Genomic DNA, 53,959 nt, shown 5'->3' on the forward strand with positions numbered 1-53,959 from the left:
CTCGGGCTGGGCCTGCTGAGTGAACCCGCAGGTGGGTGACCCAGCCATCGCCGGCGATCGAGGCCCGAAGCCCGTCCTGGCCGCCTTGTCGGAACCGCAGCGGCCCCCAGCCGGTCGGGATGCTGGTGCGGACTTTGGATGCGAGCGAGGCGAACTGCTGGGGGTCGCTGCGGTTGTAGAGCGGAAGCAAGGCACCTTGCTCGGTCTGGGTCAAGAACGCCGGGTGCCAGGAGACGTGAATTGATCGAGGTCTCCCGTTGAGGAGGCGACCCAGGAGTCCATCGGGCTCGCGGTCGATCCAGACCGGTTGCCCTTCGCCATCGATGGCCAAGTCACTTGCGAGTTCGTCGACGCCCGGAGTGGCGTGCACGAGGTGCCCGTCGTCGTCGAAGAGGCAGAGTCGATGCTTGACCGGATCGAGGATCCAGATCCCCTCGTCAGTCACCGCGAGCGCACTCGGTATCAAACGCGGCTGGCCCGGAATGGTCCGGGCCCCGACCTCGCCCGCTGCATCGCCGAAAGGAACCCGGAACATCAGCGGCCACCTGGCGCCGAACGCGGTCCAGGTGACGTCGACGGAGGCGACGCGAACATGAGGAGCGCTGGTCGGCGTCGCGTTGTGCGCTGCCCCGTCAGGATGGTTCGCCGCCCTGGAGCAACCGGCCAGCAACAGGGCGAGGACCGCCGGGATCACGAGTAGCTGGCGCATCCGGTGACCCACTCCAGACGTGCGGAGGCATCCTGCGCGGTGTTCGAGCGGGCATCAGCGTCGGTAGGAACTCTCATTGCTCGCCACCACCTAGTTCGCCGAGACCTGCTTCCTTGTTCATCCTTGCGCATGCAGCCGGGTTTGTGGGCGCGAGCCGCAGATGCATCTGATCGCGGCAGAACCGCACGGATCGGGAATGCGCGAGCGCTACGGAGTGAGGTCGACTAGCGTCCGTCGCATGGCAAGTTGGGATCCCGCAGCGGAACTCGAGCATCCGGTCGACTTCAGGCTGGCGATGAACGGTCCCGTCACGATGTTCTGGCGATGGTCAGTGTTGAGCGAGACGATCGACTGGCTGCGGTTGAACGCCTACCGAGTGGTGGAGCTGCACGCCGACTCCTGGTCATCGGCAGGTGACATGTTCAACGACGCCGCACGCGCCATGGACTTCCCCGACTACTTCGGTCGGAACCTCGACGCTTTGAACGACTGCATGAGCGACGTCGCTTCGGGCGACTACGGCTGGGACGTAGAAGCCGATACCGGTCTGGTGATCGTGCTCAAGAGGTTCGATGCGTTTGCGTCTGTAGATCGCTCTACTGCTCAGAAGTTGCTCGACATCTTCGCGAATCAAGCGCGAAGCGCATTGCTGATCGGCCATCGGATCATCTGCCTTGCCCAGTCGAACGATCCGAGACTGAGCTTCGATCCCGTGGGGGCTACCCCCGTGACTTGGAATGACCAGGAGCGGCTCGACTCCTCGCGCGGCATGTGAAGTGCGAGCGGACCGCGGCATGACCGATGACGTCAACTGCTCCCGGAAGAACAACGACTCCATTACGTTCACGGTATGGGCGCTTGGGGACCTGCGATCTTCTCGGACGACACGGCCTGCGATATTCGCGGGGACTATCGTGAGCTTCTTGAGGATCAGGTTCCGGACGACGAAGCGACACGACGAACTATCGAGGGGTACGCCCACCTCGGCGAGGACGAGAAACACGTCCTCTGGCTGGCCCTGGCTGCAGCCCAATCGGGCCTCGGTCGCCTTGACGACGACGTCAAGGCGCGTGCCCTTGAGGTGATCGACGGCGGACTCGGCCTCGAACTGTGGGAGGAGGCGGGACCCCGCGAACTCGATCAGCGCAAGGCGGTTCTGGCGAAACTCCGCGCTCAACTCACGGGGGAGCAGCCAGCCCGCAAGGCGGTCCGTCGCCCGTGGCGCGACATCACCGAACTGGCGGCGGGCGACGTGCTCGCTTTCGAAGCAGCCGGGACGCTCAGATTGCTTCGCGTACTTCGGATCGATGATCACCGAGTTGGCATTGCGCCAATCGTCGGCTGGCTCGACTGGGCCGGGAGTCAGGTTCCGTCCGAGCGCCAAATTCGCAAACTTAAGGTCCGAACGCGGGCTCACGACGGCCTTCGCGGCAGGCAGGTGCGAAGCGACACCTATAGAGTCGCCCGCCACCGAAAGAAGGACCCCGGCTGGGCTGAACTCGGCTTCAAGGTCGTCGCCCACCTGGACCCTCGTCCGGAGGACACGCGCGCCCAGGCATGGAGCTACACCGCGTGGACCGGCTTCGCGAAGATCCTCGAAAGCAATCGGGGCGCGTAGACAAGCGGGCTACCGGAGCGACGATCAAGCGCCGCGCGGCATCGCGGAGACGCCCGCACATCGGCAGAACCGCACTATCCGCGGCGAATCCGGGCGACTCGGTGCAGGTCGGGTCGGCTTAGTGACGGAGCTGTATGCGCCGTGTTCGCAGGGCCTGGGCAACTGCCAAGAGGCACAGGACCGAACCAAGTGCGATCAAGAAGATCGACAACTGTGGCAGTGGGGCGAATGCACCGGAGCAGGAGGGGTGCGCCAACTGTGACCCGCGTCCAAACACCGCAGGGCCACAATCCACATAGCTGAGCCCACGAGGTTCGACGCCGCTAAGAGGGAGGGAACCGGCAAGTACGCCAGCGATCGCCAGCACGGCGCCAACGAGAGCCAGGGCAAGAGCGCCCCAGACCGACCTGAGCACACCAATCGTCATGCGTGCGAGGCTACCGGCAGCCATTCGCTGCGACGTCCGCTGGCATTGGCCATGCGAGCGGATCTCGGCAGATCCGCTCACCTTCATGAGCCGCTGGATGCCAACTCGCATGCCCACGCCCGCCGAGCAAGACCTACTGCGTCCTCCCCCATCGGACCCGAAAGTAGACCTGCCGAGTAGATCTTGAGCAACCTTGCGATTGCTCAATCTTCGTTGCATCTCGACACCGAGTGTCGAGTTGCACGGAAGATTGGCGACCCTCACACGGGCTACCTCGGCGAAGCCGGGCGTCTGGGTTAGCGCTCGGGAGAAGTCTCGTAGTAGCCGATGTGACGCCAGTTCCACTCCCGGCGACGCCAGCAGCGTCGACATCTTCGTGGGCAAGATCGTGGTGATGCTGGAGCCGACATCGCCTCAAGCGTCATCCGGAGCGGACCCGATGGAGGCGCCCGACGGCGCCCGGCTCATCGAGCGACAGCCCGGGCAGAAGCGCTTCAAGATCACGTTCGAGGACGGGCACGTCGAATACCGGACGTTCCCGACCGGCGGGTACGGCCGGCAGCGAGCCGCCACAGCCCGCCGCCGAACCATTCGAGTCGACGGCGGTGCTGCGACGATCACGACCAACTCCGAGGGGACGCGGACGCTGCGCTACGTGCACGGTAACTACACGGTCACGAGCGACGCACAGCCGGGCGTGGGCGGACCCTGGGGACCTTCGCCCTGTCGGCTCGGCGCAGGGCCCGGGTCGCGCCGATGAGGATCATCCACAGGCCGACCAGCCCGCCCATCGGGAACAGTGCGTCGAACCGGTCGGTGTACGGGATGGTCAGCGCGGCCAGCGCGAAGCCGACCGCGCCAACTGCGCACAGCGCCGCGGTGACGACGTTCCCGATCGAGCGCCTGAGACCGCCGAGCACGGCCAGCGTGCCGATGGCCAGGGCCCAGATCCCGTCGAGCGGCTCGACGAGGTACATCAGGACCGACAGCGCGTTGTTGTGCCCGTCCGCGATCGCGTCGGCATTCAGCGGCTGCAGCAGGTGGATGGTCGTGCCTACGACCATGACCGAACTGATGAGCGCGACCGCCTTGGTGATGGGCCGCAGGGGCTCCTCGGCCTCTCGGTTCAGGGCCCACAGACCGGCCGTCACGAGCACCACCGCGAAGAGCATCACGGCGTGCGCGGGATACCAGGCGGGATCCACGAGCATCTCGTGCAGCTGCTCCGTCTTGGTGCCGGTGCCGCTGTCACCCGGGTGCATCGGACCGGCGATGTTGAAGGCCACTCCGCCGAGCGCGAGCAGTCCGAACTGGATTCGAGTCGATGTGTTCATACCGCAGAGTCCGGCTCGGGACCGCCCCTCCGCGGCGGGGACAACCCTCGAACGGCAGGTTCAGGGGAAACCCTGTACCCGTGTTCCGACCCGATCCCCGGCCGGAGCGGCAGACTGCTGGCATGCCCGACCAGCAGCCGCGTCACGCCGAAGCGGTCCTGACGCTGCTCGCCCTGTGCGCGACGATCGCGCTCGTGACGCTGGGTCTGCTGCGCGGTCTGTGGCTCTCCAACCTGCACAACGGGATCTTCGCGGTGACGGCGGGGTTCACCGCGGCACTCCTGCTCTCGCGCCGCCCCGGCCAGCCGCTCGCGCGGCTGCTTCTGGTGTGGGGCCTGGTCAGCGCCGTCATCTTCGCCGGCCGGCAGGTCGGGCTGGACTCCCGATCGGCCGGCGACGCCTGGTGGGGGTGGTTCGGGGTCTGGCCGGTGGCGATGGTGATCGGGCTGACGACCTGGATGATCATCGCGCTGCCCGAGGGCAACTTCCTGTCGCCGGCCTGGCGCCGCATCTGCCATGTCGGCATCGGCCTCACCGTCGTGCTCAGCGCCGTGTCGGCGCTCTGGCCGGTGGAGTACGCCGAGAACGCCGTCCGCACTCCGTTCCCGTTCACCCTGCCGGGTGGCGCCTTGGCAGCGGACGTGTGGCCGGCGATCTCGGTGCCGGTCTACATCGGCATCCAGGTGGTGTGGCTGCCCGCACTGGTCGTCCGGTGGCTCCAGTCCGACGCCGTGGTCCGGCGCCAGCTGATGGTCCTGGTCGCGGTGGTGGCCCTCGGGCTGGTCGCCCTGGCCGTCGGCCTCGCCGGCTTCCGCACCCCCACACCGGGCCTGCTGGCGCTCGCACCGCTGCCGGCGGTCCTCGGCTGGCTGATCTACCGCTACAGCTTCGCCCACGTCGTGGAGGTCGAACGCGCCGGCGGCCGCCTCGCCGAGCTGTCCCCACGGGAGAACGACGTGCTCGACCTCATGGCCCAGGGCCTGTCGAACACCGCGATCGCCGACCGGCTGTGCCTGAGCATCAAGACGGTGGAGCCGGCCATCAGCTCGATCTTCCGGAAGCTCGGGCTCGACGACGACCCCGAGAGCAACCGCCGGGTCATGGCCGTGGCCGAGTTCTGGAAACGGCAGGGTTGAGGCACCCGATCGCTGCGGCCGGCACCTGTTCGCGCCCGTCTACCTTCTCCGGGGCCGGAGCGACGTGCCCTGATCCGGGTCGTTCAGCGACCTGAACGGATCTGCCGATGGATGCCAACGTCGCATGCCCACGCCCGCCGAGCAAGACCGACTGCGTCCTCCCCATCGGACCCGAAAGTAGACCTGCCGAGTAGATCTTGAGCAACCTTGCGATTGCTCAATCTTCGTTGCATCTCGACACCTGTCGATTTGCACTGAGAATTGACGGCTCTCCCGCGGCGAACTTTCACGACTTGGGAGGCAATACGTCACCTGCTCAATGTGAGCGGATCTGCCGATGTGCGGTCGGATGCAGCAGCACTCGTTACTACGTGACGACCGCGTACCTGGCGCGCAGATCATCGACCTTCTGTCTGCCCTGATTGCTACCGATTGACCACCAGGAGAGGTCGTCGGACCCGGCACGGAACTTGCTATCCGGAGCACACACCAACGCCAGCTCCAGGTCCGGGTCCTGAGCCAGCCACCAGCTGGCCGATGCATCCCAGAGCATCAGGCGCCCGACTGCGCCGTGTACCTCCCACACCCATTCTTCGAGGGCTCGACCGTGAGCCAGGGCATGAACGGGGACCGTCACAGGGCGGACCGGGATCACGAAGAATCTACTCGTCTGCGTGCCATCCGGATCGGTCGTGGTCCATCCGTCGGCCGCTGGGTGGTCGTCGATCCGGAGCGAGAACACGGGCACTTGGCTGATCGTCAGCCACTCATGATCGTCCAACATCAGCGACCCGAGGGCGATCCCGGTTTCCCTTATCGTCACCCTGCAATCTGGTACTGCCTCAGGCCACCCGTCGCGCAGCGCGAACGGCAGGGCGTCGGGTTCGGCTCGTGGCACATACGAAGTGTAGGGAGCGGCCCGTCGCTGTGCCCGGTTCGACCGCACGCTCATGCCGCGTTGAGTTCGCAACTGCAGGGTCGCTCAGATCTGCACGGTCGCGATCAGCGCGTCCTCGAAGACCTCTGTCGCGTGGCCTGGTCCCGTGGTGTCCTCGACCAGGATCGCGTCGCCGGCCCTGAGGACTTCCGTCTGCCCGCTCCCGGCGAGCAGGAACATCCACTGCCGTGCGGGAGCGAAGTCCATGGTGGTGAACGTCAACGAGCAGCGCTCGTCGTGGGATCGGCCATCCGACACCGAGCCGTCGACGAGCGTCCCGCGGGCGGGCTGCGTCGGGGCCGTCAGAGGGTCTGGGTGCCACGTGGCGTGACGAGGAACCGGTGACCGGTGGGGGAGCGCCAGAGGTAATAACCGGGGTCCAGCATGGTGTAGCTCCAGCCGGCGTGGGTCTTGAGGCGGTGGTGCTGGCGACAACAGGGCGTGAGGTTGTCGGTGGAGGTCTGACCCGGCGGGCCAGCGTCGTCGTAGGGGGCGACGTGGTCGATGTCTGCCTGATGCCCCGGGTGGCTGCACCAGGGGAAGCGGCAGGTGCCGTCGCGCTCGGTGACATGGCGGCGGAGCCGGTCGGGAATCTCCCACTGGTCGACCCGGATGGTGTCGGTGGTGTCGATCACCGTGCGGACGCTGATGCGGACACCGGGACGCTGCAACCAGGCACGGAGGGCATCGAGGGTGATGAAGGCACCGTTGCCACCTGTGCCTTCGACGCGTGCGAGGCCGCCGCGGTCCGCGGCCAGGTCACGAGCATCGACGTGGACCTTGAGCTCGACACCGCCACCGGCGCGCGGTGAACGCTCGCCTGTGGCGAGGTCGAGGCAGAGGTCGTGGCGTGCCATCTCGCCGAGGGCCAGCGCACGTCGCGCGTCGAGGGGGAGCCCCGCTCCCGCGCCGCCGTCCGCGCCGAGGACAGTGGCACGGCGGGCGATGGCCCGCTCCAGGTCGGAGGCGTCGGCGTAGTCGAGCTCGCCCCACAGGTCGGCGGTGCCGTTGGTGGAGATCTGGCCGAGCCCGACCCTCACCTTCCGGCCGTCGGGACGGATCGGCCCGCCCTCAGGCTCGTAGCCCTCGACGAACCGGATGCGCGCCTCCTCGAGGAGCCTCTGCAGGGCGGCGTAGCCGATGCGGTGGGCGAACGCTGCGACGTGGTCGTCGACGTAGGCCGCGCCCTCGGGCGAGAGACCGTAGGTGAGGTGGGCGACCTGGCGGGCGCGCCAGACCTGCAGGCTGCCCGAGACGACGCGAGCCCAGACCTTCGGGAGCCGGTGACGGGTCTCGAGCGCGTCGCCGATGAGGGCCCGGCCGGCGTGGGTCGTCATGCCGAGGACCGCCGCGAGCTCGGCGACGCAGAACTCCGCGACCTCGGGTGTGCCCTCGCCGGCGAGCGGCATGGCCTTCTCGTCCCAGTCGGACCGCGCGGGTGCGACCGAGTCGACCGAGTGCTCGTCGGCCCACGTCGCGGCGGCCATGAAGAGATCGGCCTCCGCGCGGTCCGCGATGCGCCGCTGCTCACGCGCGAACGCGAGCAGGTCGGGCGCGAGGTCGGGGGACGTGGTCATGCCTCCATTGTGGTCGAACAGGTGTTCGAAGTCGACCCCAATTGTCCGACTGTGGAAAGGAGTTTCCGCAGGTCAGCAGCAGCGTGCCGGGTCGAGACGCGCCAGCGGCGTCGATCTCAGAGGAGCGCCGCTGCGTCCTCGTCGAGCCACCAGATCGTGGCCTCGGCACCGCGTGGAGCGACAGCGGGAACCTCGACGGGATCGACGGACCCTCCGGTCGGCGCGAGCGCTGCGCGGACCGCCTCGGCCTTGCCGGTGCCGGACGCCACGAGCCAGACGAGCGACGACCGGGACAGGCGCGCCGGGGTCATCGACAGGCGCAGCGCCGGCGGCTTGGGGGAGTCGACGACGGCGACTGCGTCGAGCGTCGACAGGACGTCGTCCTCGCGGCCGGGGAAGAGGGAGCAGGTGTGCCCGTCCGGGCCCATGCCGAGCATGACGACGTCGAAGTCGCCGGCAGGGAAGTCCTGTGCGTAGGTCGCAGCCGCGTCCTGCACCGGCTGGCCGGAGTCGGTCGCAGGCGGGACGTGCACCAGGTCGGGCGACGCGCCCAGCGGTGTCAGGAGGTCGCGCTGCGCGGCCAGGCAGTTGCGGTCGGGGCTCCACGAGTCGACGTACCGCTCGTCGCCCCACCAGAACTCCACGCGCGACCAGTCGACGTCGCCCGGAGCCGCAGCGACCACGCGGTGCAGCTCCTCGATGATCGAGCCGCCCGCGAGGACGACCCGCGGCGTACGACCCTCGGCCTGGATGGCGGCGAGCCGCTCCGTCAGGGCCGCGGCCACCGTCTCGGTCAGGCGCGCGGCGTCGGGGGAGACCTCGACGGAGATCGTCATCACTCGCCCCGGTGTCGGTGGTAGTAGTCGATCAGGGCCTGCGTCGAGGCGTCCTGCTTCTCCAGCGCCTCCGTGTCGTCGCCGAGCGCGGGGATGATCTGCTGCGCGAGCTGCTTGCCGAGCTCCACGCCCCACTGGTCGAAGCTGTCGATGCCCCACACCGCGCCCTGCGTGAACGTGATGTGCTCGTAGAGGGCGACCAGTTGGCCCAGCACGGACGGCGTGAGGTCCGGCGCCATGATCGACGTCGTCGGACGGTTGCCCGGGAAGACGCGCGCGGCGACGATCCGCTCCGGCGTGCCCTCGGCCCGCACCTCGCCCGCGGTCTTGCCGAAGGCGAGTGCCTGGGTCTGCGCGAAGAAGTTCGCCAGGAAGAGCTCGTGCACGTCCTGCTCGCCGTCGACGAGCGGGTACGCCGGGTTGGCGAACGCGATGAAGTCGGCCGGCACGAGGTCCGTGCCCTGGTGGATCAGCTGGTAGAAGGCGTGCTGTCCGTTGGTGCCGGGCTCGCCCCAGAAGACCTCGCCCGTGTCGGAGGTGACCGGCGAACCGTCCCAGCGGACCGACTTGCCGTTGGACTCCATCGTCAGCTGCTGCAGGTACGCCGGGAAGCGGTGCAGCAGCTGCGAGTAGGGCAGCACGGCGTGGGTGCCGGCGCCGAGGAAGTTCCGGTACCAGATGTTCAGCAGGCCCATGAGGGCCGGGACGTTGCGCTCGATCGGCGTGGAGCGGAAGTGCTCGTCCATGGCGTGCATGCCGCCCAGGAAGTCGGCGAAGTGGTCGTGGCCGATGGCGATCGCCAGGGACGTGCCGATGGTCGAGTCCACGGAGTAGCGCCCGCCGACCCAGTCCCAGAAGCCGAAGGCGTTGGCCGGGTCGATGCCGAACTCCTCGACCTTGTCCTTCGCCGTCGAGACCGCGACGAAGTGCCGCGACACGGCGTTCTTGTCGTCGATCCGCATGAGCCCGCGGGCACGCAGGTTCGACAGCAGCCACTCACGGCACAGGCGCGCGTTGGTCAGCGTCTCGAGGGTGGTGAAGGTCTTGCTCGACACGATGAAGAGGGTCGACGCCGGGTCGAGGTCGGCCAGCTTGCGCGCAGCGTCGGTCGGGTCGATGTTGCTGATGAACCGGACCTCGAGGTCGTGGTGGCGGTAGGGCGCGAGCGCCTCGTACGCCATGAGCGGGCCCAGGTCCGAGCCGCCGATGCCGATGTTGACGACCGTGCGGATCCGGCGGCCGGTGACGCCCTTCCACTCGCCGGAGCGCACCTCGGTGGCGAAGCGGTACATGTGCTCGAGGGCGGCGTGGACGTCCTCGACGATGTTCTTGCCGTCGACCATCACCGTGGCGTCGGCGGGTGCGCGCAGGGCGGTGTGCAGCACCGCGCGGTTCTCGGTGACGTTGATCCGCTCGCCGTTGAACATCGCGTCGCGGCGCTCGGCGAGCCCGACCTGGTCGGCCAGGTCCAGCAGCGTCTGGGCGATCTCGGGCGTGACCAGGCTCTTCGACAGGTCGACGTGGAGGTCGGCGGCGTCGAACGTCATCCGCTCGACGCGACCGGCGTCGGCTGCGAACCAGCCGCGGAGGTCGGGCTGGAACGACGTCGCGTGCTGGCTGAGCTCCTGCCACGCGGTCGTCTTGGTGGCGTCGACCGGCGGCTGCTTGCTCACGGGGCGACCGCCGCCAGCTGCGTCGTGACGGTGTCGACGAGCTCGGCCCACGACACGTCGAACTTCTCGACGCCCTCGCGCTCGAGCACCTCCAGGACGTCGTCGAAGTCGACGCCGAGGGCCGCCAGGGCTGCGAACACCTCGGCCGCCTCGGCGCCACGACCCGTGACCGTGTCGCCGGTGACCTCGCCGTGGTCGGCGAAGGCCTGCATGGTCTTCTCCGGCATGGTGTTGACGCAGCCGTCGACCACGAGCTCGCTGACGTAGAGCGTGTCCGGGTACGCCGGGTCCTTCACGCCGGTGGAGGCCCACAGGGGACGCTGCACGTTGGCGCCGGCCAGCGCCGCGAACCGCTCGCTGCCGAAGACCTCCTGGTACGCGGCGTACGCGGCCCAGGCGTTGGCCAGGGCGGCCTTGCCCTTGAGGGCAGCGGCCTCCTCGGTGCCGATGGCGTCGAGGCGCTTGTCGACCTCGGAGTCGACGCGCGAGACGAAGAACGACGCGACCGAGTGGATCGAGGAGATGTCGACGCCGTCGGCGACGGCCCGCTCGAGTCCGGTCAGGTAGGCGTCCATGACCTCGCGGTAGCGCTCGTTGCTGAAGATCAGGGTCACGTTGACGCTGATGCCGGCCGCGATCGCCGCGGTGATCGCCGGGAGGCCGGGCTTGGTAGCGGGGATCTTGATCATCACGTTCGGCCGGCTCACGGCCTGCCAGAGCTCGCGTGCCTGGGTGATGGTGCCGTCGGTGTCCATCGCCAGGCCCGGCTCGACCTCGATCGAGACGCGGCCGTCGAACGGGTCCTCGTCGTAGACGGGACGCAGGACGTCGCAGGCGTTGCGCACGTCCTCCGTCGTCAGCGCGAGGATCGCGTCGGCGGCGGTGCCGCCCTGGGCGGCGACCTCGCGCAGCTGCGCGTCGTAGCGCTCGCCCTTGGCCAGGGCGGTCGCGAAGATCGTCGGGTTGGTGGTCACGCCGACGACCGACGAGGTGGCGACGAGTTCGGCGAGGTTGCCGGTCTCGAGACGCTCCCGGGAGAGGTCGTCGAGCCAGATGGAGACACCGGCTGCGGAGAGTGCTTCGAGTCGTGCGGACATGAGTCTTGCTCCTCGTGTAGCGGGTCTGGGTCAGGCCGTGGCGGCGATGCTGTCCTCGGCGGCGCGGACGACCGCGTCCGCCGTGATGCCGTACTCCGCGAACATGCGCTCGGCCGACGCCGACGCACCGAAGGTCTCGATCGACACGATCCGGCCGGCGTCGCCGACCAGCTCGCGCCAGCCCTGGGCGATGCCCGCCTCAACCGAGACGCGTGCCTTGACCGTCGGCGGGATCACGCTGTCGCGGTACCCCTGTGTCTGCGCGTTGAACCATTCGATGCAGGGGAGGGAGACGACGCGCGCGTTGATGCCCTTCTCCTTGAGCTGCTCGCGCGCAGCCACGGCGAGCTGCACCTCGGAGCCGGTGGCCATCAGCACCACGTCCGGCTCGCCGCCCTCGGCGTCGATCAGCACGTAGCCGCCCTTGGCGACGTCCTCGGTCGTGTTGAAGCCCTGCTCGCCGCGCGGGAACGTCGGAAGGTTCTGGCGGCTCAGCAGCAGGCCGGCCGGACGGTCGGTGTGGCCCAGGATCGTCAGCCAGGCAGCTGCCGTCTCGTTGGCGTCGGCCGGGCGGACCACGTCGAGGTGGGGGATCGCGCGCAGCGCGGCGGCGTGCTCGATCGGCTGGTGCGTCGGCCCGTCCTCGCCGAGACCGACGGAGTCGTGGGTCCAGACGTAGATGGCCGGCGCCTTCATCAGCGCCGCCAGACGGACCGCCGGACGCATGTAGTCGGCGAACTGGAGGAACGTGCCCGCGAAGACGCGGGTGCCGCCGTGGAGCGTGATGCCGTTCTGGATGGCACCCATGGCGTGCTCGCGGATGCCGAAGTGCAGCACGCGGCCGGCGTACGGGTCGGCCTTCCAGTCGTGCGTGGCGTGCGCCGCCGGCAGGAACGACGGCGCGCCCTCGATCGTGGTGTTGTTGGAGCCGGCGAGGTCGGCAGAGCCACCCCACAGCTCCGGCATCAGCGGCGCGATGGCGTTGATGACCTTGCCGGACGCGGCGCGGGTGGCGACGCCCTTGGCGTCGGCCGGGAACGTCGGCAGCGCCTCGGCCAGGCCCTCGGGCAGGGCGCGGGTCTTCGTGCGCTCGAGGATCTCCAGCTCGGCCGGGTGGGCGGCGGCCCACGCGTCGTACTCCGCGGTCCAGGCCTGCTCGGCGGCCTTGCCGCGGGCGACGAGGTCGCGGGAGTGTGCGAGCACCTCGGCCGGGACCTCGAACTTCTGCTCCGGGTCGAAGCCGAGGACCTTCTTCGTGGCCGCCACCTCGGCGTCGCCGAGCGCCGAGCCGTGGGAGGCCTCGGTGTTCTGCGCGTTGGGGGCGGGCCACGCGATGATGGTGTTGAGGACGATCAGCGTCGGCTTGTCGGTGACCGTGCGACCCTCCTGGATCGCGGCGTACAGGGCCTCGATGTCCTCGTGGTAGCCGGCACCGTCGGCGTGGTCGCCGCCCTTGGTCCAGTCGACGTGGTGGACGTCCCAGCCGTACGCGGCGTAGCGCGCCGCCACGTCCTCGGAGAACGACACGTCGGTGTCGCCCTCGATCGAGATCCGGTTGGCGTCGTAGATGACGGTGAGGTTGCCCAGCTGCTGGTGCCCGGCGATGGACGACGCCTCGGCCGAGACACCCTCCTGCAGGTCACCGTCGGAGGCGATGACGTAGATGTCGTGGTCGAACGGCGAGGCCCCGTCCGCAGCGTCGGGGTGGAACAGACCCTTCTCGCGGCGCGCAGCCATCGCCATGCCGACGGCGGTCGCGATGCCCTGACCGAGCGGACCGGTGGTGGTCTCGACGCCGGCGGTGTGGCCGTACTCCGGGTGGCCCGGCGTCTTGGAGCCCCACGTGCGGAACGCCTTGAGGTCCTCGAGCTCGAGGCCGAAGCCGCCCAGGTACAGCTGGACGTACTGCGTGAGCGAGGAGTGGCCGCACGAGAGCACGAAGCGGTCGCGACCGATCCAGGACGGGTCGGCCGGGTTGTGCCGCATGACCTTCTGGTAGAGCAGGTAGGCGACCGGCGCGAGGCTCATCGCGGTGCCCGGGTGGCCGTTGCCGACCTTCTGCACGGCGTCCATCGCGAGCACGCGTGCGGTGTCCACCGCCCGCCGGTCGAGATCGGTCCAGTCCAGCGGGGTGGCAGCGGGGCTCACGAGGGTCCTCTCCTGAGGGTGATGATCGGCACGTTGCCCGGTCTCGGCAACGAGTCCGAGCCTAGTCGGTCGTGCCGTTAGACTCGACCCGCATCCCACCCCGTTCCCCAGAGGTTCCAGTGACGTACGTCGACCAGCCCGCATCGGGCGTCGATCAGCCGGTTGCGGCTGTGACGGCGGACGACCGACCCTCCACGTGGAAGGACGTCGTCGGTGCTTACGTCGGCCTGACGAAGCCGCGGGTCATCGAGCTGCTGCTCCTGACGACGGTGCCGGTGATGTTCTTCGCCGCCCGCGGGGTGCCGGATCTCGACAAGGTGATCTGGACCGTCCTCGGTGGCACGCTCAGCGCCGGCTCCGCGTCGGCGTACAACTGTGTCTACGACCGCGACATCGACGAGCAGATGCGCCGCACGCGGCGTCGCGCGCTGCCGCGCCACATCGTCGGTGCCCGCGGCGCCCTGGTCTTCGCGACCGTGCTCGCGGTGCTGTCGACGGTGATCCTGTGGTTCGGGGTCAACCCGCTGTCGGCGGAGCTGTCGATCGGCGCCAACGCGTTCTACGTCTTCATCTACACGATGCTGCTCAAGCGCCGCACCACGCAGAACATCGTGTGGGGCGGCATCGCGGGCTGCTTCCCGGCCCTCATCGGCTGGACCGCGGTCACCGGCGAGCTCGCCTGGACGCCGGTGATCCTCTTCCTCGTGGTCTTCTTCTGGACGCCGCCGCACACCTGGGCGCTGGCACTGCGCTACCGCGAGGACTACGCCAACGTCGACGTCCCGATGCTGCCGGTCGTGAAGCCCGCCGCCGAGGTGGGCCGCCAGATCGTCCTGTACTCGTGGGTGATGGTCGCGACGTCGCTGGCCCTGTGGCCGATCGGCGACCTCGGCTGGTTCTACCCCGCGGCTGCCCTGGTGCTCGGCGTGGTCTTCCTCGTCGAGGCGCACCGGATGGCGCACCGCGCCAAGGGCACCGAGGAGCTGTCGGTGATCAAGCCGATGCGGCTCTTCCACCACTCCAACCTGTACCTCTCGCTGCTCTTCGTCGCCGTCGCGATCGACCCGCTGATCTCGCGCTGAGCGTCAGCCCTTCCCGACCGCGTAGACCAGCTGGGGGTCGGCGAACCCCTTGACCTGCATCTCACCCCGCGGCTCGAGGTCGGCGGCGCGGCACTCCTGCGCGGCCGAGGCGTCGAGGAGCACCTCCCCGGCGAGCGCGTGCGAGCAGAGGCGGGCGGCGAGGTTCACGGGCATGCCGATCGCGGTGTACTCCATGCGCGTCTCCGCCGAGATGGCGCCGACGGTCACGCGCCCGCTGGCCACGCCGACGCCGAGACCGAGCGGGTGGTGCCGGGTCTCCCAACGGGCCACGACCGGTTCGACGGCCGCGAGCAGCTCGCGCGCCAGGCGCAGCCCGGTCGCGGCGTGGTCGGGATCGGCGATCGGTGCCCCGACGAGGATCAGGATGCCGTCACCCGCGTAGTTGGTGATCGTGCCGCCGTACTTCGCGACGACCCCACCGGCCGCTTCGTAGTAGTCGGCGAGGAGGTCGACGACGGCCTGGGACGGGACCCCCTCCGAGTACGACGTGAAGCCGCGCAGGTCGGCGCAGACGACCGTGAGCTCGGCCTGGTGGGGCTTCATCGCCTCCACCATGCCGCGCGACGCGACGAGCTGGCTCACCTGCGGTGAGAGGAAGCGGCTGAGGAAGACGCTCCGTTCGGCCTGCATCGTCGCGAGCTCCAGCTGTCCCCAGAGGCACAGGCAGATCCAGGTGGCGATGCAGAGGCCGGCTGCGATGGGAGGGGCCACGGTCGCGGCGATCACGAACGCCGAGGCGACCATGAACGCGAGCGCACGGCGTTCCTCGGCGTGGTCGAGCCCGCCCATGGCGAGTCCGCCCCACCCGAGGCTGAAGGGGACGATGGCCACCAGCCAGAAGCCGGCGAAGACCCAGAAGCCGGGCGTCGACAGGGCACCGGGCTCGAGGAGGGAGAGCTCGTAGTCGTTGAGGTGCTGGGCGGGGAAGGCGACGGTGAGGACGCCGAGGACCGGGCCGAGCGCGATGGCCACGATCGCACTGGTGCGGACAACGGTGGCCCTGGGACCGCGCAGCTGGGAGGTGGCCAGCAGGGAGAGCATGTACAGGCCGGCGAGGGAGACGGCGGCAGCCTCGAGGAGTCCCTGCAGCCGGGCGAGTGTCTGCGGATGTGCTGTGTCCACGCGGTCGGTGTACACCGGCATGGTCGCGACGGCGAGGCCGACGGTCGCGGAGAAGATCCCGGCCAAGGCGTTCGACCGGGTCCAGCCGAGTCCGAAGGTGAGGATCAGCGCCATGCCGCCCGTGACCGCGGCGAGGGCGACGGCGGCGTACTGGTACTGGTCGAGCGTCATGGCTGGCCCCTGACTGCGGCCGGGCGGCCGTCACCCTCAGTGTCGTCCCGAACCGGACATTCGGGAAGGCGTGGTCACCGACCCCTCGGCCTCCGCTACCGGGGCCCGGACGCGCCTGTGGTCAGGCGCGTGCGCGCGTGGTGAGGACGACCCGCGCCAGGCCGGCGGCGACGAGTGCAGCCCCGAGCATGTGCAGTCCGACCAGGAGACCGGGCAGGTCGGTGTAGTACTGCACGTAGCCGAGCACGCCCTGGCCCAGCTCGATCGCGAGCAGGACTGAGGCGAAGAACGCGAGCGTCCGCTCGTTGCGGCGGGCGGCGACGACGGTCAGCGTCAGCGTCAGCAGCACGAGCGCCCAGACCGCGACGCCGTGCACGTGCGAGGCGACAGCAGGGTCGAGACCGTTGCGCGGGGCCTTCTCGTCGCCGGCGTGCGGGCCGGACCCGGTCACGACGGTGCCCAGCCAGAGGACGACGGCGCCGACCGCGAGCACCGACCAGGCGAGGGCCCGGGACGACGCCGTGGCGGCCGGGCGGACCGGGCCCGTGACCTCGTCGACCAGCCACACGCAGAGGCCGACCATGCCCATCGAGAGCAGCAGGTGGATCGCGACGATCCACGGGTTGAGGTCGGTCAACACGGTGATGCCGCCGACGACTCCCTGCAGCGGGATACCGAGCAGGACGGCCAGCGCCAGGCGTCGTACGACGCCGGGGCGCTGCCACGCGGCGATGACGCATGCGACGGCGATCGCCACGAGCACGTAGGTGAGCATCCGGTTGCCGAACTCGATGGCCCCGTGGAGGCCGAGGTCGTCGTGGTAGACGAGGTTGTCGTCGGTGCACTTGGGCCAGGTGGGGCAGCCGAGGCCGGAGGCGGTCAGGCGCACGGCGCCGCCGGTCATGACGATGACGATGTTGGCGACCAGGTTGGCGATGGCGAGGCCGGCGAGGTGCGCACGGCACCAGGCGGTCAGGGACGACATGTCACTCCCACTTGAAGAATCGGCCGGCGAGCAGGGAGCCTGCGATCGCCCAGACCATGAGCACGAACATCCCCAGCGCGTCGCACTGCCCGTCGGCGAGGCCGGCGCGCATGACGTCCCCCAGCGCGCCGGACGGCAGCAGGCGCAGGACGCCGGCGCCACCGCCGTACGAGGTGTGGGGGAGCACCACGCCGCCGCCCATCATCAGCAGCAGGTAGATCAGGTTGGCCGCCGCGAGGGTGGCCTCGGCGCGCAGCGTGCCGGCCATGAAGAGGCCGAGCGAGGCGAAGGCGAGAGTGCCGAGGAAGGCGCCGGAGAGCGCCACGACCGCACCGACCACGCCCCCGTGCGGGTGCCAGCCGAGCGCGAAGCCGACCGCCGAGATCACGATCGCCTGCAGGACCATCACGCCGAAGAGCGCGATCACCTTGCCGAGCAGCAGCCCGAACCGGGGGAGCGGCGAGGCGCCGAGGCGCTTGATCAGCCCGTAGCGACGCTCGAAGCCGGTGGCGATCGCCAGCGAGGTGAACGACGTCGACATCACGCCGAGCGCGAGCACGCCCGGCGTCAGCACGTCGACGACCCGGTGGTCGAAGGTGAGCCCGAGACGCTCGGCGCCGACGACACCGCCGACGAGCGCGAGGACCGGGATCACCAGCGCGATGAGCAGCTGCTCGCCGTTGCGGAGGAGCAGCTTCGTCTCCATCGCGGCCTGCGCGCGGACCTGCTGCGCCAGCGGCGCGGCACCGGGCATGGGGGTGAAGACGCCGCTCATGCCTCGAGCTCCCGTCCGGTCAGGTGGAGGAAGACGTCCTCGAGGGTGCGGGAGCCGAAGCTGATCGACTGGAGGCCGACCTGGTGCTCCTCGCTCCAGGAGGACACGGCCGCACGGAGCGCCGCCTCGGCGTCGGCCGGGAGCTCACGGTCCACCACGAGGCGCACGGTCGCGGACGACCCGCGCGTCAGCTCCTCCGGCGACCCGGTCGCGATGAGCTGGCCGCGGTCGATGATGTGCACCATGTCGGCGAGGCGCTCGGCCTCCTCCAGGTAGTGCGTCGTGAGGACGATGGTCACGCCGTCGGCGCGCAGCTCCTGCAGCAGCTCCCACGTCGTACGCCGGGCGGCGGGGTCCATGCCCGCGGTCGGCTCGTCGACGAAGACCAGCTCGGGGCGGCCGACGACCGCCATCGCGAGGCCGAGGCGCTGCTGCTGGCCTCCCGACAGGCGACGGAACGGGGTCCTGCCGCACTCGCCGAGGCCCAGTCGCTCCACGAGCATGTCGACGGAGAGCGGGTTGGCGTGGAGCTTCGCCACGTGGCGCAGCATCTCCTCCGCGCGTACGCCGGACCATGCGCCGCCGCTCTGCAGCATCACGCCGATGCGGGGGAGCAGCTCGCGCCGCTGGCTGACCGGGTCGAGCCCGAGCACGCGGACGTGGCCGGACTGCGGGCGCCGGAAGCCCTCGCAGGTCTCGAGGGTGGTGGTCTTGCCGGCCCCGTTCGGGCCGAGGACAGCGGTGATGGAGCCACGCTCGACCGTGAGCGAGAGTCCGTCGACGGCGACCTTGTCGCCGTACCGCATCACCAGGCCGTCGATCTCGACGGCAGGAGCGGAGGATTCGGGCACGCGCCACAGTGTAGGGAGCGGCGGCACGGGTTCCGGAGAGAGATCGCTCACCCGGCGGCGTGACTTAGGGGACCCTTCGTTGAGCGCGGCAGGCATTAACGTCACAATGTTGTTGTGCAATTCGAGCGGATCTCGACGGTCGTCCCTGACGGGGACGCCTCGACGCGTGCGCGCGTGATCCGCCTGATCGCCGAGCAGGGTCCCCGCACGGCCGCCGACCTGGCCGCCGAGCTCGACCTCACGCCGGCCGGCGTGCGTCGCCACCTCGACCACCTGGTCGAGGCCGGCACCCTCGAGGCCACCGAGCAGCGCGCGCTCCCGGGCACCCGCGGTCGAGGCCGTCCGGCGCGCGCGTTCCGCCTCACGCAGGCCGGGCGCGACCAGCTCGACAACCAGTACGACGACCTCGCCACGCAGGCGCTCCGCTTCCTCCGCGAGACCGGGGGAGACGAGGCGGTCATCGCCTTCGCCCGCCAGCGGGTCGAGTTCATCGAGCGTGACTACGCCGTGGTCACGACGGAGCAGCCGGAGCTGTCGCCGGCCGAGGCCCTCGCCGAGGTCCTCACGCGCGGTGGCTACGCGGCCGGCGTCCGCCAGGCGCCGATCGGTGACCAGCTCTGCCAGCAGCACTGCCCCGTCTCGCACGTGGCCCACGAGTTCCCGCAGCTGTGCGAGGCCGAGACCGAGGCGTTCAGCCGGGTCCTCGGGTCGCACGTGCAGCGGCTCGCCACGATCGCCCACGGCGACGGCGTCTGCACCACCTGCATCCCCCAGACCATCACCCACAAGCGGGCCAGCAACAAGGACGGAGAGTCGCGATGACGACCACCCCCAACGCCATCGAGGAGCTCAACCCCGAGCTCAAGGGCATCGGCAAGTACGAGTTCGGCTGGGCCGACAAGGACGTCGCCGGCGCCAACGCGAAGCGTGGCCTGAACGAGGACGTCGTTCGCGACATCTCGGGCAAGAAGTCCGAGCCGCAGTGGATGCTCGACCTGCGCCTCAAGGGCCTGAAGCTCTTCGACCGCAAGCCGATGCCGACGTGGGGCTCCGACCTCAACGAGATCGACTTCGACAACATCAAGTACTTCGTGCGCTCCTCGGAGAAGCAGGCCGCCTCCTGGGAGGACCTGCCCGAGGACATCAAGAACACCTACGACAAGCTCGGCATCCCGGAGGCGGAGAAGCAGCGCCTCGTCGCCGGCGTCGCCGCGCAGTACGAGTCCGAGGTCGTCTACCACTCGATCCGCGAGGACCTCGAGGCGCAGGGCGTGCTCTTCCTCGACACCGACACCGCGCTGAAGGAGCACCCGGAGCTCTTCCAGGAGTACTTCGGCACCGTCATCCCGGTCGGCGACAACAAGTTCGCCGCGCTCAACACCGCCGTGTGGTCGGGTGGCTCGTTCATCTACGTCCCGAAGGGTGTCCACGTCGACATCCCGCTCCAGGCCTACTTCCGCATCAACACGGAGAACATGGGCCAGTTCGAGCGCACGCTGATCATCGTCGACGAGGACGCCTACGTGCACTACGTCGAGGGCTGTACCGCCCCGGTGTACTCCTCGGACTCGCTGCACTCCGCGGTCGTCGAGATCATCGTCAAGAAGGGCGGCCGCTGCCGCTACACGACCATCCAGAACTGGTCGAACAACGTCTACAACCTCGTCACCAAGCGCGCGGTCTGCGAGGCCGGCGCGACGATGGAGTGGGTCGACGGCAACATCGGCTCCAAGGTCACCATGAAGTACCCGGCGGTCTACCTCATGGGTGAGCACGCCAAGGGCGAGACGCTGTCGATCGCGTTCGCCGGCGAGGGCCAGCACCAGGACGCCGGCGCGAAGATGGTCCACGCCGCGCCGAACACCTCCTCCTCGATCCTGTCGAAGTCGGTGGCGCGTGGCGGTGGCCGCACGTCGTACCGCGGCCTGATCCAGGTCAACGAGGGTGCGCACGGCTCCAAGAGCAACGTCCTCTGCGACGCGCTCCTGGTCGACCAGATCTCCCGCTCGGACACCTACCCCTACGTCGACATCCGTGAGGACGACGTCTCCATGGGTCACGAGGCCTCGGTCTCCAAGGTCTCCGACGACCAGCTCTTCTACCTGATGCAGCGCGGCATGGAGCAGGACGAGGCCATGGCCATGATCGTCCGCGGCTTCGTCGAGCCGATCGCGAAGGAACTCCCGATGGAGTACGCCCTCGAGCTGAACCGCCTGATCGAGCTGCAGATGGAGGGCGCGGTCGGCTGACCTGGTCAGCCCTCACCGCACCCACTGACGACCCGCGTACGAAAGCAACAAACCGTGACTGTGACTGAGAACGTGAGCGCCGCCCTGGAGCTCGACAAGGTGGAGTCCCACCTGCACCCCGAGGGGTCCTTCGACCTCGCCGACCACGCCGTGCCGACCGGCCGTGAGGAGATCTGGCGGTTCACCCCGCTCAAGCGCCTCCGTGGCCTGCACGCCGACGCCCCGCTGGGCGGCGCGTCGTACGCCGCCGACATCACCGCGCCGGAGGGTGTCGCGACCGCGGTCGTCGACTCCGCCGAGGCCGGCCGTGGCGCGTCCGGCCTGGTGCCGTGGGACCGCATCGCGGCCCGCACGTGGGACGCCGCGTCGAAGACGCTGACGGTCCGCATCCCCAAGGAGTACGTCGCGGACCAGCCGGTCTACGTCGACCTGAAGGGCACCGCGTCCTCGGCCGAGGACGAGGCGACCGCGTCGCACGTCGTGCTCACTGCCGAGCCGTTCTCCAAGGCCACCGTCGTCTTCCGCTTCACCGGCTCGATGACGCTCACCGACAACGTCGAGATCGTCGTCGGTGACGGCGCGCAGCTCACCGTCGTCTCGATCGACGACTGGGCCGACGACGCCGTCCACATTGGCCACCGTCACGTCCGCGTGGGCCGCGACGCCAGCTTCAAGCACGTCGACGTGACCTTCGGTGGCTCGGTGGTCCGCCACGACACCACCGCCGACTACGCCGGCCCCGGCGGCTCGGTCGACATGCTCGGCCTCTACTTCGCCGACGCGGGCCAGCACATCGAGCACCGCCTGTTCGTGGACCACACCGCGCCCAACACCAAGAGCAACGTCGTCTACAAGGGCGCGCTGCAGGGTGAGGGTGCCCGCACCGTCTGGATCGGCAACGTCCTGATCCGCAAGGTCGCCGAGGGCATCGAGACCTACGAGGAGAACCGCAACCTGGTCCTCACCGACGGGTGCCAGGCCGACTCCGTGCCGAACCTGGAGATCGAGACCGGCGAGATCGAGGGCGCGGGCCACGCCTCCGCCACCGGCCGCTTCGACGACAACCAGCTCTTCTACCTGCGCTCCCGCGGCGTCAGCGAGAAGGAGGCGCGCCGCCTGGTCGTGCACGGCTTCTTCAATGACCTGATCCGCCACATCGACGTGCCGGAGCTCGAGGAGAGCCTGGTCGCGACCGTCGAGGCGGAGCTGGCGAAGAACGTCCTCGAGGCTGCGTCCGACGGCGGGGAGGCCTGATGGCCTTCGAGCGTGCGGCCGCCCTGGCCGACATCCCGGAGGACGAGGCGTTCGGCGTGACCGTCGACCGCTACGACATCGCGCTGGCCAAGCACGGTGACGAGGTCTTCGCGCTGCAGGACCTGTGCAGCCACGCCAACATCCCGCTGAGCGAGGGTGAGGTGGCCGTCGACGCCGACGGCACCTGCACCGTCGAGTGCTACCTGCACGGGTCGACGTTCGACCTGCGCAGCGGCAAGCCCACCTGCTTCCCGGCGACCGAAGCCGTCGCCACCTTCCCCGTAGAGATCCGTGATGGCGACGTCTACGTCGACGTCACCACCACCCTGAATGGAGTCACCCCCGCATGAGCACCCTCGAGATCAAGGACCTGCACGTCTCCGTCGACACCGAGGACGGTGCGAAGGAGATCCTCAAGGGCGTCACGCTGACCATCAAGGACGGCGAGACCCACGCGATCATGGGCCCCAACGGCTCCGGCAAGTCCACGCTGGCCTACTCCATCGCCGGCCACCCGAAGTACACGATCACCTCGGGCTCCGTCACGATCGACGGTGAGGACGTCCTCGAGATGTCCGTCGACGAGCGCGCGAAGGCCGGCCTCTTCCTGGCCATGCAGTACCCGGTCGAGGTGCCCGGCGTCTCGGTCGCCAACTTCCTCCGCACGGCGAAGACCGCCCTCGACGGCGAGGCCCCGAAGCTCCGTACCTGGGTCAAGGACGTCAACGGCGCGCTCGAGAAGATGAACCTCGACCCGGCGTTCTCGCAGCGCTCGGTCAACGAGGGCTTCTCCGGTGGTGAGAAGAAGCGCCACGAGATCGCGCAGATGGACCTGCTCGACCCGAAGGTCGCGCTGCTCGACGAGATCGACTCCGGTCTCGACATCGACGCGCTCAAGGTCGTCTCCGAGGGCATCAACCGCTTCAAGGAGCGCGACGGCAAGGGTGTCCTGCTGATCACGCACTACACGCGCATCCTGCGCTACGTGAAGCCGGACTTCGTCCACGTCTTCGTCAACGGCCGCATCGCCGAGGAGGGCGGTCCCGAGCTGGCCGACCAGCTCGAGGCCGAGGGCTACGACAAGTACGTCAAGGCTGGCGTCTGACCATGTCCGCCCTTCCCGGCCTGCTGAGCGACCTCGAGGTCATCCGCAGCGACTTCCCCATCCTGGAGCGCACGCTCGCAGGCGGGCTGCCGCTGGTCTACCTCGACTCGGCCAACACCTCGCAGAAGCCGCAGATCGTGATCGACGCGATGGTCGACCACCTCGAGCGGCACAACGCCAACATCGCGCGTGCCATGCACCAGCTCGGTGCCGAGGCGACCGAGGCGTTCGAGGCGGGCCGGGACAAGGTGGCGGCGTTCCTCGGGGCGCCCTCGCGTGACGAGGTCATCTTCACCAAGAACGCCTCCGAGGCACTCAACCTGGTCGCCAACGTGCTGGCCTGGAAGTCGCCCTTCCAGATCGGCGAGGGCGACCAGGTCGTCATCACCGAGATGGAGCACCACTCCAACATCGTGCCGTGGCAGCTGCTCACGCAGCGCACGGGCGCCGACCTGAAGTGGTTCGGCCTGACCGACGACGGCGAGCTCGACCTGTCGGACATCGACCAGCTGATCACGGAGAACACGAAGGTCGTCGCCTTCACCTGGGTCTCCAACATGCTGGGCACGATCAACCCGGTCGCCGAGCTGACCCGCCGGGCCCACGAGGTCGGCGCGCTCGTCGTCGTCGACGCCTCGCAGGCCGCGCCCGTGCTGCCGATCGACCTCGCCGGCATGGCGCCCGAGGAGCGGCCCGACTTCGTGATCTTCACCGGCCACAAGGTCGTCGGCCCGACCGGCATCGGCGTGCTCTGGGGCCGCGGCGACGTGCTCGAGCAGCTGCCCCCGTTCCTCGGGGGTGGCGAGATGATCGCGACCGTCACGATGGAGAAGTCCACGTACGCCGGCATCCCGCACCGCTTCGAGGCGGGCACCCCGCCGATCGTCGAGGCCGTGGGCCTCGGCGCCGCGGTGGAGTACCTCGGGCACGTCGGGCTGGACCGGATCCACGCCCACGAGCAGGCCATCACGGCGTACGCGCTGGACGGGCTGCAGACGATCCCGGGCCTGACCGTCATGGGTCCGCGCGACGCCGCGAAGCGCGGTGGCGCGATCTCCTTCGAGCTCGAGGGCGTGCACCCGCACGACATCGCGCAGGTGCTCGACTCGCGCGGCGTCGCCGTGCGCGCCGGCCACCACTGCGCGAAGCCGGCGCACAAGCGCTTCGGCGTGCAGGCCTCGACCCGGATGTCGTCGTACCTCTACACGACGCCCGCGGAGATCGACGAGCTGATCAAGGGCCTGGAATACACCCGCAGCTACTTCAAGTTGGGCTGACCCTATGGATCTCGACGCGCTGTACCAGGACATCATCCTGGACCACTACAAGAACCCCCACGGCAAGGGACTCCGCGAGGAGTTCGAGGCCGAGGTGCACCACGTCAACCCGACCTGCGGTGACGAGATCACGCTGCGCGTGCACGTCAACGACGGGGTCGTGGAGGACATCTCCTACGACTCGCAGGGCTGCTCGATCTCGCAGGCCTCCGCGTCGGTGCTCTACGAGCTGCTCCACGGCAAGCCCGTGGACGAGGCGATGGAGATCCACGCCAAGTTCCAGGAGCTCATGCAGGGCAAGGGCCAGGTGGAGCCCGACGAGGACGTCCTCGAGGACGGCATCGCCTTCGCCGGCGTGGCGAAGTTCCCGGCCCGCGTGAAGTGCGCACTGCTGTCGTGGATGGCATGGAAGGACGCGACCGCCCAGTCACTCGCTGGCGGCCAGACGGAGGAGAAGGCATGACCGAGCAGCTGATCGAGCAGATCACCGAGGCGATGAAGGACGTCGTCGACCCCGAGCTCGGGATCAACGTCGTCGACCTCGGCCTGGTCTACGGCGTGCACGTCGAGGAGGACGCCGTCGTCCTCGACATGACCCTGACGTCCGCGGCCTGTCCGCTCACCGACGTCATCACCGACCAGACCAACTCGGCGCTCGAGGGCCTGGTCAACGACGTCACGATCAACTGGGTCTGGATGCCGCCGTGGGGCCCGGACAAGATCACCGACGACGGCCGCGAGCAGCTGCGCGCCCTCGGCTTCAACGTCTGATCCGAGGAGTGAGCCGGAGTCACGCCGAGCGCAGCGAGGTGTGGCGGAGGCGAGCCCCGCAGGACGTCAGACGACGTGGGAACGTCTGATCCGACGTCACATGGGCGGTGGGGCCTGGAAGTCCCACGCCCGGAAGAGCACCCCGTTCGCCACGCCCAGGGCGTTGCCCTGCGCGGTCGTGATCCACTCGACGAGGTCACGCGGCGCGGGGTGCCAGGGGAGTGCCGCCAGGTAGGCCCTGTGGGCCTCGAGCGAGGCCACCCCTGCCTCGACCGGCGCCCCCGTGACGTCGACGCCGTGCGTGGGCCGGTCGTCGGCCGTGACCAGGAGCCAGCGCGGCGAGTGCGGTTCCAGGCCCTGCTCGGCGAGCTCGGGGAAGACCCAGCGGTTTCCCGCGTCGCGGACGGCGTCGAGCGTCGCCATGCCCGCGGCGCGGTGGTCGGCCTGGTTGAGCATGCCCATGAACTCCACCTGCCACGTGCCGGTGAGCACGGCGTCGGGCCGGAACTCGCGGATGGCGCGAGCGATGTCGCGACGCAGGTCGAGGCCGTAGACCAGCATCCCGTCGGGATGCTCCAGGAAGTCGACGCGCTCGACTCCCACCGCGCGGCAGCCGGTGCGCTGCTCCTCCATCCGCGCGGTCGCGCAGGCGGCAGGCTGCATCGTGTCGATGCCGGCTTCGCCGCGGGTCAGCAGCAGGTAGCGCACCTCGATGCCTGCGGCCGTCCAGGCGGCGACGGCTGCCGACGCGCCGTACTCCATGTCGTCGGGGTGCGCCACGACGCAGAGCACGCGCTCGATGCCGTCGGTGGGCCACAGGGGGAGCTTCTCGTCCATGCGTCGAGCGTCCTCCCGGCCGCCCGCACCGTCAACGGTGCAGGAGGCCGTCGTCGTCCCAGCCACCGGTCGGGATCGGCCGCACGCTCCACTCCGGGTCGCCCGGAGGCGTCGGCGCCGGGTGGGGCACGACCATGAGCGTGGCGGCCGGCACGGCAACGGGTGCGGACTCGTGTCCGAGCAGGCTGAAGCCGGTCACTGCCGCCAGCAGGACGAGACCGAGCGCGAAGGGCTTCATGATCCTTCGACGGTAACCCCGTCACGCCGGTTCCACCACGCGAGATCCGGGCACTCGTGGCTGCTGCCCGCTAACGTGCGACGCATGTGGCAGCCCGAGGCGCACTGGGAGCGCCTGCCGAGCGGGATGGGAGCGTCGACGCTGGGCGTCTGGCGCGACGGCGACCTGATCGTGAAGCGCCTCGCCGCCCCCACCGGTGAGGACCCGGTGGCACCGCACTCCGTGGGGTGGTGGCGGCGTCAGGCGGACGTCGCGGCCTCGGGCATCGTCGAGTCGACCCCCGGACTGCGCGGGCCGGCCGTCGTACGCGTGGAGCAGGACGGTGACGGCCTCACCTTCTGGTACGCCGCTGTGGTCCCGCAGGTGCTGCCCGGGCCGTTCGTCGCGCAGGCGCTGGGCCGCTTCGCCGGCGCCGACCTCGGCTCGGCGCCGTGGCTCTGTCGCGACCAGCTCGGGCAGCGGATGACGGCGACCGAGCGCCGGGGCGGCTGGACGACGCTGGCCCGGACGACGGTCGCGGACCTCGCCGACCGCCTCTGGCAGCGGCGCGGTCACTTCCTCGCCGCCCTGGCCGAGCTGCCGCAGGTAGCGCAGCACGGCGACCCCGTGCCCGCCAACCTGCTCGGTCGCGACGACGACGCGGTGCTCGCCATCGACTGGTCCAACCTCGGCACCGGGCCCGTGGGCTCCGACCTCGGCTACTGGTCGCTCTCGGCGCGCGAGGAGTTCGACGTCCTGCTCGAGGCCTATGTCGCGGGCCTGCCGGACGGTGTCGCCACGATCGAGCAGGCGCGGCTCGGCGCACAGGTCACCGCGGTCTACACGGCGCTCTCGCGTGCCGACTGGGCGCTGGCGCGGGCAGCCGAGGGGAGCGGCGCGCTGGCCGCGAAGTACCGCCACCCGAGCGTGGCGCCGTACCTCGCGGCCCTGCAGCGGCAGTTCCCGCAGCTCGAAGCCCTGATCTGAGGTCAGCCCCAGATCGCGCGGCAGGAGTTGAGGTCGCCGGAGTAGCCGGTCTTGAACCAGGTCATGCGCTGCTCGGACGAGCCGTGCGTCCACGAGTCGGGGTTGACCGAGCCCTGGGTCTTCTTCTGGATGGAGTCGTCGCCGACCGCCCGGGCCGCGTCGATCGCGTCGGTGATGTCCTGCTCCGTGATCGACTCGAAGATCTTCTGGCCGCTGCCGTCGTCGGTGCCGAGTGCGCCCTTGGCCCAGGCGCCGGCGTAGCAGTCGGCCTCCAGCTCCAGCTTGACGGAGTCGCTGTTCGCGCCCTGCTGGGTGCGGACGTTCTTCATCTCCCCGGTGATGTCCTGGATGTGGTGGCCGTACTCGTGGGCCAGGACGTACGGCTCGACGAAGGGCTGGTCCGCGCCGCCGATCTGCTCGAGCATCGAGGAGTAGAAGCTCGGGTCCTCGTAGATGTGGCCGTCGGTGGGGCAGTAGAAGGGGCCCATCTGCGCGCTCGCGGCACCGCAGCCGGTCTGGGTCTGGCCGCTGAACGTGCGCAGGTCGGACGGCTGGAACTGGTTGCCGAGCTGGCCCTTCCAGAAGACCTCGAGCGAGAGCATGATCGCCTTCCGCTCGCAGACGCGGGACTTGTTGGCGTCCGCGCCGGTCCTGCAGCTGGCGTAGTCGCCGGTCTCGGTGGTGGAGGAGCCGGCGCCGGGGTTGGGGTCGCTGCCCCCGCCCGGACCGGGGAGCACGCCGCACATGCTGAGGATCACGTAGAGGATGACGATGACGATCGTCCCCTTGATGCCGAAGCCGCCGGGGATGGGCAGCCCGCCCAGGCCACCGCCGCCCAGCCCCCCTCCGAAGCCGCCCCCGCCGCCGCTCGAACCAGACGCCTGGCCGCCGCTGATGTCTGCCTTGGGGTTGAACCGCATCACGGGTTCCTTCCGATGGGGGAGTACCGAGCTTCCGCCCGTACACTAGGCGCCCGAGATGATCACTTGCCAGAACCTCGAGGTCCGTGCCGGCTCGCGCCTCCTCATGGAGAACGTTTCGTTCCGCGTCGCAGCCGGCGACAAGGTGGGCCTCGTCGGGCGCAACGGTGCCGGCAAGACGACGCTGACCAAGATCCTCGCGGGCGACAACCAGCCTGCCGCGGGCACCGTGACGGTGAGCGGCGAGCTCGGCTACCTGCCGCAGGACCCGCGGTCGGGGGACCCGGAGCAGATCGCCCGGGACCGGATCCTGTCCGCGCGCGCTCTGGACGACGTCGTACGCCGACTGCGTGCGGCCGAGGTCGAGATGGCCTCCGAGGACCCCGAGGTCGCGGCCCGCGGGATGAAGCGCTGGTCCCGCGCCGACGACGAGATGCACGCCGCCGGTGGCTACGCCGCCGAGTCCGAGGCGGCGCAGATCGCGGCCAGCCTGGGCATCGAGGAGCGGATCCTCGGCCAGGAGCTGAAGACCCTCTCCGGCGGCCAGCGCCGCCGCATCGAGCTCGCCCGGATCCTCTTCTCCCAGGCGGAGACCCTGATCCTCGACGAGCCGACCAACCACCTCGACGCCGACTCGATCGTGTGGCTGCGTGGCTTCCTGCAGCAGTACAAGGGTGGCGTCATCCTGATCAGCCACGACACCGAGCTGCTCGACGCGACGATCAACAAGGTCTTCCACCTCGACGCCAACCGCGCGGTCATCGACATCTACAACGTCGGCTGGCAGCCCTACCTGAAGCAGCGCCAGACCGACGAGGCCCGCCGCAAGCGCGAGCGCCTCAACGCCGAGAACAAGGTCAAGACGCTCACCGACCAGGCCAACCGGATGAAGGCCCGCGCCTCCGGCGCCTCGGCCGCGCAGTCGATGCTCAAGCGCGCCGAGCGCATCTCCTCGGGCATCGAGGGCGAGCGCCAGTCCGACAAGGTCGCCGCGATCAAGTTCCCCTCACCGCAGCCGTGTGGCAAGACGCCGCTCATGGCCGAGGACCTCTCCAAGTCCTACGGCGCGCTGGAGATCTTCACCTCGGTCGACCTCGCGATCGACAAGGGCTCGCGCGTGGTCATCCTCGGCCTCAACGGCGCGGGCAAGACCACCATGCTGCGCATGCTCGCGGGCGTCACCGAGCCCGACACCGGACGCCTGATCCCCGGCCACGGCCTCAAGATCGGCTACTTCGCGCAGGAGCACGAGACGCTCGACACGAGCAAGACGGTGCTGCAGAACATGCAGTACGCCGCCCCGCAGCTCACCGACTCCGAGGCACGCTCGGTGCTCGGCTCGTTCCTCTTCAGCGGCGATGACGCGCACAAGCCCGCCGGCGTGCTGAGCGGTGGCGAGAAGACCCGCCTCGCGCTGGCCTCGCTCGTCGTCTCGTCCGCCAACGTGCTGCTCCTGGACGAGCCGACCAACAACCTCGACCCGGCGTCGCGTGAGGAAGTCCTGGCGGCGATCCGGCGTTACGAGGGCGCGATCGTCCTCGTCACGCACGACGAAGGCGCCGTCCACGCCCTCGAGCCGGACCGGGTGCTGCTGCTCCCCGACGGCGACGAGGACCTGTGGAGCGACGACTACGCCGACCTGGTCTCGCTCGCCTGATCCCGGCGCCCTCGCCGGCCTGAACCACCTGGAGGTCTCCGCATGAGCGGTATGCAGGGCATGGCCCCGATGATGCGGAACCTCCGCACGGACCGGTCGATCCTCGAGAGGAAGCTGGCGCGCGACACCTTGCGCCGGGTGCTCGGCTTCGCCCGTCCGCACCGCCGGCTGATCACGGCGTTCCTGGTGCTGACGATCATCGACGCGGGCCTGGTCGTGGTCGCGCCGCTGCTCGTGCAGCGCATGGTCGACGACGGTGTGCTCAAGGGCGACGGGGGACTGATCACCACGCTCGCGCTCGCGATGGCGGCGGTCGCGCTGCTCGACGCGCTGCTCAGCGTCGCGGCCGGCCTGCTCTCCTCACGGATCGGCGAGGGCCTGATCTTCGACCTCCGCACCCGCGTCTTCGGTCACGTGCAGCGGCAGTCACTGGCGTTCTTCACCCGCACGCAGACGGGCGCGCTGGTGTCGCGCCTCAACAACGACGTGATGGGCGCACAGCGCGCGTTCACCTCGACCCTGTCCTCGACGGTGTCGAACCTGATCAGCGTCGTGGTCGTCGGCGTCGCGATGATCGCGCTGTCGTGGCAGGTCACCTTCCTCTGCCTGTGCCTCTTCCCGCTGCTGGTGCTCTCGTCGCGGATCGTCGGCGGCAAGCTGGCCGGGCTCGCGCGGATGCAGATGGACGGCAACGCCGACATGGGCAACGCGATGACCGAGCGGTTCAACGTCGGCGGCGCGATGCTGCTCAAGCTCTTCGGCCGCCGCGAGTCCGAGGACGCGCTCTTCGCCTCCAAGGCGGGGGTCGTGCGCGACCTCGGCATCCGGATCGCGCTCGTCACCCGGATCTTCGCCGCCACGCTCATGCTGATCCCGGCGCTCGCCACCGCGGTCGCGTACGGCGTCGGCGGCCACCTGGTGATCTCGGGTGCGCTCTCCGTCGGCACGCTGCTCGCCCTCGCGACGCTGCTGCTGCGCCTGCTCGGGCCGCTGCAGGGCCTCTCCAACGTGCGCGTCGACGTGATGACCGCGCTGGTCTCCTTCGAGCGCGTCTTCGAGGTGCTCGACCTCGAGCCGGCGATCCAGGACGCGCCCGACGCGGTCGTGCTGCCCCGGTCGGCCGCGTCGATCGAGTTCGACCACGTCTCCTTCACCTACCCCAAGGCCGCCGACGTCTCGCTGGCCTCCCTCGAGGCCGTGGCGCGCAAGGAGTCGCGGGACGTGCGCGAGGTGCTGCACGACGTCTCGTTCACGGTCCGCCCCGGTCAGATGGTCGCTCTGGTGGGACCGTCGGGTGCCGGCAAGACGACACTGACCCACCTCGTCGCCCGGTTGTACGACGCGACGAGTGGCGCTGTCCGCGTGGGCGGGCACGACGTACGCGAGGTGACGCTGGAGTCGCTCGAGGCGCAGGTCGGCTACGTCACCCAGGACGCGCACATGTTCCACGACACGATGCGGGCCAACCTGCTCTACGCGCGGCCCGAGGCCACCGAGGCCGAGGTCTGGGCGGCGCTCGAGGCGGCGCAGATCGCGACGATGGTGCGCGCGCTGCCCGACGGTCTCGAGACGGTCGTGGGCGACCGCGGCTACCGGCTCTCGGGCGGTGAGCGCCAGCGGCTGGCGATCGCCCGGCTGCTGCTGAAGGCGCCGGCGATCGTGGTCCTCGACGAGGCGACCGCGCACCTGGACTCGGAGTCCGAGGTCGCGGTGCAGCGCGCCCTCGACGCCGCGCTCGAGGGGCGCACGTCGCTGGTGATCGCGCACCGGCTCTCCACGATCCGGCACGCCGACCAGATCCTGGTGGTCGACGACGGCACGGTCGTCGAGACCGGCACCCACGACTCGCTGCTCTCCGAGGGCGGGCTGTACGCCGAGCTGCACGCGACGCAGTTCGCCCGGACGCTCGAGGCCTGACGGGGCCGCGGGTCAGACCAGGTACTGGTCGGCCCACGCGCTGATGATGCGGCCGGCGCGGGCGGCCTGGCCCTTGGCCGTCATCAGGTGGTCGGTGCCCTCGAGGTCGACGTAGCTGCGCGGGTGGTGCGCGGAGCGGAAGATCTGGCCGGCGTTGCGAATCCCGACGGTCTCGTCGGTGGGGGAGTGCATGACGAGCAGCGGCCGGGCCAGCGAGGCGATGTCGCGCTGCAGGTCGTAGGCGCGCACCACCTCGACGAAGTGGCGGCGCACGGTCAGTGCCTTGCCGCCGACGAGCCACTCGGCCTCGCCGTCCTGCATGACCCGGTCGATGATCGCGTCGTACTGCTTGTCGACGTTGGCGGGGTCGAACGGCGCTCCCACGGTCGCGACCGCGACGGCCGAGGTGCGGTGGGCGGCGGCGAGGACGGCCGAGCCGCCGAACGAGTGGCCGACCAGGAGCTGCGGGCGGGTGCCGCGTCCGGTCATGAAGTCCCACGCCTCGACGATGTCGTCGACCTTGTGCGTGAAGGAGCCGGAGCCCCAGTCGCCCTCGGAGTCGCCCAGGCCGATCGCGTCGAAGCGGAGCATGCCGATGCCCTCCGCGGCGAGCTGCTTGCAGATGCGGGCCGCTGCGGGGGAGTCCTTGCCAAGCGTGAAGCCGTGGGAGAAGACGCCCCAGCCGCGGACCGTGCCCTGCGGCTCGTCGACCAGACCTGCCAGCATCTCGCCCGTCGAGCTCGGGAAGCGCACCTTCGTTGCCACGGAGCCAACCTAGGGCGCGGCGAGCCTGCGGTCGGACGTTCGCGGCTCCGGTCCGGAAACTGGAAAGTAACCGCGCCCGTGGTCGGGTTGAATGGGCCCATGATCTCGGTGACCGCTGCCCTCGGCATGGCGGCGGTGGCGTTCGGCATGGTGCTGACGCCCGGGCCGAACATGATGTACCTCGTCTCGCGTTCGCTGACGCAGGGACGGCGAGCAGGGCTGGTGTCGCTGTGCGGCGTGGTGACCGGCTTCCTCGTGTACGTGCTGGCTACGGCGCTCGGTCTCGCACTCCTCTTCGTCGCCGTGCCCTCACTCTTCCTCGTCGTGAAGGTGCTCGGCGCGCTCTACCTGCTGTGGCTCGCGTGGGGGATGGTGCGCGGCTCGCGCAACGCCTTCCGTGCCGACGCCTCGCTACCGGCGCACTCCACGCGTCGGCTCTACGCCATGGGCCTCACCACCTGCCTGCTCAACCCCAAGCTGGCCCTCATGTACGGCGCGCTGCTGCCGCAGTTCGTCTCCCCGTCAGCCGGGTCGACGGCCGGGCAGATCGTCGAGCTCGGCCTCATCCAGATCACCGTCGCCGGCTCCGTCAACGGGCTCTGGGTGCTCGTCGCCGACCAGGTGTCGCGACTCCTCGAACGGAGCCGCCGCACCGAGACCGGCGTGCGCTGGGGGACCGCCGGCCTGCTCGCGTTCTTCGCCGTCCACCTCGGGCTCGCGCAGGCGAGCGCGTGACGGGGCAGCCGCCTGCCGTCCGCGGCGTCGCGCTGCGCCGCGGCGTACCTGTGGACGCGGGGGCGCTCGCCGCCCTGCACCTCGACGTCTGGGAGGACGCGTACGCCGACCTGATGCCGGACCGTGTCTTCGAGGAACGCCGTGCCCAACTGCCGCAGCGGGTCGCGAGCTGGCGGTCGCTGCTCGAGTCTGCTGACTGCTCGGCCGTCGTGGCCGAGACGCGTGACGGGCTCGTCGGCTTCGCGACCGTGGGTCCGGCGCAGGAGCCGGATCCTGCTGTGCCAGCAGAGGAGCTGTGGACGCTCTACCTCCGCACCAACTGGTGGGGACGGGGGCTGGGCCACGCGCTGCTCGCCGAGGTGCTGGGGGAGCGTCCTGCACACCTGTGGGTCCTGGTCGGCAACCACCGCGCGACCACGTTCTACGAACGGCACGGCTTCGTCGCCGACGGTGCCCGGCGGAGTGATGACCTGGGCGCCGAGGTGCGGATGGTGCGTGGATAGGTGCGCTGTCGACGGCTAAGTGGTCCTTGATCGCGGCGACCGGATCTGCCGAATTGAGGACGGAACGGCCCCGCTACCGATCGACTGCCACCGAGTTTGTGTGAGCACCTGGCAACGCTCGTAGTGCCTCATGCAAGGCCAGCGCGCGACGTGCCCGGAGCAGTCGCATCCGGGCGGTACCTGGCCGCATCCCGAGTACGGCCGCGGCTTCGGCAGTCTGCAGTTGCTCCCACTCCGTGAGGCGGATGAGTTCACGGTCGGTCTCCGCCAGGCTTGCGAGGGCCTCGTGCACGGCGCGGGCTCGGGTCCCAGTATCGCTCTCCGTACCCTCAAGGCTGGACTCAAGCAGCCGGGCTCGCTCATCCTCCGCGCGAGAGCGACGGGCAACCGTCCGATGCTGAGCTAGCAGTAGGCGACGTGCCGTTCCGAAGAGCCAGGCCCGCCGCAACTGAGGTTCCGGAAGGTCGGCTAGCCGTTGCAGCGCGATCACGAACACCTCACCCAAGAGGTCGGCCCCAGCCTGCCCCGCGCGTCGGTACAGGTACCCGTGCAACTCCCCTGCGTGGAGTTCGTACAGTTTTGCGAGGTCCGCCTTGGTCGCCCCGCTCAACGCCGGACTCCAATTCCGCCGGGGCTCGCAAGGCCGGCTGGCAAGCAAGATCCGTTGGAGAACAGGGCTTCGCGTGCTGCCTGCGGTCGCTGCGCCTCAATCGCCTGTTCAAGAGCGGGAAGCCAAGCGAACTCAGACTCGTTTGCCATTTCAGGATCGGTGTCGGTGATGGAAGGCCACGTGCGCGCCGAGAGGACCACCTTCGCCGCCTCACCTCGCGCTTCGTCATCGCCCGAACGCAGTGCCACCGCCCACTGGTCAGTCCATGAGCAGAGAGCGTGGCCGGACATCCAGAGACGGAGCGCGCCGGCCGACACCGACGGGCCCCGTGATTCAGCGAGGTCGTCCGCCTCGAAAGCAAGCGAACGCTCGCGGGCCTGATTAGACGGGAACCGGATATCCCGTGTGATCTCGTCGAGGACGACGGCGAAGTCGGGAGCCGACGGATCGAGCCGCTCGCCCGGGCCACCCAGCTCAACGTCTTCCGCATCGACTGGTCCGATGCCTGTGTGAGCGCTGTAGACCGCCGCCGTCGCGACCCCAGCCCCGCCGATCGCGAAGGCCGCCAACGTTCCGGCGACGACTACGCGTGGCGGCCGGCGGCGGCGGGGCGTCGCGGCAGCGTGCACCTCGATGCGCTGCCACAGCGCACTCTTCTCGGCAGAGGTGAACTGCGGGACATGGGGGGAAGCCTCACGAATCGTGCGGCTCACCGACTCCCAGGTCGACGGATCGTTGCTGCTCGGCGACATGTTTCCTCCTCAGCGGATGCTTTCACCCTTGGAGTGTCGGCGCGTCACATCACCAGCCAAGGATCAACGCGATCCGGTCGGACACGCCGAATTCAGTTCGGCATAGCGTGACCGCTCATGCCGCATATAGCGCGCTCTCTGCAGAGCGGCTAGGACTCCCAGCGTGGAGGCTTGATGGCGCTGACCGCACTGAACGCAGCCGCCTTGAGCAGGCCGCGTGCACGCCATTGGCCGCATTCGCGAAATCGAAGGAGTCCACTTCCAGATCCCTCGTGGGCGCGGCCACAGGTGAGCTGGCCCGGCCGCGCACGCCGCTCAGAAGGACGATGTTGGCCGTTCACCCTTGTTGCCTAGGCTGGCGCCATGCCGAAGACACAGCCAGAGCCAATCCGTGACCCGAAGGCCGATCTGCTTCTCACCCCGGAGAACTGCGTCCTCGCCCTGATCGATTTTCAGCCGGGCCAGTACGCCACCGTGACCTCCGCCAGCCGTGCGGAGATCGACCTTGGCGTCGTCACCTTGGCGAAGATCGCGGCGGCGTACGGGATACCCACCGTTGTCACCACGGTCGCTGTCGACATGGGCGTCAACGAAGGCACCGTGCCAGAGATCATGGACGAGCTGCCGGGCGTGATGGAGATCGACCGCACGGGCGTCAACGCGTGGGAGGACTCCGACTTCCGGGCTGCGATCGAGGCGACCGGTCGTAGGAAGATCGTCCTGGCCGGCCTCTGGACAGAAGTCTGTCTCGCGTTCCCGACGCTCGACATGCTAGCCGAGGGGTACGAGGTCTATCCCGTCGCCGACGCCGTCGGCGGGGTGAGCCAGGTGACGCACGATCGCGCCTTCGACAGGATGATCCAGGCAGGTGCGCATCCGGTGACCGCGATCGCTTTCGGCTGCGAGATCATGCGCAACTGGGCGAGAGGCGAGGCTGATCTGTTCCGTCCGATCATCAACTGGTACTTCCAGTCGAAGCGGGAGCTCGGACTGTGGGGTGGCGGCCAAGTACCGAGCGCCGGTTCCTGACATCCCGCCGCGCCAGGGCAGGGCATTCGGCCTCAGGGCCCTCGCGGCTCCGCCCAGGAACGCCTCATCCACCGCGTACAGCGCAGCGCAGAACGACGGCTCATGCCGCGATCAGCACTCCGGCAGAACCACCACGGTTCTGCACTCGCCGCAGCGGAGGGCCGGCGGTTGAAGGCATCGACGCGCGCCTTCAGTACCCGGACCAGGTACCTCGCTCGGCGCGGTCAGGGCCGTTGTTCACCGGAGACAGGCTCCAGGTCGGCCTGTGCCACGTAGCGTGACTGGCCATCTGCCATCTCGACCAGGTACTCGCTACGGGTGTCATCCCACGACACGACAGTCCCTGTGGGGCTGCCTTCGCCGGTGATGCGCACCTTTGAACCAACGTCGATGCCGCTCATTCGTCGACCTCCTGCAGTAGGTCCCCACCTCGTTCCCGCAGGACGGCTCCGCATGCCATCGCGTCCCCGCTCCACGTGCGCGGCCGCAAGGAGTCGGCTGGCGGAGTGCTGAACCAGGAGACCCTGAGAGTGGAGGAGAAAACCGAGCCTCTGCGCTTCGCCCTCGCCGCCTTCGTACGCCGCCTTCGTACGCCGGGTGCAGGGCGCCGGGTGCAGGGCGCCGGCTTGCACCGTCGTCGCCCGATGCCGCACCGTTGAGGCCTCGCCTCGCTCCTGGGGCGGACGGGCTCCGCGGGGTTCCCCGTGCTGCGACCGTGATCCGTAAACAGTGGTCCGACCACATCGGCAGGAGCTCGTGGGCGGGAGCCGGCTGTGTGCCGGCTCCCGCACTCGCCATCCCCGCAGCGCCCTGACGACGGCGGTGGGCCGGGTGGACCTACGGCTCGACGTGACCGGCTGCCGTGTCCTGGTCAGTGGGTACGTCGACCAGGCCTCCGGCGGCGAGGACCCGGAAGAGCGCCCGGTGGGCGAGCCGCAGGCAGACCAGTCCGCCGGGGATCTCGAGGAGGAGTGCCGACAGCAGCGCCTGGCGGTGGTCGTCGGCACCGCGGGCGCTGGACACGTCGAACCATGCATCGGTGAAGAGCATCGCCGCGGCGACGGAGAGCGCGATGATGATCGCCGGGCTCCGGCGGAAGGCGCACCACCCGACCGATGCGAGCGCCGCGGCGAGGCCGACGTCGAAGACGACCCACGTCCCGCGGTAGTGGTCCGTCGCGTAGTCGGCCGGCAGGGTGAGCGCCAGGTAGAGCGCCCAGGGCACCAGCGCGACGCCGCCCGTGAGGTAGATCCACGGCAGGGCGCGGACCAGCCAGCGCGGCAGGGGACGCGGGGGAGTGCGGAACACCCTCCCAGTGTGCCGGGTGCCCCGATCGCCTGCGGCGCCCGGTCACCGGCGGCTAGCGTTTGTCGTCAACTCATCGCAGCACAGGAGCACGCATGACGATCGACAACTCCGGCGCCCACCCTCCCGTCGTACCGGCGACGAAGGCCAACGGCCGGGTGATCCTGGCGGCCAGCTGGTCGATGCTGAAGGCCGACAAGCAGCTGCTCTGGGTGCCGTTCCTCTCGGGTGTCGCCTCGGTGACCGCGGCCGTCCTCCTCTTCGTCCCGGGCTTCCTGGTCGGACGCACGGTCGGTGGCACGGACGACATCGGCGGGTACGTCGGCGGGGCACTCGCCGCGTTCGCCGCCTCGGTCGTCGCCATCTACTTCCAGGCCGCCCTGATCATCGGCGCCAACCAGCGCGCCGAGGGCCGGCAGCCGACGCTCCGTGGCGTCCTGGGTGCCGCCTGGCGCCTGCGGGTCCCGATCCTCGGTTGGGCCCTCCTGACGACGACGGTGGGTCTGGCGATGCGCGCTCTCGAGGAGCGCCTCGGCTTCCTCGGCAAGCTCTTCGGCTTCCTCGGTGGCCTCGCCTGGGCGATCGTGTCCTTCCTCGTCGTCCCTGTCGTGGTGGTCGAGGGCCTCGGCCCGGTTGCGGCGGTCAGGCGCTCCTCGCAGCTGCTGCGCGACACGTGGGGCACCAGCCTCCGCACCACCCTGCGCTTCGGGCTGCTGCAGGTGCTGGTCTGGCTGGGTCTCATCGCGGCCCTGGTCGTGGGTCTCGTGCTGGCGTTCACCGGACCGCTGACCCTGACGGTCGCGGGGGTCCTGCTGGTCGTCGCGTCGATCCTCGGCTTCGTCGGCATGGTCGCGGTCTTCAGCGCGATCTCGACCTATGCGCGCGCGGTCATCTACCGCTACGCCGCCGGCCTGCCGACGCCCGGCGTGCCCGAGGCGGCGCTGGCCGGTGCGTTCACGCCGAAGAAGCGCCGGCGCTGACGCCCGCCCTCACAGGCAGGTGCTGATCTCGACCAGGTTGGCGTCGGGGTCACGGACGTAGACGCTCAGGATCGGGCCGGTGGCACCGGTCCGCTCGACCGGCCCCTCGACGATGGCGATGCCGGCCTGCTGCAGGTGCGCCATGACCTCGGGTAGGGGTGTCGCGGCGATGAAGCAGAGGTCGGCGCTGCCCGGGGTGGGCGCTGCTGCCTTCGGCTCGAACTCCCGGCCCGCCTGGTGCAGGTTGATCTTGCTGGTGCCGAACCCCAGCGCCCACCGCCCGCCGCGGAACGTCGTGGCCTCCATGCCCAGCTGCCGGTAGAACGCCACGGTCGCGTCGATGTCGCGCACGGTCAGGACGAGGTGGTCCAGCCGGTCGATCTTCATCGTTGCCTCCCGGGCGACGGAGCCGGCACGAGGGTCGCGCAGCTGCGGCACAGCCTTGCACGCCTCCGGTCACAGGAACGGCCGGACCTCGATCTTGCGGTTGCAGGCCTTCGATGCCTCGGTGGCGAGCGCCATCGCCTCGTCGCGCGAGCCCGCCTCGATGATCCAGAACCCGGCGAGGTACTCCTTGGACTCGACGAACGGCCCGTCGGTGACGACGGGGGAGCCGCCTCGGTTGTCGACGACGCTGGCCGGCCCGGGGTCGCCGAGACCACCGGCGAAGACCCACTGCCCGGCGTCCTGCAGCCGGGTGTTGAACGCGTCGACCGCGGCGTCCTCGGTTGCCGTGGCCGGGCCGGTGCCGTCGTCGATGACGGAGATCAGGAACTGCATGACGGTCCTCCTCGTTCGGGCGGTCCCTGATGGACAGCCTCCACCCGATCGACGTACGACGCAGCCGCGATCCGACACCCGCCTCCGATCAGGTCAGCGGATCCGTTCGACCGAGGCGACGTGCGGCATCCGGCCGAGCGCGAGCTTCACGGCGTTCATCTCGAAGGTGTTGGACCCCTGCTCTCCGCGTACGACGATCCGGCCCCGCCTGTCCGGATGCACCGTCCCCACGCCGGGCACGTCGACCCACCGCTGCGTGACCTGCCCGGGCAGTGCAGGCGGCGCCGACGCGTCGAGCGTCACGCGGAGCACCCAGGGAGAGTCGCCATGCGCTGACGCTGCCGGCGACCCGCCGGCCGGCGGCGACGGCAGGCCCGGGTCGACGCCGGCCGCCCCGGCCGCGACCACGACCGCACCGAGCAGCAGGGCGGCACCGGCGACGCGGGAGCTCCACAGGAACACGAGGCCGCCCACGACCGCCGCGACGGCGACGAGCAACCACGGGGACATGACCGGAATCATGCCTGCTGGCTGGCATGCTTCGGCACATGCCGCGCCACACCCGGACGTTCCTGCTGGTCAGCCTCGGCCTCGTGCTCATCGAGGCGCTCCTCGTCGTGCAGGAGGCGATCGGCGAGGGGTCGAACCACCTGATGCTCTACGTCGTGCTGCCGCTGGCGTTCTTCGCGACCGGCGTCGCGACCATCGTCTACGCGGAGCGGCAGGAGGAGCCGAAGGAGCGCGACATCGCCCGCGGGTCGTCGGTGGTGCCCTTCGGCTGCTTCGTGGCGAGCGTCGCGATCGCGCTCTGGGTCGCCATGCTCGCCTACGTCCACCAGTAGGCGGCTAGGTTGCGGTCATGACGACCGCACTCGTGACCGGTGCCAGCAGCGGCATCGGAGCAGCCACCGCCCGCCGCCTCGCCGCCGACGGACTCGACGTCGTCGTCGCGGCCCGCAGGCTCGACCGGCTGGAGGAGCTCGCGGCGGAGATCGGAGCCCGCGCAGTCGCGCTCGACATCACCGACGACGCCTCCGTCGCGGCCCTCGCGGAGCAGGTCGCGGACCTCGACGTCCTGGTCAACAACGCCGGCGGTGCCTACGGGCTGGAGAGCGTCGCCGAGGGGCACCTCGACGACTGGCAGCGCATGTACGACGTGAACGTGCTGGGCACGCTCCGCGTGACCCAGGCGCTGCTGCCGGCGCTCCGCCGCAGGCCGTACGCGACGATCGTCAACCTGACCTCCACCGCCGGCCACATCAACTACGAGGGCGGTGGCGGCTACAGCGCCGCCAAGCACGCCGAGGCCGCGATGACCGAGACGCTCCGCCTCGAGCTCAACGGCGAGCCGATCCGCGTCGTGGAGATCGCTCCGGGCATGGTCCACACGGAGGAGTTCTCGCTCAACCGGTTCGGCGGCGACAGCACGCGCGCCGACAGCGTGTACGCCGACGTGGACCGGCCGCTCGTCGCCGACGACGTCGCGGCCTGCATCGCCTTCGCGGTGCAGCTGCCGCCGCACGTCAACATCGACCGCCTCGTGGTCCGTCCGCTGGCCCAGGCCGCGCAGCACAAGACCTTCCGCGGCAAGCTCTTCTAGTCGCCGGTCAGTCGCCGATGCGGACCTCGGGGCAGCCCGCACAGGCGTACTCCCTCACGACCAACGTGTCCTCGAAGTCGACGGCCGCCAGGTGCCACTCGTGCTCGTGCTCGCCCATCCGGCACCTCCCTGTTCCCCATGTAACCGCCTGACGGGGACCAGTTCCCTGCGCCGCGCCGACGCATGCGCGCGTGCCGCCACTAGGCTCGCCGGCATGGACCTCCAGCTCGCCGACCGCGTCTTCATCGTCACCGGGGGAGCCCGTGGCCTCGGACGTGCCACCGCAGACCAGCTCGTCGCCGAGGGCGCCCGGGTCGTGCTCAGCGGACGCAGCCGGCAGACCCTCGACCACGCGGTGGCCGAGCTCGGGGCCGACAGCGCGGTGGCCGTCGTCGCCGACAACGCGGACCCCACGACGCCCGGGCGGCTGATCGCGACCGCGCTGGACACCTTCGGGCGGCTCGACGGAGCGCTCGTCAGCGTCGGCGGCCCGGCGCCCGGCACGGTGGCCAGCAGCACCGACGAGCAGTGGGCCGATGCCTTCCACAGCGTCTTCCTCGGTGCCGTGCGCCTCGGCCGCGAGCTCGCGGCGGAGCTGCCCGCCGGGGGCGCGATCGCCTTCGTCCTCAGCAGCTCGGTGAAGTCGCCGATCACCGGTCTCACGATCAGCAACGGTCTCCGTCCGGGTCTGGCCATGGTCGCGAAGAACCTCGCCGACGAGGTCGGCCCGCGCGGCATCCGCGTCAACGGGCTGCTGCCCGGCCGCATCGCCACCGACCGGCTCAAGGAGCTCGACGCCCTCGGTGGCGACCCTGACGCGGCGCGGGCCCGCGCGACCGCGACGATCCCGCTCGGGCGCTACGGGGAGCCCGAGGAGTTCGGCCGCGCGGCCGCCTTCCTGCTGAGCCCCGCGGCGTCGTACCTGAGCGGGGTCATGCTCCCCGTCGACGGCGGGGCGCTGCGCTCACTCTGAGGTGTCGGAGCGCTTCGAGACCCGCTGGTCGCGCGGCAGCCGGCGCCCGGTGAGCACCGCCCACTCGTCGTAGGCCAGGTAGCCGAAGCCGAAGACGGCGAGGACGCCGAAGAACCACCACTGCAGGCCGTAGAAGAAGTGCGGGCCGTTGCCGAGGTCCGGCAGGTCACCCGGGCGCAGCGCCGGCTTCGCGGTGGCTGCGGGTGATTCCGACTCCAGCTGCAGCCAGCCCTGGAACGCCGTCAGCCCGGTCGCCTCGTCGTAGGTCCGGCTCGAGACCGCGCGGGTGGAGAGGACGCCGTCGGCCTTGTCGACCTCGTTGGAGTCGGTCGCGTCGGCGCGCGCCCATCCGGTCACCACGACCTGCCCCTGCGGAGGAGCCGGTACGGCGGAGGCCGGGGCCGTCGCCTTCTCGGTCTGCAGCCAGCCCCGGTCCACGAGCAGCACCGTCCCCGTCGAGGTCGTCAGCGGTACGACGACCTCGACTCCGCCGTTGCCCTCGAAGGTCCGGTACCGGATCTGGAGGGTGTGGTCGGGGTCGTAGGTGCCCGTGGCGGTGACCCGCTTCCACTCGGAGGTGGCGGGCAGTGGTTCGTCGGTCGAGTAGACCTCGCGCAGGGAGGACGGCGTGCCGTGCAGGTTGGCCTCCGTGACGGCGTTGCGGTGCTCGCGGTCGTGCAGGCGGTGGAACTGCCACTCGCCCAGCCACCACGCGAAATAGGCGAGCAGACCGACGACCAGCGCGAAGGTGATCCATCGGCGGCTGATCAGGAACGACAGCGAACGCACGGCCGAAGGGTAGCGGGACCTACCATGGAGCCATGCAGCTGCTCCAGGACCGCTTCGGCCGTGTGGCCGCGGACCTGCGCGTCTCGCTGACCGACCGCTGCAACCTGCGCTGCTCCTACTGCATGCCGGCCGAGGGGCTCGACTGGCTGCCGGACGAGACGCAGCTGACCGACGACGAGGTCGTGCACCTGGTCCGGATCGGGGTGGAGCACCTCGGCATCCGGGAGGTCCGCTTCACCGGCGGCGAGCCGCTGGTGCGCCGTGGGCTCGTCGACATCGTGCGGCGCACCGCCGCGCTCGGTCCCGAGGTCAGCCTTACCACCAACGGCCTCGGCCTGGCCCGCACCGCGCAGGCGCTCGCCGACGCCGGACTGACCCGCGTCAACGTCAGCCTCGACACCGTGCGCCCGGAGACGTTCGCGACGATCACCCGCCGTGACCGTTTCCACGACGTCGTCGCCGGCCTCAAGGCGGCAGCCGACGCGGGCCTCGGCCCGGTGAAGGTCAACGCCGTGCTGCTCCGTGGCGTCAACGACGACCAGGCTCCCGAGCTGCTCGACTGGTGCCTCGCGCGCGGCTACACGCTGCGCTTCATCGAGCAGATGCCGCTCGACGCCCAGCACGGCTGGCAGCGCAGCGAGATGGTGACGGCCGACGAGATCCTGGCCAGCCTCCAGGCGGCGTTCCAGCTGGCTCCGGCCAGCGAGCCCCGCGGCAGTGCCCCGGCCGAGCTGTGGACCGTCGACGGCGGCCCGGGCACGGTCGGCGTCATCGCCAGCGTGACCCGCCCCTTCTGCGGCGACTGCGACCGGGTGCGTCTCACCGCCGACGGACAGGTGCGCAACTGCCTCTTCGCACGCGAGGAGTCCGACCTGCGCTCCGCGCTGCGCGCCGGCGCGAGCGACGTGGAGATCGCGGAGCGCTGGGTGGCCGCGGTCCGGGGCAAGCGGGCCGGCCACGGCATCGACGACCCGTCGTTCCTCCAGCCCGACCGGCCGATGAGCGCGATCGGCGGCTGATCCGCCCTCAGGCGGTCGGCCCGGCCTCGGGCACGAACTCGGCGATCGGCTCGATCTCGCGCAGGAAGCCGCGCGCGGTCAGGAAGTCACCGAGCGAGCCCCTGTGCTCCTCACAGGCCAGCCACGCCTTGCGGCGGTCGGGCGTGTGGATCTTCGGGTTGTTCCAGCGCAGCGCCCATGCAGCGCCCGCGGCGCAGCCCTTGGCGGAGCAGGTCAGGTCGGTGTCGGATGCGTCCATGAGGACCCCAGTATCTCGCGCCCGGCCCGGGGCCGCGATCAGCCCTCGAGCTGGTGGCGGGCATCCATCGCGGTCGCGAGCGGTGCGTCGTCGCGCCGGTTGACCGCGTTGGCCATCACGACGGCGACGTACGGCAGGAAGACCGCACCCACGAGGAAGACCCACATCACCCAGGACTCGCGGAAGACGACGGCGAGGATGAAGCAGACCGTGCGGATCGTCATCGCGATGAGGTAGCGACGCATCCGGCCCTTCATCTCGTCGGCGGGGGAGATCGGCGCCGAGGTGATCCTGACCGGTTCGGACATGCCTCCAGCCTACGTCGGGGGCCTCGTCGATAGGCTGGCCGGGTCGACGGCCACCCGGTCGTCACCGATGTCCGGCACCGACCCCCGGGAGGCCCCCATGTCCAGCCGCACCTACCGCATCTCCGAGCTCGTCGGGACGTCGCCCGAGGGCATCGACCAGGCGATCCGCAACGGCGTCGAGCGCGCGTCCAAGACCCTGCGCCACGTCGACTGGTTCGAGGTCACCCAGGTCCGTGGCCACGTCAAGGACGGCCAGGTCGACCACTTCCAGGTCTCCCTCAAGATCGGCTTCCGCCTCGAGGACGACGAGTGATCCTCCCGTGACGCGCACGCTGGTCCTGATCCGTCACGCCGAGGCCGAGTCCTGGGCGCCGTCCGACGTCGAGCGCGCGCTCACACCGGCCGGCACGGAGATGGCCGGGGCGCTCGGGCGATGGCTGCGTGGCCGTGGCGTCGTCCCCGACACGGCGCTGGTCTCCGGTGCCCTCCGCACCCGGCAGACCTGGGCGGCGCTGTCCGCGGAGGCGGGCTGGCAGCTCGCACCCACCCATGACGACGGCCTCTACACCGCCGGCCCCGACACCGCGCTCGACCTGGTCCGGTACGCCGACCCCGACGCCGCCACGCTGCTCGTGCTCGGCCACAACCCGACCGTCCACTTCCTCGCACAGGTGCTCTCCGACGGCACGGGCGACCCGGCCCTGACCGAGTCGCTGACCATCGGCTTCCCGCCGGCGTCGGTCGCGGTGCTCGAGTTCGACGTGGAGTGGGCGCGGGTGAGCGAGGGCTATGGCCGGCTCACGGCGGTGCGTCCCGGCTGCTGAGCCGGGCCGGACTCAGACCAGCGGCTCGGGGGTGACGAAACCCGCGGCCGCGTCGGCCGCGACGATCTCCTCCCGGCTGATGCCGAGGAGGTACATGATCGTGTCGAGGTAGGGCACGTTGACCGCCGTGTCGGCCGCCGCCTGCACGACCGGCTTGGCGTTGTAGGCGATGCCCAGGCCCGCGGCGTTCAGCATGTCGAGGTCGTTGGCGCCGTCGCCGATCGCGATGACCGACTTCTCGTCGATGCCGAGCTCGGCAGCGAACTCGCGCAGGGCAGCGGCCTTCCCGGCGCGGTCGACGACCGCCCCGATGACCCGACCGGTGAGCTTCCCGTCGACGATCTCGAGGTCGTTGGCGCGGGCGTAGTCGAAGCCGAGGTCGGCGGCGATCCGGTCCGTGACGGCGGAGAATCCGCCCGAGACCATCGCGAACCGGTAGCCGAGACGCTTGAGCGTGCGGACCATCGTGCGCGCGCCCGGGTTGAGCTGGACCTCGTCGTAGACCTTGTCGAGGGCCGAGGCGTCCAGGCCCTCGAGGAGGGCGACGCGCTCGCGCAGCGACTGCTCGAAGTCGAGCTCGCCGCGCATCGCGGCCTCGGTCACGCGGGCGACCTCGGCCTCGCAGCCCGCGTGGGCGGCGAGCATCTCGATGACCTCGCCCTGCACCAGCGTGGAGTCGACGTCCATCACGATGAGGCGGGCGCCGCGGCGGAGCAGCGACGCCTCCTGGACGGCGACGTCGACGCCGCGCTTCTGGGACTCCTTGACCAGCTCGGTACGCAGCACCTCGGTCGGCGCACCGGAGACCTGCAGCTCGATCGCGGTGACCGGGTAGCGGGCCATGCGCTGGATCCGGTCGATGTTGGCACCCAGGTCCGCGATCCGACCGGAGATGCCGGCGACCGCCGAGGCCTTGAGGGGCGAGCCGATCAGCGTCACCAGGCTGCGGCCGTCGGCGCGGGCGGCGTTGTCGCCGGTGCCACGCTCGATGGCGAGGAGCATGCCGAGGGAGCTGGCGGCCGACTCGAGGCTCGCCCGCAGCCTGCGCGCGTCGCGCGGGGCGGTGACGAGCACGCCGAGGACGAGACGTCCGCGGAGCACGATCTGCTCGAGGTCGACCACCTCGACACCGGACGCGGCCAGCGTCTCGAAGACGGTCGACGTCACGCCCGGGCGGTCGTCGCCGGTGAGCGTGATCAGCAGGGTGTCGGCAGCAGGCGTGGCTTCAGTCATGACGGCGGAAGGTTATCGCTCCGCCGCCCCGTCGACCCGCGGCGATCAGCGGGCGGGCGGCCACACACCGGGCGAACAGGCCGCGACGAGTGCGCGACGGGCGGCGGCTGCCAGCGGGCGCAGCTCGTCGAGGTCCGCGAGAGCGGTCAGGGCGAACGCCTGGAGGCCGCGTGCCGCGAGCTCGACGCAGGAGGCCGGCGTTCCCGGAGGGGCGTCGAGGGGGTCGCGCCGCCGCAGGTCCATGAGTGCGTCGGTGAGGTCGGGGTGGTCGTGCCCGAGGTTCCGGCCGTCGAAGGCGTGCGCGGTCTGGGCGAGGGCCAGCCGCAGCCCGCGGTCGGCCTCGCCCAGGTCCGGGAGCTGCCGCCGGTCGGCGGGCAGCAGGGTCCAGGTCACGCCGTGGCCGGCGCGGTGGGGGATCAGGCCCACGCCGGCGCCGTCCAGCACGACCGCCTCGCGTGCGTCGACGGCCGCCCGGTTGAACGCCGCGGGGCCACCGAGGCCGAGCGGGTCGCCGTCGTCGGGGAGTGCCAGGCCGGCGGAGACGGCGCCCAGGTCGCGGAGCGCGGCGAACGCGAAGACCGGGCCGACCGGCTCGTCGTGGCCCGGGAGCCCGACGAACTGGTGGAAGCCGTCGAGGGCGTCGACGGCGTCGTCGAGCGAGGTGTCGCCGCGCCGCCACGCACTCCACCACCAGGCGAACACGGCGGCGTCGGAGAGGGTCACGTCGAGAGAGGGTAGGCGCTGTATAGGGTCGACCACATGTCCGCCGTGATCGAGTTCGCCGATGTGACCGTCCGCCGGGGCCAGGCCCTGCTGCTGGACGCCGTGAACTGGACGGTCCGTGAGGGCGAACGCTGGGTGGTGCTCGGCCCCAACGGCGCCGGCAAGACGACCCTGATGGCGGTCGCCTCCGCCCAGATGCATCCCACCTCCGGCGTCGCCGGCATCCTCGGCGAGGTGCTCGGCGCCGTCGACGTCTTCGAGCTGCGCCCCCGCATCGGCCTGACCAGCGCGGTGCTGGCCGAGCGGATCCCGCGCGACGAGACCGTGCGCGACCTGGTCGTCTCCGCGGCGTACGGCGTCGTCGGGCGCTGGCGCGAGGAGTACGACGAGATGGACCACGCCCAGGCCGAGGCGCTGCTCAGCGAGCTCGGCTGCAAGGGCTTCGCCGACCGCACCTTCGGCACGCTCAGCGAGGGCGAGCGCAAGCGCGTCCAGATCGCCCGCGCCCTGATGACCGACCCCGAGCTGCTCCTCCTCGACGAGCCCGGCGCCGGCCTCGACCTCGGCGGCCGCGAGGACCTCGTCTCGACCCTCGCCGTGCTGGCCTACGACGAGTCGTCGCCGGCCACCGTGCTGGTCAGCCACCACGTCGAGGAGATCCCGCCCGGCTTCACCCACGCGCTGGTGCTCAAGGAGGGCAAGGTCATGGCGACCGGTCCGATCGAGCACGTGCTCACCGACAGCGTGCTGTCGGCGACGTTCGGGATGCCGCTGCTGGTGACCCACGAGGACGGCCGCTGGCAGGCGCGCCGCTCCCACCGGCACGTCGGCTGACGAGCGGTCCTGAGGAGCGCTGCGGAAACCGCTGCCGACTGGTTGGCATTTCCCGCTAGATTCCAGCCATGGAATGGATCCGGGACCACGCCTGGGAGGCATGGGTGGGGCTGGCCTTCGTGCTTGCCGCGCTCGAGCTCGCCAGTCTCGACTTCGTGCTGCTGATGCTGGCAGCAGGTGCGCTGACCGGAGCCGTCGCTGCCGCGGTCGGTGCCGGCTGGGTGCTCCAGGTGGTGCTCGCCGGCGTCGCCGCCGTCGCCGCGCTGGGCCTCGTCCGACCGGCCCTGTTGCATCGTCTGCACCGCTCGCCGGCCACCGCGCTGGGCATCGAGCGCTACGTCGGCATGCGCGCTGTCGTGACGGCGCGCATCGGGGGCCACGAGCCCGGGGCCGTGCGGCTCGACGGGGAGACGTGGACCGCGACGGCGGACGGCGGCCTGGCGATCGAGCCGGGCCGGTCCGTCGACGTGATCGAGATCCGGGGCGCGACGGCCGTCGTGCGCCCGACAGCTGAGGGGGAGTGAAGTGGAAGCAGTAGCCGTCATCCTGGTGCTCGGGCTGGTCCTGGTCATCGTCTTCCTGGTGAAGACGGTGCGGATCGTCCCGCAGGCCTTCGCAGGAGTCGTGGAGCGCTTCGGCAAGTACCACGCGACGTTGCCGGCCGGCCTGAACATGGTCGTGCCGTTCATCGACAACGTCCGCTACATGATCGACCTGCGCGAGAACGTCGTCTCGTTCCCGCCGCAGCCGGTGATCACCGAGGACAACCTGACCGTCTCCATCGACACGGTCATCTACTTCCAGGTCAACGACCCGGTCGCCGCCACCTACGAGATCGCCAACTACATCCAGGCGATCGAGCAGCTCACCATGACCACCCTCCGCAACATCATCGGTGGCATGACGCTCGAGCACGCGCTGACCTCGCGCGACCAGATCAACACCGGCCTGCGTGGCGAGCTCGACGGCGCCACCGGCAAGTGGGGCATCCGGGTCAACCGTGTCGAGCTCAAGGGCATCGACCCGCCGGCGTCCATCTCCGACGCGATGGAGCAGCAGATGCGCGCCGAGCGCTCCAAGCGTGCCGCGATCCTGACCGCCGAGGGTGAGCGCCAGTCCGCCATCCTCACGGCCGAGGGCAACAAGCAGTCGGCGATCCTCAACGCCGAGGGTGCCAAGCAGGCACAGATCCTCAGCGCCGAGGCCGACCGCGAGGCGGCGATCCTGCGCGCCCAGGGTGAGTCCAACGCGATCCAGCAGGTCTTCCAGGCGATCCACGACGGCAACCCCGACCAGAAGCTGCTGGCCTACCAGTACCTCCAGGCGATGCCGAAGCTCGCGGAGGGGTCGGCCAACAAGGTCTGGATCCTCCCCAGCGAGTTCAGCAGCGCCCTCGCGGGGCTTGGCAAGCTCACCGACGGAGCTGCTGACCAGGCGTGAGTCCGCTTGAGATGGCGGCGATCCTCCTCGCGGGGGTCGCCGCCGGCACGATCAACACGGTGGTGGGGTCGGGGACGCTCGTGACGTTCCCGACCCTGCTCGCCTTCGGCGTCCCGCCGGTGGCAGCCAACGTCTCCAACGCGATCGGGCTGGTCCCCGGCTCGGTCTCCGGTGCGATCGGCTACCGGCGCGAGCTCGCCGGCCAGCGCGACCGCGTCCTGCGACTCGCCTCGGCGACACTGATCGGTGCGACCGCCGGGGCGCTCCTGCTCCTGGTGCTGCCGTCGGCGGCGTTCCGCGCGATCGTGCCGGTGCTGATCCTGCTCGGCCTGGTGCTGGTGGTGCTGCAGCCGCGGATCTCGCGCGCCGTCGCCCGCAAGCACGAGCAGCTGGGTGGCCTGCCTGCCAACGGGGCCCGATGGGTCTGGCCCTCGATCCTCGGCGTGGGCGTCTACTGCGGCTACTTCGGGGCGGCCCAGGGCGTGCTCTGCATGGCCGTGCTCGGTGCCGGTGTCGACGACACCCTGCAGCGGCTCAACGGCGTGAAGAACGTCCTGGCCGCCCTCGGCAACGGCGTGGCCGGACTGGTCTTCGTGCTCGCGGCCTTCGGCACGATCGACTGGCGGGTGGTCGCCCTGATCGCCGTCGGCTCCACGATCGGCGGCCAGCTCGGAGCGAGCTGGGGACGCAGGCTCCCGGCACCCGCTCTCCGTGCCCTGATCGTGGTCGTGGGCACGGTCGCCCTGGTCCGCTTCCTGCTCGGCTGAGCTGGAGCAGACCGCCGCACCGGTCACACGTCGGCGATGTCGAGATCTTCGCCCGTGCGAAGAGTCCAGCGCCTCGGCAGCGTGTGAGCCGAGAAGATCTTCACCTCGGTGAAGGCCTGGTCGCTGGCGGTGCACACCCGCAGCGACCCTCCTGCTGGTGGTGCCGGCCGCACCGGCTCAGCGGTCGACGTGGGTGGCGAGCCAGTCGCCGATCGCGTCGTAGAACCGGGCCCGGACGTCCTCCCGCGAGAGCGAGAGGTCGTGGAGACCGCCCTCGACAGCGACGCTGGTGACGTCGCTGCCGAGCGACGGCGCCCACTTCCGGATCTGCTCGACGTCGAGCACCAGGTCGGTCGACCGCGCCGTCTCGTCGACCTTCGCGGAGGTCCCCGAGCGGGCCGAGGAGAGCACGAGCACCGGCATCGCCAGGTCGAGCCCCTCGTGCAGCCGGGCGTGGCCGCGTCGGATCGCGCTGATCCAGCCGAAGCGCACCGGGAAGGAGTCGGCCGGCTTCCAGGACAGGTCGAAGTCCCACTCGCCGTCGAAGTCGCGGTGCAGGCTGCGGGCGTAGGTGCCGCTCACGTTGCGCGGCATGACCGCCATGGGGGCCAGGCGTCCGACGCGGTGGATCAGCGACGTGCCCCAGGTGCGCTGCCAGGCGGGGCCCTGCAGGTCGAACCAGGGCGAGTTGAGCACGATGCCCGCGGCCGGGACGGCCCGTTCGTGCACCCAGAGCGGCACCGTCAGGCCACCGGTCGAGTGCGCGGAGAGGACGACGTGGTCGTGCCCGTCGCGGGTGGTGACCCGGGTCCAGGCCTCGTCGAGCTCGGGGAAGTAGTCGGCCAGGTCGCGGGCGAAGTTCGGTGTCTGGTGGGGGAGCAGCGAGCGGCCGTACTTGCGCAGGTCCAGCGCGTAGAAGTCGTAGCCGCGCGCCGTCCACCACTCGGCGTACGAGGTCTGGAAGAAGTAGTCGCAGAAGCCGTGCACGTGGAGCACCGCCCTGCCGGTGGGGGCGGGGGCCGGCAGCTTGACCAGGGTCGCGACGACGCGGCCCTCGTCGTCGGCGGGGAGGTCGATGACCTCGGCGGTGTACGGGTCTCCGAGCACGTCGGCCAGGGGCTGGTTCGTCGCCATGGTCAGAGTGTGGCAGGACGTCGGCTCGCGGCGAGGAGGATCCCGGCGACGATGCCGCCCGTCGTGCCCAGCGCCTCATCGCCGAGCGTGTCGGTGTAGGCGGTGTCTAGCTCGGTGCCGTGGCGGATGAACGTCCACCACTCCCCGAGCTCCCAGCCGATCGCGAGCAGGGCGCCGAGCCCTGCCACGAGCAGGACGACCTGCCAGCGCTGCGCCACGTCGGCGAGCAGGAGCAGGCCGAGGCCGGCGCAGAGGGGGATCCAGTTCACGAAGTGGTTGAGGTCGTCCCACCACGCGACACGGTCGTAGAGGTCGAGCGTGTTGCCGGTGACGTCGACGAGGAACGGCACCATGACCAGGGCGAACGCGCCCCACGGCGCTGTGTCCCGGCGTCCGGTGCGGCGCTGGTGGAACCACCAGAGCGCGGGCGCGAGCAGCATCATCACCGGGTAGGCGAGCAGCCGGGCGCCGAAGGCCTTCCCGTCGAACCGGTCGATGCCGGGCACGAACGTCGCGACCGCGAGCTGCCCGACGGTCGCCAGGAGGACGACCGCTGCGGCGAGGAGGGCTGCGCGGTGCGGGTCTGGGCGGTCAGGGCGCGGGCGGTCAGGGCGCGGGTAGTGCGGGCCCGGGTGGTCGGAGCTCCGGCGGGTGGGAGATGACGCCATGCCGACATTGTCGCCACGCCACGGGGCACCTGTCGGGAATGCCGCAGCCTGGTATATGGTTGACACGTCATCTACCAAGGAGTGATGGACATGCAGATCGGCATCTTCACCGTCGGAGACGTGACGCCGGACCCGACGGACGGCACGGTTCCCACCGAGTACCAGAAGATCAAGAACACGATCACGCTCGCCAGGAAGGCGGAGGAGATCGGGCTCGATGTCTTCGCGACGGCGGAGCACCACAACCCGCCGTTCGCCTCGCCGGCCAACCCGCCGATCCTGCTCAGCGCCATCGCCGCGCAGACCGAGAAGCTGATCGTCTCGACCGCGACCACGCTGATCACGACCAACGACCCGGTCCGCCTCGCCGAGGACTACGCGTACCTGCAGCACGTCTCCGACGGCCGCATGGACCTGATGCTCGGCCGCGGCAACACCGGCCCGGTCTACCCGTGGTTCGGCAAGGACATCCGCGACGGCATCCCGCTCGCGATCGAGAACTACGACCTGCTGCACCGGCTCTGGCGCGAGGACGTCGTGACCTGGGAGGGCAAGTTCCGCACCCCGCTGCAGGGCTTCACCTCGACGCCGCGCCCGCTCGACGGCGTACCTCCCTTCGTGTGGCACGGCTCGATCCGCAGCCCCGAGATCGCCGAGCAGGCGGCGTACTACGGCAACGGGTTCTTCGCGAACCACATCTTCTGGCCCGCGTCGCACACCGAGCAGATGGTGCGCCTCTACCGCCAGCGCTTCGAGCACTACGGTCACGGCGCCGCCGACCAGGCGATCGTCGGCCTCGGCGGCCAGATCTTCATGGACAAGAACAGCCAGGACGCGGTCCGCCGGTTCCGGCCGTACTTCGACAGCGCTCCGGTCTACGGACACGGCCCGTCGCTGGAGGACTTCATGGAGCAGACCCCGCTGACAGTCGGGTCGCCGCAGCAGATCCTCGAGCGCACGCTCGGCTTCCGTGACTACGTCGGCGACTACCAGCGCCAGCTCTTCCTGCTGGACCACGCGGGCATGCCGCTGAAGATGGTGCTCGAGCAGATGGACCTGCTCGGCGAGATCCTCCCCGAGCTCCGCAAGGGGTACGCCGAGGGCCGGCCCGCGCACATCCCGGACGCGCCGACGCACGGTGCCCGCGTGGCAGCAGCCGGCGGGGCCCACGACGCGACGGTCTACGCCGCGGCCGACGCTGCGACGGGTCACCGGGCGGAGGACGCCTGATGACGCGCCACATCGCCGTCGTCTCGGCCGGGCTGTCGAGCCCGAGCTCGACGCGCATCCTGGCCGACCAGCTCGCGAGCGCCGTGGAGGCGCGGCTCTTCGAGCGTGGCGAGGACGTCCGGATCCACGTGGTCGAGCTGCGTGAGCACGCGCGGGCCCTGGCCGACAACCTGCTGACCGGCTTCCCCTCGGGCGGCCTGGCCCAGGCGTTGCAGACGGTCGCGGACGCCGACGCGGTGATCGCGGTGACGCCGGTCTTCTCCGCGTCGTACTCGGGGCTCTTCAAGACGTTCTTCGACGTGCTGGAGCCCGGGGTGCTCGAGGGCAAGCCCGTGCTCATGGGAGCCACGGCGGGCACGGCGCGCCATTCGCTGGTGCTCGAGCACGCGATGCGGCCGCTCTTCTCCTACCTGAAGGCGACGCCGGTGCCGACCGCGGTCTTCGCTGCGTCGGAGGACTTCGGCTCGAACGACAGCTCCGACCGGGGCGGCCGCCTCGGGCAGCGCGTGGACCGCGCGGCGGCGGAGCTGGTCGCGCTGCTCGACGGGCCTTCGGCGAAGGCGGACGTGCCGCCGGCGCGGAAGCTGCAGGGCAGCACCGAGTTCGACCCGGACGCGGCGGGGTTCCTCAGCTTCGACAAGCTGCGCGGCTGACCCGCCCTCCGCGGGCGGGCACCTGCCGCCTTGTCCCTGGACTCAGTGCTGGTAGGTGCCGACGATGATCGCGCGTGCCAGCGTCTTGAACGCCAGGTTGAAGCCGACCACGGCGGGGGAGACCGAGCTGTCGACACCCAGCTTCTCCTCGCTGACGGCGTGCACGACGAAGTAGTAGCGGTGCACCTGGTCGCCCTGGGGCGGCGCGGCGCCGCCGAAGTCCCGCGTGCCGAAGTCGTTGCGCACGTGGAAGGCACCGGCGGGGAGTCCCGCGTCGCCGAGAGCACCGGCACCGGTCTCGAGCGAGGTCACGGAGGCCGGGATGTCGCAGACCACCCAGTGCCAGAAGCCGGAGACGATCGGGGCGTCCGGGTCGA

At 70.3% G+C, this 53,959-nt stretch carries 63 protein-coding genes (2 of these 63 only partly in view); 31 read left to right on the forward strand and 32 right to left on the reverse strand.

The genetic code is table 11. The features are described 5' to 3' along the window. A protein-coding gene (locus tag Q5722_RS14395) for a hypothetical protein (RefSeq protein WP_305028954.1) crosses the window boundary here: on the reverse strand, positions 1–709 show its 5' portion. It extends 272 nt beyond the left edge of the window; 709 of the gene's 981 nt are visible here — the first part of the coding sequence; the start codon lies at positions 707–709; its stop codon lies off the left edge, out of view. A gap of 238 nt (positions 710–947) precedes the next feature. Here Q5722_RS14395 and Q5722_RS14400 point away from each other — a divergent pair, with 238 nt between their 5' ends. Both Q5722_RS14400 and Q5722_RS14405 read left to right on the forward strand, forming a co-directional pair. After that, a complete protein-coding gene (locus tag Q5722_RS14400; RefSeq protein ID WP_305028955.1) occupies positions 948–1,484 on the forward strand; it encodes a barstar family protein in 537 nt (178 codons plus the stop codon). A gap of 75 nt (positions 1,485–1,559) precedes the next feature. Beyond that, positions 1,560–2,327 carry a hypothetical protein gene (locus tag Q5722_RS14405; protein ID WP_305028956.1) on the forward strand — a complete coding sequence of 256 codons (768 nt, stop codon included), beginning with the start codon at positions 1,560–1,562 and terminating at the stop codon, positions 2,325–2,327. A 1,101-nt stretch (positions 2,328–3,428) separates the two neighbouring features. On the opposite strand, the gene Q5722_RS14410 is transcribed toward Q5722_RS14405, so the two are convergent. Continuing rightward, positions 3,429–4,016 carry a hypothetical protein gene (locus Q5722_RS14410; RefSeq protein ID WP_305028957.1) on the reverse strand — a complete coding sequence of 196 codons (588 nt, stop codon included), beginning with the start codon at positions 4,014–4,016 and terminating at the stop codon, positions 3,429–3,431. Positions 4,017–4,210: 194 nt separating this feature from the next. On the opposite strand from Q5722_RS14410, the gene Q5722_RS14415 reads away from it, so the two are divergent. Beyond that, positions 4,211–5,224: a helix-turn-helix transcriptional regulator gene (locus Q5722_RS14415; protein WP_305028958.1), complete on the forward strand. Its 1,014-nt coding sequence runs from the start codon at positions 4,211–4,213 to the stop codon at positions 5,222–5,224. Between the two features lie 367 nt (positions 5,225–5,591). On the opposite strand, the gene Q5722_RS14420 is transcribed toward Q5722_RS14415, so the two are convergent. The 7 genes from Q5722_RS14420 to tkt all read right to left on the reverse strand — a co-directional run bounded on the left by Q5722_RS14420 (position 5,592) and on the right by tkt (position 13,492). Then, positions 5,592–6,122 carry a hypothetical protein gene (locus tag Q5722_RS14420; RefSeq protein WP_305028959.1) on the reverse strand — a complete coding sequence of 177 codons (531 nt, stop codon included), beginning with the start codon at positions 6,120–6,122 and terminating at the stop codon, positions 5,592–5,594. A gap of 84 nt (positions 6,123–6,206) precedes the next feature. Next, on the reverse strand, positions 6,207–6,368 hold the full coding sequence (locus Q5722_RS14425) for a cupin domain-containing protein (protein ID WP_305028960.1): 162 nt from the start codon (positions 6,366–6,368) through the stop codon (positions 6,207–6,209). 95 nt (positions 6,369–6,463) lie between these two features. After that, positions 6,464–7,738 (reverse strand): HNH endonuclease signature motif containing protein, encoded by a 1,275-nt coding sequence (locus Q5722_RS14430; protein WP_305028961.1) that lies wholly within the window; start codon positions 7,736–7,738, stop codon positions 6,464–6,466. Between the two features lie 116 nt (positions 7,739–7,854). Continuing rightward, the gene (gene pgl, locus Q5722_RS14435) at positions 7,855–8,574 is read right to left on the reverse strand and encodes a 6-phosphogluconolactonase (RefSeq protein WP_305028962.1); all 720 of its coding nucleotides are present in this window, start codon (positions 8,572–8,574) and stop codon (positions 7,855–7,857) included. Further along, a complete protein-coding gene (gene pgi, locus Q5722_RS14440) occupies positions 8,574–10,247 on the reverse strand; it encodes a glucose-6-phosphate isomerase (RefSeq protein ID WP_305028963.1) in 1,674 nt (557 codons plus the stop codon). Before pgi ends, pgl begins: the two co-directional genes overlap by 1 nt. Next, positions 10,244–11,344 (reverse strand): transaldolase, encoded by a 1,101-nt coding sequence (gene tal, locus Q5722_RS14445; protein ID WP_305028964.1) that lies wholly within the window; start codon positions 11,342–11,344, stop codon positions 10,244–10,246. Before tal ends, pgi begins: the two co-directional genes overlap by 4 nt. 30 nt (positions 11,345–11,374) lie before the next feature. After that, a complete protein-coding gene (gene tkt / locus Q5722_RS14450) occupies positions 11,375–13,492 on the reverse strand; it encodes a transketolase (RefSeq protein ID WP_305028965.1) in 2,118 nt (705 codons plus the stop codon). A gap of 170 nt (positions 13,493–13,662) precedes the next feature. Between tkt and Q5722_RS14455 the strand changes: the two genes are divergently transcribed. After that, on the forward strand, positions 13,663–14,574 hold the full coding sequence (locus Q5722_RS14455; protein ID WP_305028966.1) for a heme o synthase: 912 nt from the start codon (positions 13,663–13,665) through the stop codon (positions 14,572–14,574). Positions 14,575–14,577: 3 nt separating this feature from the next. Here Q5722_RS14455 and Q5722_RS14460 read toward each other — a convergent pair whose 3' ends face one another. The 4 genes from Q5722_RS14460 to Q5722_RS14475 all read right to left on the reverse strand — a co-directional run bounded on the left by Q5722_RS14460 (position 14,578) and on the right by Q5722_RS14475 (position 18,454). Beyond that, positions 14,578–15,888 (reverse strand): adenylate/guanylate cyclase domain-containing protein, encoded by a 1,311-nt coding sequence (locus Q5722_RS14460; RefSeq protein ID WP_305028967.1) that lies wholly within the window; start codon positions 15,886–15,888, stop codon positions 14,578–14,580. A 121-nt stretch (positions 15,889–16,009) separates the two neighbouring features. Next, positions 16,010–16,873, reverse strand: a complete 864-nt coding sequence (locus Q5722_RS14465; RefSeq protein WP_305028968.1) for a COX15/CtaA family protein — start codon at positions 16,871–16,873, stop codon at positions 16,010–16,012. 1 nt (position 16,874) lies between these two features. Next, the gene (locus Q5722_RS14470; protein ID WP_305028969.1) at positions 16,875–17,648 is read right to left on the reverse strand and encodes an ABC transporter permease; all 774 of its coding nucleotides are present in this window, start codon (positions 17,646–17,648) and stop codon (positions 16,875–16,877) included. Then, complete coding sequence (locus Q5722_RS14475; RefSeq protein ID WP_305029082.1) at positions 17,645–18,454, reverse strand: ABC transporter ATP-binding protein; 810 nt, start codon at positions 18,452–18,454, stop codon at positions 17,645–17,647. The genes Q5722_RS14470 and Q5722_RS14475 overlap by 4 nt, the downstream gene beginning before the upstream one ends. 159 nt (positions 18,455–18,613) lie before the next feature. On the opposite strand from Q5722_RS14475, the gene Q5722_RS14480 reads away from it, so the two are divergent. From Q5722_RS14480 to Q5722_RS14515, 8 genes are read left to right on the forward strand one after another with little or no spacing between them, the layout of a single operon-like run. Then, positions 18,614–19,321, forward strand: coding sequence for a helix-turn-helix transcriptional regulator (locus Q5722_RS14480; RefSeq protein ID WP_305028970.1), 708 nt, complete (start codon positions 18,614–18,616; stop codon positions 19,319–19,321). Further along, positions 19,318–20,748, forward strand: a complete 1,431-nt coding sequence (sufB, locus tag Q5722_RS14485) for a Fe-S cluster assembly protein SufB (protein WP_305028971.1) — start codon at positions 19,318–19,320, stop codon at positions 20,746–20,748. Before Q5722_RS14480 ends, sufB begins: the two co-directional genes overlap by 4 nt. 60 nt (positions 20,749–20,808) lie before the next feature. Next, positions 20,809–22,002 (forward strand): Fe-S cluster assembly protein SufD, encoded by a 1,194-nt coding sequence (gene sufD, locus Q5722_RS14490; protein ID WP_439652504.1) that lies wholly within the window; start codon positions 20,809–20,811, stop codon positions 22,000–22,002. Further along, on the forward strand, positions 22,002–22,352 hold the full coding sequence (locus Q5722_RS14495) for a non-heme iron oxygenase ferredoxin subunit (RefSeq protein WP_305028973.1): 351 nt from the start codon (positions 22,002–22,004) through the stop codon (positions 22,350–22,352). Before sufD ends, Q5722_RS14495 begins: the two co-directional genes overlap by 1 nt. Next, a complete protein-coding gene (sufC, locus tag Q5722_RS14500; RefSeq protein WP_305028974.1) occupies positions 22,349–23,107 on the forward strand; it encodes a Fe-S cluster assembly ATPase SufC in 759 nt (252 codons plus the stop codon). Before Q5722_RS14495 ends, sufC begins: the two co-directional genes overlap by 4 nt. Before the next feature lie 2 nt (positions 23,108–23,109). Beyond that, the gene (locus Q5722_RS14505; RefSeq protein WP_305028975.1) at positions 23,110–24,384 is read left to right on the forward strand and encodes a cysteine desulfurase; all 1,275 of its coding nucleotides are present in this window, start codon (positions 23,110–23,112) and stop codon (positions 24,382–24,384) included. A 4-nt stretch (positions 24,385–24,388) separates the two neighbouring features. Continuing rightward, a complete protein-coding gene (gene sufU / locus Q5722_RS14510) occupies positions 24,389–24,847 on the forward strand; it encodes a Fe-S cluster assembly sulfur transfer protein SufU (protein WP_305028976.1) in 459 nt (152 codons plus the stop codon). Next, positions 24,844–25,155 (forward strand): metal-sulfur cluster assembly factor, encoded by a 312-nt coding sequence (locus Q5722_RS14515; RefSeq protein WP_305028977.1) that lies wholly within the window; start codon positions 24,844–24,846, stop codon positions 25,153–25,155. Before sufU ends, Q5722_RS14515 begins: the two co-directional genes overlap by 4 nt. A 96-nt stretch (positions 25,156–25,251) precedes the next feature. Here the strand turns inward: Q5722_RS14515 and Q5722_RS14520 are convergent, their stop codons facing one another. Together Q5722_RS14520 and Q5722_RS14525 are read right to left on the reverse strand one after the other, a co-directional pair. Next, a complete protein-coding gene (locus tag Q5722_RS14520) occupies positions 25,252–25,992 on the reverse strand; it encodes a PIG-L deacetylase family protein (protein WP_305028978.1) in 741 nt (246 codons plus the stop codon). A gap of 31 nt (positions 25,993–26,023) precedes the next feature. Then, positions 26,024–26,230 (reverse strand): hypothetical protein, encoded by a 207-nt coding sequence (locus Q5722_RS14525; protein ID WP_305028979.1) that lies wholly within the window; start codon positions 26,228–26,230, stop codon positions 26,024–26,026. Positions 26,231–26,314: 84 nt separating this feature from the next. On the opposite strand from Q5722_RS14525, the gene Q5722_RS14530 reads away from it, so the two are divergent. Next, entirely contained in the window at positions 26,315–27,196 is an 882-nt protein-coding gene (locus Q5722_RS14530) for a phosphotransferase (protein WP_305028980.1), read from the forward strand. A 2-nt stretch (positions 27,197–27,198) separates the two neighbouring features. On the opposite strand, the gene ypfJ is transcribed toward Q5722_RS14530, so the two are convergent. Beyond that, positions 27,199–28,116: a KPN_02809 family neutral zinc metallopeptidase gene (gene ypfJ / locus Q5722_RS14535; protein ID WP_305028981.1), complete on the reverse strand. Its 918-nt coding sequence runs from the start codon at positions 28,114–28,116 to the stop codon at positions 27,199–27,201. A gap of 58 nt (positions 28,117–28,174) precedes the next feature. On the opposite strand from ypfJ, the gene Q5722_RS14540 reads away from it, so the two are divergent. Both Q5722_RS14540 and Q5722_RS14545 read left to right on the forward strand, forming a co-directional pair. Continuing rightward, a complete protein-coding gene (locus Q5722_RS14540) occupies positions 28,175–29,773 on the forward strand; it encodes an ABC-F family ATP-binding cassette domain-containing protein (RefSeq protein WP_305028982.1) in 1,599 nt (532 codons plus the stop codon). A gap of 42 nt (positions 29,774–29,815) precedes the next feature. Next, complete coding sequence (locus Q5722_RS14545) at positions 29,816–31,690, forward strand: ABC transporter ATP-binding protein (protein WP_305028983.1); 1,875 nt, start codon at positions 29,816–29,818, stop codon at positions 31,688–31,690. A 12-nt stretch (positions 31,691–31,702) separates the two neighbouring features. On the opposite strand, the gene Q5722_RS14550 is transcribed toward Q5722_RS14545, so the two are convergent. Then, positions 31,703–32,455, reverse strand: a complete 753-nt coding sequence (locus Q5722_RS14550; RefSeq protein WP_305028984.1) for an alpha/beta hydrolase family protein — start codon at positions 32,453–32,455, stop codon at positions 31,703–31,705. A gap of 99 nt (positions 32,456–32,554) precedes the next feature. Here Q5722_RS14550 and Q5722_RS14555 point away from each other — a divergent pair, with 99 nt between their 5' ends. Then, complete coding sequence (locus tag Q5722_RS14555; RefSeq protein ID WP_305028985.1) at positions 32,555–33,190, forward strand: LysE family translocator; 636 nt, start codon at positions 32,555–32,557, stop codon at positions 33,188–33,190. Next, positions 33,187–33,693: a GNAT family N-acetyltransferase gene (locus tag Q5722_RS14560; RefSeq protein ID WP_305028986.1), complete on the forward strand. Its 507-nt coding sequence runs from the start codon at positions 33,187–33,189 to the stop codon at positions 33,691–33,693. Before Q5722_RS14555 ends, Q5722_RS14560 begins: the two co-directional genes overlap by 4 nt. 73 nt (positions 33,694–33,766) lie before the next feature. Here the strand turns inward: Q5722_RS14560 and Q5722_RS14950 are convergent, their stop codons facing one another. Both Q5722_RS14950 and Q5722_RS14565 read right to left on the reverse strand, forming a co-directional pair. Further along, entirely contained in the window at positions 33,767–34,351 is a 585-nt protein-coding gene (locus tag Q5722_RS14950; protein WP_369415034.1) for an RNA polymerase sigma factor, read from the reverse strand. Further along, complete coding sequence (locus Q5722_RS14565) at positions 34,300–35,055, reverse strand: hypothetical protein (RefSeq protein WP_305028987.1); 756 nt, start codon at positions 35,053–35,055, stop codon at positions 34,300–34,302. The genes Q5722_RS14950 and Q5722_RS14565 overlap by 52 nt, the downstream gene beginning before the upstream one ends. Positions 35,056–35,418: 363 nt before the next feature. Here Q5722_RS14565 and Q5722_RS14570 point away from each other — a divergent pair, with 363 nt between their 5' ends. Further along, positions 35,419–36,084: a hydrolase gene (locus Q5722_RS14570; protein WP_305028988.1), complete on the forward strand. Its 666-nt coding sequence runs from the start codon at positions 35,419–35,421 to the stop codon at positions 36,082–36,084. Positions 36,085–36,308: 224 nt separating this feature from the next. On the opposite strand, the gene Q5722_RS14575 is transcribed toward Q5722_RS14570, so the two are convergent. Next, the gene (locus Q5722_RS14575) at positions 36,309–36,485 is read right to left on the reverse strand and encodes a hypothetical protein (RefSeq protein ID WP_305028989.1); all 177 of its coding nucleotides are present in this window, start codon (positions 36,483–36,485) and stop codon (positions 36,309–36,311) included. 436 nt (positions 36,486–36,921) lie between these two features. Beyond that, positions 36,922–37,392, reverse strand: a complete 471-nt coding sequence (locus Q5722_RS14580) for a hypothetical protein (protein WP_305028990.1) — start codon at positions 37,390–37,392, stop codon at positions 36,922–36,924. Positions 37,393–37,484: 92 nt separating this feature from the next. On the opposite strand from Q5722_RS14580, the gene Q5722_RS14585 reads away from it, so the two are divergent. Further along, on the forward strand, positions 37,485–38,369 hold the full coding sequence (locus tag Q5722_RS14585) for a DUF6159 family protein (protein ID WP_305028991.1): 885 nt from the start codon (positions 37,485–37,487) through the stop codon (positions 38,367–38,369). A gap of 9 nt (positions 38,370–38,378) precedes the next feature. On the opposite strand, the gene Q5722_RS14590 is transcribed toward Q5722_RS14585, so the two are convergent. The 3 genes from Q5722_RS14590 to Q5722_RS14600 form a co-directional block, all read right to left on the reverse strand. Next, a complete protein-coding gene (locus tag Q5722_RS14590; protein ID WP_305028992.1) occupies positions 38,379–38,756 on the reverse strand; it encodes a VOC family protein in 378 nt (125 codons plus the stop codon). Positions 38,757–38,825: 69 nt separating this feature from the next. Next, positions 38,826–39,149 carry a YciI family protein gene (locus Q5722_RS14595; protein WP_305028993.1) on the reverse strand — a complete coding sequence of 108 codons (324 nt, stop codon included), beginning with the start codon at positions 39,147–39,149 and terminating at the stop codon, positions 38,826–38,828. A 93-nt stretch (positions 39,150–39,242) separates the two neighbouring features. After that, positions 39,243–39,659 (reverse strand): hypothetical protein, encoded by a 417-nt coding sequence (locus tag Q5722_RS14600; RefSeq protein ID WP_305028994.1) that lies wholly within the window; start codon positions 39,657–39,659, stop codon positions 39,243–39,245. A 38-nt stretch (positions 39,660–39,697) separates the two neighbouring features. On the opposite strand from Q5722_RS14600, the gene Q5722_RS14605 reads away from it, so the two are divergent. The 3 genes from Q5722_RS14605 to Q5722_RS14615 all read left to right on the forward strand — a co-directional run bounded on the left by Q5722_RS14605 (position 39,698) and on the right by Q5722_RS14615 (position 41,722). Next, positions 39,698–39,991 carry a hypothetical protein gene (locus Q5722_RS14605; RefSeq protein WP_305028995.1) on the forward strand — a complete coding sequence of 98 codons (294 nt, stop codon included), beginning with the start codon at positions 39,698–39,700 and terminating at the stop codon, positions 39,989–39,991. A 17-nt stretch (positions 39,992–40,008) separates the two neighbouring features. Then, the gene (locus tag Q5722_RS14610; RefSeq protein WP_305028996.1) at positions 40,009–40,749 is read left to right on the forward strand and encodes an SDR family oxidoreductase; all 741 of its coding nucleotides are present in this window, start codon (positions 40,009–40,011) and stop codon (positions 40,747–40,749) included. Positions 40,750–40,963: 214 nt separating this feature from the next. Further along, positions 40,964–41,722 carry an SDR family oxidoreductase gene (locus Q5722_RS14615; protein ID WP_305028997.1) on the forward strand — a complete coding sequence of 253 codons (759 nt, stop codon included), beginning with the start codon at positions 40,964–40,966 and terminating at the stop codon, positions 41,720–41,722. Here Q5722_RS14615 and Q5722_RS14620 read toward each other — a convergent pair. Further along, complete coding sequence (locus Q5722_RS14620) at positions 41,714–42,511, reverse strand: SURF1 family cytochrome oxidase biogenesis protein (RefSeq protein WP_305028998.1); 798 nt, start codon at positions 42,509–42,511, stop codon at positions 41,714–41,716. The two genes, Q5722_RS14615 and Q5722_RS14620, sit on opposite strands and share 9 nt — an antisense overlap. Before the next feature lie 32 nt (positions 42,512–42,543). Here Q5722_RS14620 and moaA point away from each other — a divergent pair, with 32 nt between their 5' ends. After that, positions 42,544–43,530, forward strand: coding sequence for a GTP 3',8-cyclase MoaA (gene moaA, locus Q5722_RS14625; RefSeq protein WP_305028999.1), 987 nt, complete (start codon positions 42,544–42,546; stop codon positions 43,528–43,530). A 7-nt stretch (positions 43,531–43,537) separates the two neighbouring features. Here the strand turns inward: moaA and Q5722_RS14630 are convergent, their stop codons facing one another. Further along, positions 43,538–43,768, reverse strand: coding sequence for a hypothetical protein (locus tag Q5722_RS14630; RefSeq protein ID WP_305029000.1), 231 nt, complete (start codon positions 43,766–43,768; stop codon positions 43,538–43,540). A 38-nt stretch (positions 43,769–43,806) separates the two neighbouring features. Beyond that, positions 43,807–44,076 carry a DUF3099 domain-containing protein gene (locus Q5722_RS14635; protein ID WP_305029001.1) on the reverse strand — a complete coding sequence of 90 codons (270 nt, stop codon included), beginning with the start codon at positions 44,074–44,076 and terminating at the stop codon, positions 43,807–43,809. A gap of 97 nt (positions 44,077–44,173) precedes the next feature. Between Q5722_RS14635 and Q5722_RS14640 the strand changes: the two genes are divergently transcribed. Together Q5722_RS14640 and Q5722_RS14645 are read left to right on the forward strand one after the other, a co-directional pair. Then, positions 44,174–44,389 (forward strand): dodecin, encoded by a 216-nt coding sequence (locus tag Q5722_RS14640; RefSeq protein ID WP_305029002.1) that lies wholly within the window; start codon positions 44,174–44,176, stop codon positions 44,387–44,389. Between the two features lie 7 nt (positions 44,390–44,396). Next, positions 44,397–44,900, forward strand: a complete 504-nt coding sequence (locus tag Q5722_RS14645) for a SixA phosphatase family protein (RefSeq protein WP_305029003.1) — start codon at positions 44,397–44,399, stop codon at positions 44,898–44,900. Positions 44,901–44,912: 12 nt separating this feature from the next. Here the strand turns inward: Q5722_RS14645 and serB are convergent, their stop codons facing one another. Further along, a complete protein-coding gene (serB, locus tag Q5722_RS14650) occupies positions 44,913–46,133 on the reverse strand; it encodes a phosphoserine phosphatase SerB (RefSeq protein WP_305029004.1) in 1,221 nt (406 codons plus the stop codon). A gap of 45 nt (positions 46,134–46,178) precedes the next feature. After that, a complete protein-coding gene (locus tag Q5722_RS14655; RefSeq protein WP_305029005.1) occupies positions 46,179–46,856 on the reverse strand; it encodes an Rv1486c family protein in 678 nt (225 codons plus the stop codon). 36 nt (positions 46,857–46,892) lie between these two features. On the opposite strand from Q5722_RS14655, the gene Q5722_RS14660 reads away from it, so the two are divergent. The 4 genes from Q5722_RS14660 (at position 46,893) to Q5722_RS14675 (ending at position 49,897) form a co-directional block, all read left to right on the forward strand. After that, positions 46,893–47,690 carry an ABC transporter ATP-binding protein gene (locus Q5722_RS14660; protein ID WP_305029006.1) on the forward strand — a complete coding sequence of 266 codons (798 nt, stop codon included), beginning with the start codon at positions 46,893–46,895 and terminating at the stop codon, positions 47,688–47,690. 68 nt (positions 47,691–47,758) lie between these two features. After that, the gene (locus Q5722_RS14665) at positions 47,759–48,214 is read left to right on the forward strand and encodes an NfeD family protein (protein ID WP_305029007.1); all 456 of its coding nucleotides are present in this window, start codon (positions 47,759–47,761) and stop codon (positions 48,212–48,214) included. A 1-nt stretch (position 48,215) separates the two neighbouring features. Further along, positions 48,216–49,130, forward strand: a complete 915-nt coding sequence (locus Q5722_RS14670) for an SPFH domain-containing protein (RefSeq protein WP_305029008.1) — start codon at positions 48,216–48,218, stop codon at positions 49,128–49,130. Then, complete coding sequence (locus tag Q5722_RS14675) at positions 49,127–49,897, forward strand: sulfite exporter TauE/SafE family protein (RefSeq protein ID WP_305029009.1); 771 nt, start codon at positions 49,127–49,129, stop codon at positions 49,895–49,897. The genes Q5722_RS14670 and Q5722_RS14675 overlap by 4 nt, the downstream gene beginning before the upstream one ends. A 177-nt stretch (positions 49,898–50,074) precedes the next feature. Here the strand turns inward: Q5722_RS14675 and Q5722_RS14680 are convergent, their stop codons facing one another. Both Q5722_RS14680 and Q5722_RS14685 read right to left on the reverse strand, forming a co-directional pair. Continuing rightward, complete coding sequence (locus Q5722_RS14680; RefSeq protein ID WP_305029010.1) at positions 50,075–51,031, reverse strand: alpha/beta hydrolase; 957 nt, start codon at positions 51,029–51,031, stop codon at positions 50,075–50,077. A gap of 2 nt (positions 51,032–51,033) precedes the next feature. Continuing rightward, on the reverse strand, positions 51,034–51,699 hold the full coding sequence (locus tag Q5722_RS14685; RefSeq protein WP_305029011.1) for a DUF2238 domain-containing protein: 666 nt from the start codon (positions 51,697–51,699) through the stop codon (positions 51,034–51,036). Positions 51,700–51,789: 90 nt separating this feature from the next. Here Q5722_RS14685 and Q5722_RS14690 point away from each other — a divergent pair, with 90 nt between their 5' ends. Together Q5722_RS14690 and Q5722_RS14695 are read left to right on the forward strand one after the other, a co-directional pair. Beyond that, entirely contained in the window at positions 51,790–52,929 is a 1,140-nt protein-coding gene (locus tag Q5722_RS14690; protein ID WP_305029083.1) for an LLM class flavin-dependent oxidoreductase, read from the forward strand. Further along, entirely contained in the window at positions 52,929–53,582 is a 654-nt protein-coding gene (locus tag Q5722_RS14695; protein WP_305029012.1) for an FMN reductase, read from the forward strand. Before Q5722_RS14690 ends, Q5722_RS14695 begins: the two co-directional genes overlap by 1 nt. Positions 53,583–53,624: 42 nt before the next feature. Here Q5722_RS14695 and Q5722_RS14700 read toward each other — a convergent pair whose 3' ends face one another. Next, positions 53,625–53,959, reverse strand: partial view of a YbhB/YbcL family Raf kinase inhibitor-like protein gene (locus Q5722_RS14700; protein WP_305029013.1) — the 3' portion only. The gene runs 196 nt beyond the window's last position; the window shows 335 of its 531 coding nt (coding positions 197–531); its start codon lies off the right edge, out of view; the stop codon is at positions 53,625–53,627.

It is taken from the genome of Nocardioides jiangxiensis (genome assembly GCF_030580915.1).
GTDB classification, from domain to species: domain Bacteria; phylum Actinomycetota; class Actinomycetes; order Propionibacteriales; family Nocardioidaceae; genus Nocardioides; species Nocardioides jiangxiensis.

Coding starts and splice junctions, on each gene's coding strand:
- sufU (WP_305028976.1), top strand. CDS start 24,389: ATGGATCTCGACGCGCTGTACCAGGACATCATCCTGGACCACTACAAG.
- Q5722_RS14600 (WP_305028994.1), bottom strand. CDS start 39,659: ATGTCCCCGTGGTTGCTCGTCGCCGTCGCGGCGGTCGTGGGCGGCCTC.
- Q5722_RS14475 (WP_305029082.1), bottom strand. CDS start 18,454: ATGCGGTACGGCGACAAGGTCGCCGTCGACGGACTCTCGCTCACGGTC.
- Q5722_RS14590 (WP_305028992.1), bottom strand. CDS start 38,756: ATGAAGATCGACCGGCTGGACCACCTCGTCCTGACCGTGCGCGACATC.
- Q5722_RS14585 (WP_305028991.1), top strand. CDS start 37,485: ATGACGATCGACAACTCCGGCGCCCACCCTCCCGTCGTACCGGCGACG.
- Q5722_RS14660 (WP_305029006.1), top strand. CDS start 46,893: ATGTCCGCCGTGATCGAGTTCGCCGATGTGACCGTCCGCCGGGGCCAG.
- Q5722_RS14515 (WP_305028977.1), top strand. CDS start 24,844: ATGACCGAGCAGCTGATCGAGCAGATCACCGAGGCGATGAAGGACGTC.
- Q5722_RS14540 (WP_305028982.1), top strand. CDS start 28,175: ATGATCACTTGCCAGAACCTCGAGGTCCGTGCCGGCTCGCGCCTCCTC.
- Q5722_RS14635 (WP_305029001.1), bottom strand. CDS start 44,076: ATGTCCGAACCGGTCAGGATCACCTCGGCGCCGATCTCCCCCGCCGAC.
- moaA (WP_305028999.1), top strand. CDS start 42,544: ATGCAGCTGCTCCAGGACCGCTTCGGCCGTGTGGCCGCGGACCTGCGC.
- sufC (WP_305028974.1), top strand. CDS start 22,349: ATGAGCACCCTCGAGATCAAGGACCTGCACGTCTCCGTCGACACCGAG.
- Q5722_RS14400 (WP_305028955.1), top strand. CDS start 948: ATGGCAAGTTGGGATCCCGCAGCGGAACTCGAGCATCCGGTCGACTTC.
- Q5722_RS14570 (WP_305028988.1), top strand. CDS start 35,419: ATGCCGAAGACACAGCCAGAGCCAATCCGTGACCCGAAGGCCGATCTG.
- sufB (WP_305028971.1), top strand. CDS start 19,318: ATGACGACCACCCCCAACGCCATCGAGGAGCTCAACCCCGAGCTCAAG.
- Q5722_RS14610 (WP_305028996.1), top strand. CDS start 40,009: ATGACGACCGCACTCGTGACCGGTGCCAGCAGCGGCATCGGAGCAGCC.
- Q5722_RS14405 (WP_305028956.1), top strand. CDS start 1,560: ATGGGCGCTTGGGGACCTGCGATCTTCTCGGACGACACGGCCTGCGAT.
- Q5722_RS14680 (WP_305029010.1), bottom strand. CDS start 51,031: ATGGCGACGAACCAGCCCCTGGCCGACGTGCTCGGAGACCCGTACACC.
- Q5722_RS14520 (WP_305028978.1), bottom strand. CDS start 25,992: ATGGACGAGAAGCTCCCCCTGTGGCCCACCGACGGCATCGAGCGCGTG.
- Q5722_RS14695 (WP_305029012.1), top strand. CDS start 52,929: ATGACGCGCCACATCGCCGTCGTCTCGGCCGGGCTGTCGAGCCCGAGC.
- Q5722_RS14690 (WP_305029083.1), top strand. CDS start 51,790: ATGCAGATCGGCATCTTCACCGTCGGAGACGTGACGCCGGACCCGACG.
- Q5722_RS14595 (WP_305028993.1), bottom strand. CDS start 39,149: ATGCAGTTCCTGATCTCCGTCATCGACGACGGCACCGGCCCGGCCACG.
- Q5722_RS14615 (WP_305028997.1), top strand. CDS start 40,964: ATGGACCTCCAGCTCGCCGACCGCGTCTTCATCGTCACCGGGGGAGCC.
- pgl (WP_305028962.1), bottom strand. CDS start 8,574: ATGACGATCTCCGTCGAGGTCTCCCCCGACGCCGCGCGCCTGACCGAG.
- tal (WP_305028964.1), bottom strand. CDS start 11,344: ATGTCCGCACGACTCGAAGCACTCTCCGCAGCCGGTGTCTCCATCTGG.
- Q5722_RS14555 (WP_305028985.1), top strand. CDS start 32,555: ATGATCTCGGTGACCGCTGCCCTCGGCATGGCGGCGGTGGCGTTCGGC.
- Q5722_RS14460 (WP_305028967.1), bottom strand. CDS start 15,888: ATGACGCTCGACCAGTACCAGTACGCCGCCGTCGCCCTCGCCGCGGTC.
- Q5722_RS14685 (WP_305029011.1), bottom strand. CDS start 51,699: ATGGCGTCATCTCCCACCCGCCGGAGCTCCGACCACCCGGGCCCGCAC.
- Q5722_RS14425 (WP_305028960.1), bottom strand. CDS start 6,368: ATGGACTTCGCTCCCGCACGGCAGTGGATGTTCCTGCTCGCCGGGAGC.
- Q5722_RS14530 (WP_305028980.1), top strand. CDS start 26,315: ATGTGGCAGCCCGAGGCGCACTGGGAGCGCCTGCCGAGCGGGATGGGA.
- Q5722_RS14545 (WP_305028983.1), top strand. CDS start 29,816: ATGAGCGGTATGCAGGGCATGGCCCCGATGATGCGGAACCTCCGCACG.
- Q5722_RS14415 (WP_305028958.1), top strand. CDS start 4,211: ATGCCCGACCAGCAGCCGCGTCACGCCGAAGCGGTCCTGACGCTGCTC.
- serB (WP_305029004.1), bottom strand. CDS start 46,133: ATGACTGAAGCCACGCCTGCTGCCGACACCCTGCTGATCACGCTCACC.
- Q5722_RS14665 (WP_305029007.1), top strand. CDS start 47,759: ATGGAATGGATCCGGGACCACGCCTGGGAGGCATGGGTGGGGCTGGCC.
- Q5722_RS14605 (WP_305028995.1), top strand. CDS start 39,698: ATGCCGCGCCACACCCGGACGTTCCTGCTGGTCAGCCTCGGCCTCGTG.
- ypfJ (WP_305028981.1), bottom strand. CDS start 28,116: ATGCGGTTCAACCCCAAGGCAGACATCAGCGGCGGCCAGGCGTCTGGT.
- Q5722_RS14410 (WP_305028957.1), bottom strand. CDS start 4,016: ATGCACCCGGGTGACAGCGGCACCGGCACCAAGACGGAGCAGCTGCAC.
- Q5722_RS14630 (WP_305029000.1), bottom strand. CDS start 43,768: ATGGACGCATCCGACACCGACCTGACCTGCTCCGCCAAGGGCTGCGCC.
- Q5722_RS14525 (WP_305028979.1), bottom strand. CDS start 26,230: ATGAAGCCCTTCGCGCTCGGTCTCGTCCTGCTGGCGGCAGTGACCGGC.
- Q5722_RS14505 (WP_305028975.1), top strand. CDS start 23,110: ATGTCCGCCCTTCCCGGCCTGCTGAGCGACCTCGAGGTCATCCGCAGC.
- Q5722_RS14640 (WP_305029002.1), top strand. CDS start 44,174: ATGTCCAGCCGCACCTACCGCATCTCCGAGCTCGTCGGGACGTCGCCC.
- Q5722_RS14495 (WP_305028973.1), top strand. CDS start 22,002: ATGGCCTTCGAGCGTGCGGCCGCCCTGGCCGACATCCCGGAGGACGAG.
- Q5722_RS14465 (WP_305028968.1), bottom strand. CDS start 16,873: ATGTCGTCCCTGACCGCCTGGTGCCGTGCGCACCTCGCCGGCCTCGCC.
- Q5722_RS14470 (WP_305028969.1), bottom strand. CDS start 17,648: ATGAGCGGCGTCTTCACCCCCATGCCCGGTGCCGCGCCGCTGGCGCAG.
- Q5722_RS14575 (WP_305028989.1), bottom strand. CDS start 36,485: ATGAGCGGCATCGACGTTGGTTCAAAGGTGCGCATCACCGGCGAAGGC.
- Q5722_RS14565 (WP_305028987.1), bottom strand. CDS start 35,055: ATGTCGCCGAGCAGCAACGATCCGTCGACCTGGGAGTCGGTGAGCCGC.
- Q5722_RS14430 (WP_305028961.1), bottom strand. CDS start 7,738: ATGACCACGTCCCCCGACCTCGCGCCCGACCTGCTCGCGTTCGCGCGT.